Origin of the sequence: Mesorhizobium muleiense (assembly GCF_900099905.1) — a bacterium.
GTDB classification, from domain to species: Bacteria; Pseudomonadota; Alphaproteobacteria; order Rhizobiales; family Rhizobiaceae; genus Mesorhizobium; species Mesorhizobium muleiense.
The window spans coordinates 286450-343899 of record NZ_FNEE01000004.1 but is presented as its reverse complement, the minus strand read 5'-3'; the positions used below and the strand labels follow the sequence as shown (position 1 = coordinate 343899).

Annotated in this window: 51 protein-coding genes (2 of these 51 cut by a window edge); 23 read left to right on the top strand and 28 right to left on the bottom strand. The window is 63.7% G+C overall.

What is annotated here, in order from left to right; translation table 11 throughout:
• On the top strand, positions 1-327 hold the 3' portion of the coding sequence (locus tag BLT09_RS11195) for a DUF2380 domain-containing protein (protein ID WP_139172581.1). 189 nt of this gene lie to the left of the window's left edge; 327 of the gene's 516 nt are visible here — the last part of the coding sequence; the start codon falls outside the window, past its left edge; its stop codon occupies positions 325-327.
• Between the two features lie 75 nt (positions 328-402).
• On the opposite strand, the gene BLT09_RS11190 is transcribed toward BLT09_RS11195, so the two are convergent.
• Genes BLT09_RS11190 through BLT09_RS11170 form a run of 5 tightly spaced genes read right to left on the bottom strand, consistent with a single transcriptional unit; the run spans position 403 to position 5685 of the window.
• A complete protein-coding gene (locus tag BLT09_RS11190) occupies positions 403-1233 on the bottom strand; it encodes a dipeptide ABC transporter ATP-binding protein (protein ID WP_027151638.1) in 831 nt (276 codons plus the stop codon).
• On the bottom strand, positions 1230-2105 hold the full coding sequence (locus tag BLT09_RS11185) for an ABC transporter ATP-binding protein (protein ID WP_091592934.1): 876 nt from the start codon (positions 2103-2105) through the stop codon (positions 1230-1232). The genes BLT09_RS11190 and BLT09_RS11185 overlap by 4 nt, the downstream gene beginning before the upstream one ends.
• 2 nt (positions 2106-2107) lie before the next feature.
• Entirely contained in the window at positions 2108-3025 is a 918-nt protein-coding gene (locus BLT09_RS11180) for an ABC transporter permease subunit (protein WP_023802898.1), read from the bottom strand.
• 1 nt (position 3026) lies between these two features.
• Positions 3027-4034, bottom strand: coding sequence for an ABC transporter permease subunit (locus BLT09_RS11175; RefSeq protein ID WP_023802897.1), 1008 nt, complete (start codon positions 4032-4034; stop codon positions 3027-3029).
• A 58-nt stretch (positions 4035-4092) separates the two neighbouring features.
• Positions 4093-5685 (bottom strand): ABC transporter substrate-binding protein, encoded by a 1593-nt coding sequence (locus BLT09_RS11170; protein WP_091592933.1) that lies wholly within the window; start codon positions 5683-5685, stop codon positions 4093-4095.
• A gap of 428 nt (positions 5686-6113) precedes the next feature.
• Between BLT09_RS11170 and BLT09_RS11160 the strand changes: the two genes are divergently transcribed.
• On the top strand, positions 6114-8048 hold the full coding sequence (locus BLT09_RS11160) for a long-chain fatty acid--CoA ligase (protein WP_091592928.1): 1935 nt from the start codon (positions 6114-6116) through the stop codon (positions 8046-8048).
• Positions 8049-8056: 8 nt separating this feature from the next.
• The gene (locus tag BLT09_RS11155; protein ID WP_413468444.1) at positions 8057-8824 is read left to right on the top strand and encodes a class I SAM-dependent methyltransferase; all 768 of its coding nucleotides are present in this window, start codon (positions 8057-8059) and stop codon (positions 8822-8824) included.
• Here BLT09_RS11155 and BLT09_RS11150 read toward each other — a convergent pair.
• Together BLT09_RS11150 and pgi are read right to left on the bottom strand one after the other, a co-directional pair.
• A complete protein-coding gene (locus BLT09_RS11150; protein WP_091592927.1) occupies positions 8808-9530 on the bottom strand; it encodes an HAD family hydrolase in 723 nt (240 codons plus the stop codon). The genes BLT09_RS11155 and BLT09_RS11150 overlap by 17 nt on opposite strands.
• A gap of 5 nt (positions 9531-9535) precedes the next feature.
• Complete coding sequence (gene pgi / locus BLT09_RS11145) at positions 9536-11179, bottom strand: glucose-6-phosphate isomerase (protein ID WP_091592924.1); 1644 nt, start codon at positions 11177-11179, stop codon at positions 9536-9538.
• A 298-nt stretch (positions 11180-11477) separates the two neighbouring features.
• Between pgi and pdxR the strand changes: the two genes are divergently transcribed.
• Complete coding sequence (gene pdxR / locus BLT09_RS11140) at positions 11478-12971, top strand: MocR-like pyridoxine biosynthesis transcription factor PdxR (RefSeq protein WP_023802891.1); 1494 nt, start codon at positions 11478-11480, stop codon at positions 12969-12971.
• Positions 12972-13271: 300 nt separating this feature from the next.
• Positions 13272-14861 carry a trimethylamine methyltransferase family protein gene (locus BLT09_RS11135; RefSeq protein WP_091592922.1) on the top strand — a complete coding sequence of 530 codons (1590 nt, stop codon included), beginning with the start codon at positions 13272-13274 and terminating at the stop codon, positions 14859-14861.
• A 122-nt stretch (positions 14862-14983) separates the two neighbouring features.
• Here BLT09_RS11135 and BLT09_RS11130 read toward each other — a convergent pair whose 3' ends face one another.
• Genes BLT09_RS11130 through BLT09_RS11120 form a run of 3 tightly spaced genes read right to left on the bottom strand, consistent with a single transcriptional unit; the run spans position 14984 to position 17676 of the window.
• Positions 14984-15382: a hypothetical protein gene (locus BLT09_RS11130; protein WP_091592921.1), complete on the bottom strand. Its 399-nt coding sequence runs from the start codon at positions 15380-15382 to the stop codon at positions 14984-14986.
• 51 nt (positions 15383-15433) lie between these two features.
• A complete protein-coding gene (gene chrA / locus BLT09_RS11125; RefSeq protein WP_091593023.1) occupies positions 15434-16861 on the bottom strand; it encodes a chromate efflux transporter in 1428 nt (475 codons plus the stop codon).
• The gene (locus tag BLT09_RS11120; protein ID WP_091592919.1) at positions 16858-17676 is read right to left on the bottom strand and encodes a chromate resistance protein ChrB domain-containing protein; all 819 of its coding nucleotides are present in this window, start codon (positions 17674-17676) and stop codon (positions 16858-16860) included. The genes chrA and BLT09_RS11120 overlap by 4 nt, the downstream gene beginning before the upstream one ends.
• A gap of 187 nt (positions 17677-17863) precedes the next feature.
• Here BLT09_RS11120 and BLT09_RS11115 point away from each other — a divergent pair, with 187 nt between their 5' ends.
• Positions 17864-18283, top strand: coding sequence for a GFA family protein (locus BLT09_RS11115; protein WP_091593022.1), 420 nt, complete (start codon positions 17864-17866; stop codon positions 18281-18283).
• Positions 18284-18465: 182 nt separating this feature from the next.
• Here the strand turns inward: BLT09_RS11115 and BLT09_RS11110 are convergent, their stop codons facing one another.
• Entirely contained in the window at positions 18466-20271 is a 1806-nt protein-coding gene (locus tag BLT09_RS11110; RefSeq protein ID WP_091593020.1) for an IlvD/Edd family dehydratase, read from the bottom strand.
• 155 nt (positions 20272-20426) lie between these two features.
• Between BLT09_RS11110 and BLT09_RS11105 the strand changes: the two genes are divergently transcribed.
• Positions 20427-20888 carry an SRPBCC family protein gene (locus BLT09_RS11105; RefSeq protein ID WP_091592917.1) on the top strand — a complete coding sequence of 154 codons (462 nt, stop codon included), beginning with the start codon at positions 20427-20429 and terminating at the stop codon, positions 20886-20888.
• 150 nt (positions 20889-21038) lie between these two features.
• Here the strand turns inward: BLT09_RS11105 and BLT09_RS11100 are convergent, their stop codons facing one another.
• Positions 21039-22232 (bottom strand): Mrp/NBP35 family ATP-binding protein, encoded by a 1194-nt coding sequence (locus BLT09_RS11100; RefSeq protein WP_091592915.1) that lies wholly within the window; start codon positions 22230-22232, stop codon positions 21039-21041.
• A 237-nt stretch (positions 22233-22469) separates the two neighbouring features.
• On the opposite strand from BLT09_RS11100, the gene BLT09_RS11095 reads away from it, so the two are divergent.
• The 7 genes from BLT09_RS11095 to BLT09_RS11065 all read left to right on the top strand — a co-directional run bounded on the left by BLT09_RS11095 (position 22470) and on the right by BLT09_RS11065 (position 30226).
• Positions 22470-22847, top strand: coding sequence for a VOC family protein (locus BLT09_RS11095; protein WP_091592913.1), 378 nt, complete (start codon positions 22470-22472; stop codon positions 22845-22847).
• A 115-nt stretch (positions 22848-22962) separates the two neighbouring features.
• Entirely contained in the window at positions 22963-23862 is a 900-nt protein-coding gene (locus tag BLT09_RS11090; RefSeq protein WP_027151624.1) for a LysR family transcriptional regulator, read from the top strand.
• A gap of 131 nt (positions 23863-23993) precedes the next feature.
• Positions 23994-24473: a formate dehydrogenase subunit gamma gene (locus BLT09_RS11085; RefSeq protein WP_091592910.1), complete on the top strand. Its 480-nt coding sequence runs from the start codon at positions 23994-23996 to the stop codon at positions 24471-24473.
• Positions 24470-26029 carry a formate dehydrogenase beta subunit gene (locus BLT09_RS11080; protein WP_091592908.1) on the top strand — a complete coding sequence of 520 codons (1560 nt, stop codon included), beginning with the start codon at positions 24470-24472 and terminating at the stop codon, positions 26027-26029. Before BLT09_RS11085 ends, BLT09_RS11080 begins: the two co-directional genes overlap by 4 nt.
• Before the next feature lie 10 nt (positions 26030-26039).
• Positions 26040-28916: a formate dehydrogenase subunit alpha gene (fdhF, locus tag BLT09_RS11075; RefSeq protein ID WP_091592906.1), complete on the top strand. Its 2877-nt coding sequence runs from the start codon at positions 26040-26042 to the stop codon at positions 28914-28916.
• A 226-nt stretch (positions 28917-29142) separates the two neighbouring features.
• On the top strand, positions 29143-29970 hold the full coding sequence (gene fdhD, locus BLT09_RS11070) for a formate dehydrogenase accessory sulfurtransferase FdhD (protein WP_268931587.1): 828 nt from the start codon (positions 29143-29145) through the stop codon (positions 29968-29970).
• Entirely contained in the window at positions 29960-30226 is a 267-nt protein-coding gene (locus BLT09_RS11065) for a formate dehydrogenase subunit delta (RefSeq protein ID WP_091592902.1), read from the top strand. The genes fdhD and BLT09_RS11065 overlap by 11 nt, the downstream gene beginning before the upstream one ends.
• A 216-nt stretch (positions 30227-30442) precedes the next feature.
• Here BLT09_RS11065 and BLT09_RS11060 read toward each other — a convergent pair whose 3' ends face one another.
• From BLT09_RS11060 to BLT09_RS11025, 7 genes are all read right to left on the bottom strand, one after another.
• Complete coding sequence (locus tag BLT09_RS11060; protein ID WP_091592900.1) at positions 30443-31870, bottom strand: gamma-aminobutyraldehyde dehydrogenase; 1428 nt, start codon at positions 31868-31870, stop codon at positions 30443-30445.
• 29 nt (positions 31871-31899) lie between these two features.
• Positions 31900-32715, bottom strand: coding sequence for an ABC transporter permease (locus BLT09_RS11055; protein WP_091592898.1), 816 nt, complete (start codon positions 32713-32715; stop codon positions 31900-31902).
• Positions 32705-33670: an ABC transporter permease gene (locus tag BLT09_RS11050; protein WP_091592896.1), complete on the bottom strand. Its 966-nt coding sequence runs from the start codon at positions 33668-33670 to the stop codon at positions 32705-32707. The genes BLT09_RS11055 and BLT09_RS11050 overlap by 11 nt, the downstream gene beginning before the upstream one ends.
• 235 nt (positions 33671-33905) lie before the next feature.
• Complete coding sequence (locus tag BLT09_RS11040; protein WP_091592894.1) at positions 33906-34904, bottom strand: ABC transporter ATP-binding protein; 999 nt, start codon at positions 34902-34904, stop codon at positions 33906-33908.
• Positions 34905-35095: 191 nt separating this feature from the next.
• Positions 35096-36247: an ABC transporter substrate-binding protein gene (locus BLT09_RS11035; protein ID WP_091592892.1), complete on the bottom strand. Its 1152-nt coding sequence runs from the start codon at positions 36245-36247 to the stop codon at positions 35096-35098.
• 225 nt (positions 36248-36472) lie between these two features.
• Positions 36473-37399: a LysR family transcriptional regulator gene (locus BLT09_RS11030; RefSeq protein WP_023802869.1), complete on the bottom strand. Its 927-nt coding sequence runs from the start codon at positions 37397-37399 to the stop codon at positions 36473-36475.
• A gap of 76 nt (positions 37400-37475) precedes the next feature.
• A complete protein-coding gene (locus tag BLT09_RS11025) occupies positions 37476-38249 on the bottom strand; it encodes a DeoR/GlpR family DNA-binding transcription regulator (RefSeq protein WP_091592890.1) in 774 nt (257 codons plus the stop codon).
• 426 nt (positions 38250-38675) lie between these two features.
• On the opposite strand from BLT09_RS11025, the gene BLT09_RS11020 reads away from it, so the two are divergent.
• Both BLT09_RS11020 and BLT09_RS11015 read left to right on the top strand, forming a co-directional pair.
• Positions 38676-39560, top strand: a complete 885-nt coding sequence (locus BLT09_RS11020) for a phosphotransferase family protein (RefSeq protein ID WP_091592888.1) — start codon at positions 38676-38678, stop codon at positions 39558-39560.
• A complete protein-coding gene (locus BLT09_RS11015; RefSeq protein ID WP_091592886.1) occupies positions 39557-42010 on the top strand; it encodes a GcvT family protein in 2454 nt (817 codons plus the stop codon). Before BLT09_RS11020 ends, BLT09_RS11015 begins: the two co-directional genes overlap by 4 nt.
• Before the next feature lie 115 nt (positions 42011-42125).
• Here BLT09_RS11015 and BLT09_RS11010 read toward each other — a convergent pair whose 3' ends face one another.
• Complete coding sequence (locus tag BLT09_RS11010) at positions 42126-42758, bottom strand: class I SAM-dependent DNA methyltransferase (protein ID WP_023802865.1); 633 nt, start codon at positions 42756-42758, stop codon at positions 42126-42128.
• Between the two features lie 158 nt (positions 42759-42916).
• Here BLT09_RS11010 and BLT09_RS11005 point away from each other — a divergent pair, with 158 nt between their 5' ends.
• Positions 42917-43819: a phosphotransferase family protein gene (locus tag BLT09_RS11005; RefSeq protein WP_091592884.1), complete on the top strand. Its 903-nt coding sequence runs from the start codon at positions 42917-42919 to the stop codon at positions 43817-43819.
• Between the two features lie 19 nt (positions 43820-43838).
• Here BLT09_RS11005 and BLT09_RS11000 read toward each other — a convergent pair whose 3' ends face one another.
• From BLT09_RS11000 to ilvD, 4 genes are all read right to left on the bottom strand, one after another.
• Positions 43839-44759, bottom strand: a complete 921-nt coding sequence (locus BLT09_RS11000; RefSeq protein ID WP_091592882.1) for a DMT family transporter — start codon at positions 44757-44759, stop codon at positions 43839-43841.
• Between the two features lie 140 nt (positions 44760-44899).
• Positions 44900-45154, bottom strand: a complete 255-nt coding sequence (locus tag BLT09_RS10995; protein WP_077377003.1) for a hypothetical protein — start codon at positions 45152-45154, stop codon at positions 44900-44902.
• Between the two features lie 46 nt (positions 45155-45200).
• Complete coding sequence (locus BLT09_RS10990) at positions 45201-46511, bottom strand: amidohydrolase family protein (RefSeq protein WP_091592880.1); 1311 nt, start codon at positions 46509-46511, stop codon at positions 45201-45203.
• 28 nt (positions 46512-46539) lie between these two features.
• Positions 46540-48384, bottom strand: a complete 1845-nt coding sequence (gene ilvD, locus BLT09_RS10985; protein ID WP_091593019.1) for a dihydroxy-acid dehydratase — start codon at positions 48382-48384, stop codon at positions 46540-46542.
• A 278-nt stretch (positions 48385-48662) separates the two neighbouring features.
• Between ilvD and BLT09_RS10980 the strand changes: the two genes are divergently transcribed.
• Entirely contained in the window at positions 48663-49136 is a 474-nt protein-coding gene (locus BLT09_RS10980) for a VOC family protein (RefSeq protein ID WP_091593017.1), read from the top strand.
• A gap of 170 nt (positions 49137-49306) precedes the next feature.
• Here the strand turns inward: BLT09_RS10980 and BLT09_RS10975 are convergent, their stop codons facing one another.
• Entirely contained in the window at positions 49307-50914 is a 1608-nt protein-coding gene (locus BLT09_RS10975; RefSeq protein WP_091592877.1) for a peptide chain release factor 3, read from the bottom strand.
• 121 nt (positions 50915-51035) lie between these two features.
• On the opposite strand from BLT09_RS10975, the gene BLT09_RS10970 reads away from it, so the two are divergent.
• Entirely contained in the window at positions 51036-52112 is a 1077-nt protein-coding gene (locus tag BLT09_RS10970) for an NAD(P)/FAD-dependent oxidoreductase (protein ID WP_091592876.1), read from the top strand.
• On the opposite strand, the gene BLT09_RS10965 is transcribed toward BLT09_RS10970, so the two are convergent.
• The 3 genes from BLT09_RS10965 to BLT09_RS10955 all read right to left on the bottom strand — a co-directional run bounded on the left by BLT09_RS10965 (position 52106) and on the right by BLT09_RS10955 (position 54707).
• Positions 52106-53392 carry an amidase gene (locus tag BLT09_RS10965; protein WP_236473763.1) on the bottom strand — a complete coding sequence of 429 codons (1287 nt, stop codon included), beginning with the start codon at positions 53390-53392 and terminating at the stop codon, positions 52106-52108. The two genes, BLT09_RS10970 and BLT09_RS10965, sit on opposite strands and share 7 nt — an antisense overlap.
• A gap of 246 nt (positions 53393-53638) precedes the next feature.
• Entirely contained in the window at positions 53639-54439 is an 801-nt protein-coding gene (locus tag BLT09_RS10960) for a class II glutamine amidotransferase (RefSeq protein WP_023803738.1), read from the bottom strand.
• Between the two features lie 13 nt (positions 54440-54452).
• A complete protein-coding gene (locus tag BLT09_RS10955; protein ID WP_091592874.1) occupies positions 54453-54707 on the bottom strand; it encodes a DUF6356 family protein in 255 nt (84 codons plus the stop codon).
• A 115-nt stretch (positions 54708-54822) separates the two neighbouring features.
• Here BLT09_RS10955 and BLT09_RS10950 point away from each other — a divergent pair, with 115 nt between their 5' ends.
• The 4 genes from BLT09_RS10950 to BLT09_RS10935 all read left to right on the top strand — a co-directional run.
• Complete coding sequence (locus tag BLT09_RS10950) at positions 54823-55293, top strand: Lrp/AsnC family transcriptional regulator (protein ID WP_091592872.1); 471 nt, start codon at positions 54823-54825, stop codon at positions 55291-55293.
• Positions 55294-55377: 84 nt separating this feature from the next.
• Positions 55378-55863, top strand: coding sequence for a dUTP diphosphatase (dut, locus tag BLT09_RS10945; RefSeq protein ID WP_091592871.1), 486 nt, complete (start codon positions 55378-55380; stop codon positions 55861-55863).
• Entirely contained in the window at positions 55863-56519 is a 657-nt protein-coding gene (locus BLT09_RS10940) for an HAD family hydrolase (protein WP_167366396.1), read from the top strand. The genes dut and BLT09_RS10940 overlap by 1 nt, the downstream gene beginning before the upstream one ends.
• Positions 56520-56604: 85 nt before the next feature.
• A protein-coding gene (locus BLT09_RS10935; RefSeq protein WP_091592866.1) for a hypothetical protein crosses the window boundary here: on the top strand, positions 56605-57450 show its 5' portion. 3 nt of this gene lie beyond the right edge of the window; only the first 846 of its 849 coding nucleotides appear in the window; it begins with the start codon at positions 56605-56607; its stop codon lies off the right edge, out of view.

Here is a 57450-nt window from a genome sequence, read left to right as displayed (position 1 = left end):
GCATTTGGCGTTGCGTTGCAGGATGGCCTTTCGGAGAAGATCAAGCTCGTCGCGTTACCCTGTCAGGCAGAACAGTGCACCATCAAGGACCCCGGCCTTGTCGATCTCTCGAAACAGGCAAGAACAGCCAGCGCGAAATATCTCCTGATCGGTCAGGTGCACAAGATGAGCACGCTGGTCGGCTGGGTGAAGTTTGCAGTGCTGGATTTGAGCAACAACAAACCTGTCTGCGATCGATACCTGACTTACCGGGGAGATACCGACGAAGCATGGCGGCGAGCAGCAGAGTTCACGGCGCGTGACGTCGAGAAGCACTGCATTCCGTAGGAATCGCGGTCGCTGTAGCCTTTGATCGGCCGGCGCCCTGAACCTCAGCATGGGCTGGGTACCGCAACTGCGGCGTCAGGCGGCCTTCTTCTTCGCCAGCCTCGCCTTGATGCTGGCGACGTCGGCGCGCGGCGTCGCCGCGAACAGCGTTTTGGTGTAGCTGTGCTTGGGGTCGGCAAAGACCTCGTCGCGCGAGCCGTATTCGACGGCCTCGCCGTAATACATGACCATCACCTCGTCGGCGATGTAGCGCACCACCGACAGGTCGTGGCTGATGAAGACATAGGTCAGTTCGAACTCGTCCTGCAGGTCGGCGAGCAGGTTGAGCACCTGCGCCTGCACCGACAGATCGAGCGCCGAGACCGGCTCGTCGAGCACCAAAAGGCTCGGATTGAGCATCAGCGCGCGGGCAATGGCGATGCGCTGGCGCTGGCCGCCCGAGAACATGTGCGGGTAACGGTTGTAATGCTCCGGTCCGAGGCCGACCTTCTTCAGCATCTTCATGGCGAGATCGCGCCGTTCGTCGGCTGGCGTGTCGGTGTTGATGAGCAGCGGCTCGCCCAGCACGTCGCCGATCTTCTGGCGCGGATTGAGCGAACCGTAAGGGTTCTGGAAGACGATCTGCACCTTGCGGCGCATCTCCTTCGTCAGCCCATCCCTGGCGATGTCGACCTTGTTGCCGTCGATGAAGAGCTCGCCCGCCGTCGCCGGATCGATCAGGGTGATGATACGTGCGAGCGTTGACTTGCCGCAGCCGCTTTCGCCGACGATGGCCAGCGTCTTGCCCTTGTCGACGCTGAACGAAACGCCCTTGACCGCGTGCACCGTGCGCGAGGGACGAAACAGGCCGCCGCCGACATGATAGTCGCGCACGATGTTCTTGCCTTCGAGAACCGTCACGCTCATGGCGCGGCTCCCGTTGCAGGCCCGCTTCCAGCAGCAGACGGAGCCGGTTCGAACAGCATGTCGGAAATGGTCGGCAGCCGGTCGCCGACGGCGTTTTCCGGCAGCGCCGACAGCAGCGCCCGCGTGTAGTTGCTCTTCGGCTGCTCGAACAGCGACAGAACGTCGGCCTCTTCCATCTTGCGGCCCTTGTACTGGACGATGACGCGGTCGGCTGTCTCGGCCACGACGCCCATATTGTGTGTGATCATGATCAGGCCCATGCCGTATTTGGCCTGCAAGCCGACCAAAAGGTCGAGAATCTGCTTCTGGATGGTGACGTCGAGCGCGGTCGTCGGCTCATCGGCGATCAGCAGCTTCGGATTGCAGGCAATGGCAATGGCGATCATGACGCGCTGGCACTGGCCGCCCGACATCTGATGCGGGAACGAGTTCAGCCGCTCTTCCGGATCGGCGATGCCGACCAGCTTCATCAGCTCGATGGCGCGGGCCCGACGCTGGGCGCGGTCCATGCCCAAATGGAAGCGCAGCACCTCCTCGATCTGGAAACCGGCGGTGAAGCACGGGTTGAGGCTGGCGATCGGCTCCTGGAAGATCATCGAGATGTCCTTGCCGACGATCTTGCGGCGCTCGGACGGGCTGAGCTCAAGCAGGTCGATGCCGTCGAAGGCCATGCGATCGGCCTTTACCGTCGCCGTGTTCGGCAACAGCCCCATCACCGCCAGCATCGCCACCGATTTGCCGGAGCCGGATTCGCCGACGATCGCCAGCACCTCGCGCGGCTCGATCGACAGGTCGATGCCTTGCACGGCCATGAACGGTCCGGCGGCAGTATCAAACGACACGGTGAGGTTCTTGATCTCGAGAAGAGGCATGGTCACGACCTCTTCAGCTTGGGGTCGAAGGCATCGCGCAGGCCATCGCCGATCAGGTTGATCGCAAGCACCGTGATCAGGATGGCAAGGCCGGGGAAGGTCACCACCCATGGCGCGCGCAGGATGAACTCGCGCGCCGTGGCCAGCATGGTGCCCCATTCCGGGGTTGGTGGCTGCGCGCCGACGCCAAGGAAGCCAAGAGCCGCGGCCTCGAGAATGGCGTTGGAGAAGGACAGCGTCGCCTGCACGATCAGCGGCGCCATGCAGTTCGGCAGGATCGTCTTCACCATCAGCCTGAGATGGCTGGCACCGGCCACCTTGGCGGAGATCACATATTCGCGGTTCTTTTCGGCCATCACCGCCGCACGGGTGAGCCGCGCGAAATGCGGCTGCAGCACCAGCGCGATCGCCAGCATGGCGTTGAACAGGCCGGGTCCGAGGATCGCGACCAGAACGAGGGCAAGCAGCAGCGACGGGAAGGCCAGGATGACGTCCATGACGCGCATGATCAGCGTATCGACCCAGCCGCGGAAATAGCCGGCGAGCACGCCGAGGACGATACCGCTGGTCAGCGAGAAAACAACGACGACCAGACCGATGAACAGCGAGAACCGAGCCCCGAAAATCAGCCGCGAAAGCATGTCGCGGCCGACGGCGTCGGTGCCGAGCAGGAACGTCGATCTGCCGCCCTCCTGCCAGGCCGGCGGCGCCAGCAGCGCATCGCGAAACTGTTCGTCAGGCGAATGCGGTGCGACCAGCGGCGCGAAGATCGCCACCAGCACCAGGGCAGTGAACACGACCAGGCCGATGACGGCGCCGGTGTTCATCGAGTAGTAATGCCAGAACTCGGTGAAGGCGCGTTGCCGGCCGCCGGTCGGAATGGAGGCGGCGGTGGCTTCTGCCGTGGTTTGGTCGGTCATCTCACTGCACCCGGATACGTGGGTTGATGACGGCGTAGAGCACGTCGACGATCAGGTTCACCGCCATGACGATCAGCGCGATGATCAGCAAGCCGCTCTGGACGACAACATAGTCGCGCTTGGCGATCGCGTCGATCATCCACTTGCCGATACCGGGCCAGGAAAAGATCGTTTCGGTCAGGATGGCGCCCGCCATCAGCGTGCCGACCTGCAGGCCGATGGTGGTGACGACGGGGATCAGCGCATTGCGAAAAGCGTGGAGCCCGATGACGCGACGCGGCGCCAGGCCCTTGGCGCGGGCGGTGCGGACGTAGTCTTCGCCCAGCACCTCCAGCATCGCCGACCGCGTCTGGCGCGCTATGACGGCGAGCGGGATTGTCGCCAGCACGATCGCCGGCAGGACAAGATGACTGGCGGCGGACCTGAAAGCGCCGCTCTTGCCGGAGATCAGGCTGTCGATCAGCATGAACCCCGTCGTCGGCTTGAAGAAATATTGAAGGCCGATGCGGCCGGAAACCGGCGTCCAGCCGAGATAGCCGGAGAAGAAGATGATGAGCAGCAGTCCCCACCAGAAGATCGGCATCGAATAGCCGGTCAGCGCCACGCCCATCGTCGCCTGGTCGAACCAGGATCCGCGCTTGACCGCGGCGAAGATGCCTGCGGGAATGCCGATGAGCACGGCGATGATCAGCGCGATCGTCGCCAGTTCCAGCGTCGCCGGAAACAGCGCCTGGAATTCACCGAGCACCGGCCGCTTGGTGGCGAGCGATATGCCGAAGTCGCCGGTCAGGACCCTGCCGATATACTCGAGATACTGGACGACATAAGGCCGGTTGTAGCCAAACCGCTCGACAAGCTCGGCGTAGCGTTCCGGGCTGACGCCGCGCTCGCCGGCCAGGGCTGTGATCGGGTCGCCCGGCAAAAGCCGGACGAAAGCGAACGCCGCCAGCGATATGCCGAACACGGTCGGGATGATCAAGGCGAGCTTGTGGAGGAGATAGCGGAGCATCTTGCTTCATAGAACGGCGGCGCTTTAAGTCCAGCGTCGCCGTTCTATTTCTCAGCAGTTATTCGGCGACGTCGACGCCGTCAAACCGATGAATGCCGAGCGGATCCATGACGAAGCCCGTAACTTTCTTGTTCATCGGCATGAAGACCTTGGAATGGGCGATGGTCAGCCACGGCGCCTCACGCTTGAACACGACCTGAGCCTCCTCGTAGATCTTGGTGCGCTCGGCGACATCCGTGGTCGCCTTGCCCTTCTGCAGCAGGGCTTCGAACTCCTGGTCGCACCAGATCGCATAGTTGGACTGGCCGATGGCATCGCAGCCGAGCAGGAACAGGAAGTTGTCCGGGTCGCCATTGTCGCCGGTCCAGCCGAGCTGGAAGGCGCCGTCACGGTCCTTCTGCTTGCCGCGTTCGCGATACTCGGTCCATTCGTAGCTGACGATCTCGGCCTTCACACCGATCTTGGCGTAGTCGGCCTGGATCAGTTCCGCGACCCGTTGGGCGTTCGGATTGTACGGGCGGCTGACCGGCATTGCCCAGATCTTCATCGACAGATCCGTGACGCCGGCATCCGTCAGCATCTTCTTGGCCGCGTCGGGATCGTACGGATCGTCCTTGACCTCCTTGTTATAGGACCACATCGTCGGCGGGATCGGGTTTATCGCCGCCTGGCCAGCGCCCTGATAGACCGCATCGAGAATGGCCTGCTTGTTGACGGCCATGTTGAGGGCCTTGCGGACCTCGACCTTGTCGAAGGGCGCCTGCGTCGTGTTGTAGGCCATGTAGCCGATGTTCAGGCCTTCCTGCTCGTCGACCTTGAGGTTCGGGTCGGCCTTCAGGCCGGCAATGTCGGCCGGCGCCGGGTACGACATGATATCGCACTCGCCCGCCTTCAGCTTCTGCGCGCGCACGGCCGGATCGGTGGTGATGGCGAAGATCAGATCATCGATCTTCTGGCGGCCGCCATAATAGCCGTCCCATGCCGCGTAGCGGATGACCGCGTCAACCTGGTAGTCGACGAACTGGAACGGACCGGTGCCGATCGGCTTCTGGGTGAATTGCTGCCTGGTGCCGGCCTTGTCGAGTTGGTCGGCATATTCCTTGGAGACGATCGAAGCGAAATCCATGCCGAGATCCGGCAGGAAAGCGACCTCAGGCTTGTTCAGCACGAATTTCACCGTCAGGTCGTCGACCTTGACGATTTCCTTGAGAAGATCCGGGAAGCCCATGCCGGCAAAATATTCCCAGCCGGTGCCTGCCAGATAGTCGAACCACGGGTTTTCCTTCTTCCACTGGCGCTCGAAGGAGAAGATCACGTCGTCGGCGTTGAGATCGCGCGTCGGCGTGAAGTAGTCGGTGGTCTGGAACTTCACGCCCGGCCGAAGCTTGAACGTGTATTCGAGACCGTCGTCGGAAACCGTCCAGCTCTCGGCGAGGCCAGGCGTGATGGTGGTCTTGCCGTGTTCGAACTCGACCAGGCGCGAATAGATGGTGCGCGACGACGCGTCGAAATCGTTGCCACCGCTCCACGGCGACGGGTCGAAGCCGGCCGGCGACGCCTCCGAGCAGTAGACCAGCTGTTTCGCATTGGCCATGCCGCCGAGGACGCTTGCGGCCAGCAACGCGGCCGCAAAAGTCAGTTTCTTTTTCATGGAGGACTCCCTGATGTTCTTCCAAGCCCCTCTATCAGGCTCGTGAAGCGCGCATATAAGCACCGTTTTTCCGGCTTTGGAACACCCCGTTTGCCTACCCCATGGGAAGCAGAATTTATTTCTGCGCACTCGCCAAAAAGGAGAAGGAAATGTCAATTACCGCCTATCACGGTAATGTTAACGACTGCATTTTTTTATTGATCTTCAACCCGGCGTTGGTGAGGAACTGCGACCTTCGGCTGGTCGTTGCCGCGGACGATTTCTTCCCACCTTGCCGCAGGGGCAGACTTGCACGGCTGCCGATAGTCGCAATACATAGATGACAGGCTGGATTTCCTGGATGTCGGCAGCAGCGGAGGACGTCTCTGTCATTCGGAGGCGACGCGGCGAGCAGGCAGAGACAATAAGAACAATCGAGGGAGGGACGAGTGGCAAAAACACCAAGGACGACGGCACCAGCGACAGCCAAGGCCAAAACTGCTGCGAAACCGGCCAGCCCCGACAAGCTAAAAGCGCCGACGGCCAAAGCCAAGCCGAAGGCGGCCGCGGTGCCCGCGAAGGCCAATGTATCCGCGAAGGGTGGCGCAAAGCCCGCCGCCGCCAAACCAGCGGCGAAGGCGGCACCGACAGCGGCTGCATCGACGTCAACCCCAGGTCCGGCCACAAGGTTGCCGAATGTGGTTGCCGCCGGATTGCCGGAAAAACCCTGGCTCAAAAGCTATCCGAAGGTCGTTCCGGCCGAGATCGGCGCTCTGCCCTTCGGCTCCATCGGCGATCTGCTCGCCGACGTCTGCAAGCAGTACGCCAGCCGGCCCGCCTTTACCTGCATGGGCAAGACCATCACCTATGCGGAAGTCGAGCGGCAATCGGCCGCCTTCGGCGCCTATCTGCAATCGACGGGACTGCCGAAAGGCGCACGCGTGGCGCTGATGATGCCGAACGTGCTGCAATATCCGGTGGCGATGATGGCAGTGCTGCGCGCCGGCTATGTCGTGGTCAACGTCAACCCGCTCTACACGCCGCGCGAGCTGGAACATCAGCTCAAGGATTCCGGCGCGCAAGCCATCGTCATTCTCGAGAATTTCGCCAACACCTTGCAGGCGGTGATCGCCAAAACGGCGGTCAAGCATGTCGTGGTCGCGGCGATGGGCGACATGCTTGGCGGCCTGAAGGGGACGATCGTCAATCTCGTCGTGCGCCGCGTGAAGAAGATGGTGCCGGCCTGGTCTCTGCCGGGCCATGTCAAGTTCAATGCCGCGTTGAAGGCAGCCGCCGGCATGAATTTCAAGCCGGTGCATGTCGCTGCCGACGGCGTCGCCTTCCTGCAATATACCGGCGGCACCACCGGCATCTCGAAGGGCGCGGTGCTGCTGCACAGCAACGTGCTGGCCAACGTGGCGCAGAACGCGCTGTGGATCGAGGACGCCTTCACGGTCAAGCCAAAACCGGCGCATCTCAACTTCATCTGCGCGCTGCCGCTCTATCATATCTTCGCGCTGACGGTGAACGCACTGATGGGCATGCAACTGGGCGGCCAGAACATACTCATTCCCAATCCGCGCGACATTCCCGGTTTCGTCAAGCAACTCGGCAAATACCCGATCCACATCTTTCCAGGCCTCAACACGCTGTTCAACGCGCTGCTCAACAACGAGGATTTCCGCAAGCTCGACTTCAAGCCGCTGATCCTGACGCTGGGTGGCGGCATGGCGGTGCAGAAGGGTGTCGCCGAACGCTGGAAGGCGTTGACCGGCTGCCCGGTCACCGAGGGCTACGGGCTTTCGGAAACCTCGCCGGTGGCCACCGCCAACACATTCAGCGACGGCAACTTCACCGGCACGATCGGCCTGCCGCTGCCCTCGACCGAGATCGCCATCCGCGACGAAGACGGCAATGATTTGCCGCCCGGCGAAGTCGGCGAGATCTGCATCCGCGGACCGCAGGTGATGGCCGGTTACTGGAACCGGCCGGACGAGACCGCCAAGGTGATGACCAAGGACGGTTTCTTCAAGTCGGGCGACATGGGCTTCATGGACGAGCGCGGCTACACCAAGATCGTCGACCGCAAGAAAGACATGATCCTTGTGTCCGGCTTCAACGTCTATCCGAACGAACTCGAGGAAGTGGTGGCGCTGCATCCGGGCGTGCTCGAAGTTGCCGCGATCGGCGTGCCGGACGAGCATTCAGGCGAAGTGCCGAAGCTGTTCGTTGTCAAGAAGGACCCGTTGCTGACCGCAGAGGTGCTGACTGTGTATTGCCGCGAGAACCTGACCGGTTACAAGCGGCCAAAATACATCGAGTTTCGGACCGAACTGCCGAAGACGCCGGTCGGCAAGATCCTGCGGCGGGCATTGCGGGAATAGGGACAATTTTGGCCGATAGCCTTACTGTCGATGACGCGGCGGATACGCTTTCCCGTCCCGATCCGCTAACGTTCATCAAGGCGAACATGCGTATCGCCCCTGTTGCCGCGCTTCCCGAAATCCGGCTTTATGCAGCCCATCCAGCGAGCGGACTGTGGCGGCTGACGCGTCCACAAGGGCGAGCAGCCGAGCCGGAAGAAGAAGCAAACGAAGCCGACGAGGATGGCCCCGAGCCGCAGCCTCCTTACTGGGCCTATGCCTGGGCCGGCGGCGCGGTGCTTGCCCGCTACATCCTCGATCGGCCGGAGACGGTAGCTGGGCTTCGCGTGCTCGATCTCGGCGCCGGGTCTGGCCTCGTCGGTATCGCCGCGGCTAGGGCCGGCGCCAGCGAAGTGATTGCATCCGAGATCGACCGCAACGGCGTCGCCGCGCTCGGTCTCAATGCGGCGGCGAACGGCGTCGCAATCGCGGTCGTCTGCGGGGATATCACCGCTGGGCCGCCGCCGCCGGTGGACGTCGTGGCAGCCGGCGACTTGTTTTACCGGCAAGATCTCGCCGACCGGGTCATCCCCTTCCTCGACCGCTGCCTGGCCGCCGGCATCAATGTGCTGATCGGCGATCCGGGCCGCGCCTACTTGCCCCGCTCGCGGCTTCGCCAGTTGGCCGAATACCAGGTGCCGGATGTCGGCCAGGCAAAAGGCGCGGCGACGAAGCCGAGCGGCGTCTTCTCATTCGAGCCGGAGCAACTCGGAGGCGAGTTCAGATCGTCTCCTTGACCCTTGCCGAAAGAAAGTCGGGCAGATCGGCAACCGAATCCAGAATGACATCGGCGATCTGCGACAGCGATTCCCGCGTGCCGGTGCCGGAAAGCACGCCGATCGCCAGACCGCAGCCGCCGGCCCGCGCCATCTCCAGATCGTGGCGATTGTCGCCGACCACGGCGATCGCGGCAGGCCTCAGGCCGGTCAGGTCCGAGAAGGCGAGGATCGTGTCGGGCGCCGGTTTCGGATTGGCCACCGCGTCGTAACCATAGGCGGCATCGAACAGCTGCGCGACGCCCAGCGTGAGCAGTGTCTTCTCCGCGCCAGTGGTCGAATCGTTGGTGGCGACGCCGAGCCGGTAGGATTTCCTGTGAAGAACGCCAAGCGTCTCGACGATGCCCGGCAGCGCCACCGCCATCGACGAGCCCTGCACCGACGTGATCTCGTTGAAGCGGGCGACGGCAAGCATCTGGTCTTCATCCGACAGTCGCGGAAACCAAAGCTCGACGACATCCATGTTGGTGCCGGAGGCAAAGATGGAATCGGGCTTGAAGCGTTTGGTGGCGAAATCGTAGCCCGCCGCGGCAAGCAGCCTGTCGGCCTTCCAGCGGTCGCCCTCCGCCGCATCCATCGCCATGAAATCGGCAACGCCGAGCCACGTCGCGTTGAAGTCGACAAGGGTGCCGTCCTTGTCGAACAATATCCCTTTGATCTCGGCCAAGCCGCTTACTCCGATCCGCGCAATCGATGGATGTGTCCCACCAGTCCGGCAGTCGAAGCGTCCCGCTTTGCGGCATTCTCCTTGCCTTCCACGACGGGCAGCAGCCCGGTCGCCAGTTCCTTACCCAGCTCGACGCCCCATTGGTCGAAGGAATTGATGTTGAAGAGCGTGCCCTCGACGAAGACGCGGTGCTCATAGAGCGCGATCAGCCGTCCGAACGTATGCGGATCGAGTTGTCTGTAGAGGATCGTCACCGAGGGCCGGTTGCCGGAGAAGACGCGATGCGGGGCGATCCTGTCGACCTCGGCGGGCGCCATGCCCTTTGCCAGCATCTGCGCACGCGCTTGCTCCAGCGTGCGACCCTTCATGAACGCCTCCGACTGCGCCAGGCAGTTGGCGAGCAACAGGTCGTGGTGATGCTTGAGATCCGGCTCATGGCCGATGGCTGCGGCGAGGAATTCGACCGGAATGAAATCGGTGCCCTGGTGCAGCAGCTGGAAGAAGGCGTGCTGGCCGTTGGTGCCCGGCTCGCCCCAGACCAGCGGGCCGGTCGGCGTGGTGACAGCGCCGCCGTCGAGGGTGACGCTCTTGCCGTTCGATTCCATGTCGAGCTGCTGCAGATAGGCCGGCAGCCTGGACAGGCGCTGGTCGTAGGGAATGACGGCGCGGGCGGGGTATTGACAGATCACCCGGTGCCACCAGCCGATCAGCCCCATCAGCGCCGGCAGGTTGCTGGCCAGCGGCGCCGTCTGGAAATGTTCGTCCATCGCATGCGCGCCATCGAGAAAGGCGCGAAAATTCTTCGGGCCGACGGCGATCATCACCGGCAGGCCGATCGCGCCCCACACCGAATAGCGTCCGCCGACCCAGTCCCAGAAGCCGAAGACGCGGTCGGACGCAATGCCGAACTTGGCCACCAGGTCGAGCGCCGTCGAGACGGCGGCGAAATGCTTGCCGACCGCTTCCTTGCCGAGCGCCTTCTGCACCCATTCGCGCGCCGTCTCGGCATTGGTCATCGTCTCGATCGTAGTGAAGGTCTTGGAAGCAACGATGAACAGCGTGGTTTCGGCGGAGAGGCCCTTCAGCGTGTCGTGGATATGGGCGCCGTCGATGTTGGACACGTAATGCGTGCGCGGCCCGTCGTGATAGGGCGCCAGCGCCAGCGTCGCCATGGCCGGGCCAAGGTCGGAACCGCCGATGCCGATGTTGACGATGTCGGTGATCTTCTTGCCGGAGGCGCCGGCCGCCTTGCCGGAGCGCACAGCATCGGCGAAGCCGCCCATCGCATCGAGTACGGCGACAACCTCCGCCTTCACGTCCTGGCCGTCGAGCACGATACCCTTGCCGTTCAGGTTGCGCAGCGCGGTGTGCAGCACGGCGCGGCCTTCGGTGACGTTGATCTTCTTGCCCGAGAACATCGCGGCGCGCCGGCCTTCGAGATTGGCGGCTGCCGCCAGCTTCTCGAGCAGATCCATCGTCTGCGCATCGACCGCGCATTTCGACCAGTCGAGCAGCAGGTCGCCGTCGGTGGCGGAGAATTTTTCGAAGCGCTGCGGATCGGCGGCGAAAGCCTCGCGCATGCTGCCCGATTTGGCCGCACGGTGATCGCGCAGGGCGTCGAGCTGTTTCTGAAAGGACGATTGATCCACTGCCTCACTCCGAGCCTTGAAATGCCAACATAACAGACCGGGTGTTTCCGGCGCGTGTCGTCGCGGCGAACTATCTAGCCGAAATCGACTGGTTTCAATGCGCCGCGATGACGCGTTGCGTCAGGCAGCGATGACGCGACGCGTCACCAGCGGGATGACGCTTTGCGTCACCCTTGGGAAGGATCACTGGCGTAAATCCCAGCGATCAGAAAAATTGATTGGCGCAACAGCTTGTGCCACCGGTACATTCGACTGGTCCAGCCAGGTGAAAAAGGCTGGCCATCGAGGAACATCTCCCATGCCACAGCGAAACGACACGGCCATATGGTCCGGCCTGTTCCGGATTTCGGCGGAATCCGGCCAGACCCTGCAGGCGCAGATCCGCCAAGCGATCGTCGCCGCCATCCTCGACCGGCAAATCGCCGCCTCGATGCCGCTTCCGTCCTGCCGGATCCTGGCCGAGAAACTCGGCGTGGCGCGCGGCACCGTGGTGCTGGCCTTCCAGCAGCTCGTCGACCAGGGGTTCCTGGTGGCGCGCGAACGGCGCGGCCATTTCGTCAATCCGGACGTGCTGGCGACGCCTGCCAAACCGCACCAGAAGGCGCCAGACCAGGCCAATGAGATCGACTGGAAGGCGCGCCGGCAGATCGCGGCCAGCGACATGCCGCCGCCGGCCAAGCACGACAACTGGATCAAGTCGTCCTACCCCTTCGTCTACGGCCAGTTCGATCCGGCACTGTTCCCGACCGCCGAGTGGCGCGAGTGCAACCGCATGGCGCTCGCCGTGCTCGAGATCCGCAATTGGGCGTCCGACATGGTTGACCGCGACGATCCGCTTTTGATCGAGCAGATCCAGGCGCGGCTGTTGCCGCGGCGCGGCATCTTCGCCAATCCCGATGAGATCATCGTCACGCTCGGCGCGCAGAACGCGCTCTACATGCTGGCGACATTGCTGATGACCAAGGGCTCCAAGGTGGCCATGGAAGACCCCGGCTATCCCGACGCACGCTCGATCTTCCGGCTGGCGGGTGCCGACGTCGCACCGGTCCCGGTCGACCATTCCGGCATTGTAACCGCTTCTATTCCCAACGATTCCGGCTTCGTCTTCGTGACGCCCAGCCACCATTGCCCGACCATGGTGCCGCTGTCGGCGGAGCGCCGGCAGGATTTGCTGGCGCGCGCCAACCGCCACAACCAGATCATCATCGAGGACGGCTATGACAGCCAGCTTCTGGACGAGGCGCCGCAGCAGGCGCTGAAGAGCCTCGACCGTTCCGGCCGCGTCATCTATGTCGGCTCGATGTCGAAGACGCTGGCTCCGGGTCTGCGGCTCGGCTACATCGTCGCCTCGGCCGGGCTGATCTCCGAGCTTCGCGCGCTGCGTCGCTTCATGCTGCGTCATCCGCCGGCCAACAACCAGCGCGCGGTCGCGCTGTTCCTGTCGCTTGGCCATCACGAGGCGCTGGTGCGGCGGCTGTCGAGTGCCTTCGACGAACGGCGCAAGCGTCTGATCCATGCGATTTCCGCCTTCCTGCCGGAGTGGCGCTCGACCGATTCCGCCGGTGGCGCGTCGCTCTGGCTCGAAGGGCCGCGCGGCACCGATTCGCGCGGGCTGGCCGAGGCCGCCGCCTCGCGCAGTGTCATCATCGAGCCCGGCGACCGCTTCTTCGACCGCACCGAAAAGCCGTCACGCTTCATGCGGCTGGGCATCTCCTCGATTGCGCTGCAGCACATCGAGCCCGGCATCCGCGAACTGGCGACGGCGGCCGGGCGCAGGCCGGCCGCCGCCTGATGCCTCGTCGGGGCCGTGACCGGCCACCGTTGTTTAGCCCCCTGGCATATGCGACGGAACCGTCTGGCTTATAGGCTGTGCCAATGCCGGCGGCATAGTTCGAGGCATAGCGCATGACCCGGAAACCAATCTTCGGTTTCCGGAAAGGATCATGCGCAAGCAAGAAAGTGTTAGAGCGTCCTTTGCGCGTCCAAGTGGACGCGCGGCGCTCTAAGGGGGACGAAGCGGACGATGGTGGACCAACCACCTGGTGGACCAACCACCGCCGCCCGCTTCGCAGCTAAAGGTGGAGTGCCTCCCATGTCAGTGGCTGTTGAGAAGCCGGATACGCCCTCGGACCAGCGTTCGCGGCGTTCCGGCGGGCGCGAAGCACGTCGCGCCATGCGGGCAGCACCCCTTGCCGACGATATCAAGCCGGTGCGCGCCGGCCTCGAAGGCGGAAGCTACGGGCCACTCAGCGAAAACGACCGCGAGCGCATTCACGAAGCGGTGCTGACGCTGCTTGAAACGGTCGGCTTCGCCAATGCCATCCCATCGTGCATCGAGGCGCTGACCAGGGCCGGCGCCACGCTCAGCGAGGACGGCCGCATCCTTTTTCCGCGCGCGCTCGTCCTCGACACCGTCAAGAAGGCGGCACGCCATTTCACCCTGCACGGCCAGGATCCCAAGCACGACATGCTGATCCAGGGCAAGCGCGTGCATTACGGCACGGCGGGCGCCGCCGTGCACCTGGTCGACGTCGAGAAGCGCTGTTATCGCGAGTCGCTGCTGCAGGACATCTATGACGCCGCCCGGATCGTCGAAGGGCTCGACAACATCCATTTCTTCCAGCGGCCGATGGTGCCGCGCGACATCCCCGATCCGCTCGACATGGATTTCAACACGCTTTACGCCTGCGTGATGGGCACGTCGAAGCATGTCGGCACATCCTTCACGGTGCGCGAGAACGTCAAGCCGGCGCTCGACATGCTTTACGCGATTGCCGGCGGCGAAGAGAATTTTCGCGCCCGGCCTTTCGTCTCCAATTCGAACTGTTTTGTCGTGCCGCCGATGAAGTTTGCCGAGGATGCCTGCGGCGTGCTCGAGGCCTGCGTCGAAGGCGGCATTCCGATCCTGCTGCTGTCGGCCGGCCAGGCGGGCGCCACGGCGCCGGCGGCGATCGCCGGTGCGGTGGTGCAAGCGGTGGCCGAGGTGCTCGCCGGCCTCGTCTATGTCAACGCCATCAAACCCGGGCATCCGGCGATCTTCGGCACCTGGCCGTTCGTCTCCGACCTCAGGACCGGCGCCATGTCCGGCGGCTCGGCCGAGCAAGCGGTGCTGACCGCTGCCTGCGCCCAGATGGCGCAATTCTACGACCTGCCCGGCGGTTCGGCCGCCGGCATGACGGATTCGAAACTGCCCGACATTCAGTCCGGTTACGAAAAGGGCATCACTGACGTAATGGCCGGCCTTGCCGGCCTCAACCTCGTCTACGAATCGGCCGGCATGCACGCCTCGCTGCTCGGCTTTTGCCTGGAAAGCCTGATCATCGACAACGACATGCTGGGCCATTGCCTGCGCTGCGTGCGCGGCATCGAGGTGACCGATGAGTCGCTGTCGATAGACACCATCGCCGACGTCTGCCTGAAGGGGCCGGGTCATTACCTCGGCAACGAGCAGACACTGCGGCTGATGCAGACGGAATATTTCTATCCGGCGGTCGGCGACCGCTTTTCGCCGAAGGAATGGAACGAGAAAGGCAGGCCTGACATCCTGCAGCGGGCGATCATCGAGAAGAACCGCATCCTCGCCGAGCGCTTCCCGCGCCATGTGCCCAGGCCGGTCGACGACAAGTTGCGGGCCCGCTTCGGCAATCTGATCCAACTGCCGCGCAGCGGCATGGGCGGCTGAAGACGGTTCCCGTCAAAACGGTCAGAGCCTAATCCATCCCGACAAAATCGGGATGGGGCTCTACCTCTTTGTTTGACCATGATCTTTTCCGAAAACCGGGTTCCACGTTTCGGGATCATGGTCTAGTCGGCGCTCAACCCGTAGCGCTCGACGACCTCGCCACTGATCAGCCTGGCATGCAGCGTCATCAGTATGATTTGCGCATCGAAGCTGTCGCCGGCCTCAAGTGCCGCCTCGAGCCGGCGCTCCGCATCCAGCCTATGTCGAAGGCCGTTGGATTGCTCGAATGCTTCCGGCCCGGCAATACAATAGCCAAGCAGCTGCGCCACCGGCGGATAGGCCTGTGGCGGCGGCTCGTCGGACCAGTGGTCCTTCATCAGATTGACGATGGTGAGCTTTGCTCCTTCCGGCACAAGGGCGGGATGAAGGTCGACGCCGCGCAACGCGGCGTCGAGTTGCCGGAGGTCGCCTGAACGGCCGAACATTCCAAGGAAGCCCAGGGAGGAGCGCCGTTTCGCCATGATGTTCCTGTCCGAATGCCCGACCGCAGCGAAGCCCGCCGCAGGCAGCCGCTAACCGCTCGCCGCCAGCAACAAAATACCGGCGAGGGCCGATCCCGCCAGCGTCGGCAGCATGCCGATCTTCAGCTTCAGGATGGCGATCATTGCAGCACACGACAGCAGCGCCGCACCCCAGTCGATGGACGAGAACACCGGCACGTCCATGCCAAGCCCGACGTTGCGCACCTCGCCGAAGATGACGTGCAAGCCGAACCACAGAGCGAGATTCATGATGACGCCGACGACGGCGGCGGTGATCGCGCCCAGCGCCGCCGACAGCGCCTTGTTGTCGCGCAGGGATTCGATATAGGGCGCGCCGAGGAATATCCAGAAGAAGCAAGGCGTGAACGTCGCCCACAGGGTGAGCATCGCCCCAAGCGATCCGGCAAGCAGCGGGCTCAACGATCCGGATTGGCGGAACGCGGCCAGAAAGCCGACGAACTGCAGGACGAGTATGAGTGGACCCGGCGTGGTTTCGGCAAGCCCGAGGCCATCGACCATCTCACCGGGTGCGAGCCAGCCGAAGGACTCGACCGCTGCCTGCGCGACATAGGCAAGGACTGCGTAGGCGCCGCCGAAGGTGACGACCGCCATGACGCTGAAGAAGCCGCCGATCTGCGTCCACACGCTGGCGGATCCGGTGAACGCCCAGATCAGCAGCACCGGCCCGAGCCAGATCGGCAGCCAGATCGCGACGGTGCGCGGCGCATGCCATCGCGTCGGCCTGACGTGGGCCAGCTCGCCGCGCTCGAACATCAGGTCGACCGCGCCCTTGATGTCGGGAACCGCGTCCTTGCCGTGCGCCGCGCCGGAAAAAAGCGCCGGCGCAACACGATTGCCAATCCAGCCCGCCAGGCCGGCAAGCAGGACGATGAGCGGAAACGGCATGTTCAATGCATAGATGGCGATGAAGGCGGCGAGCGCGATCGAAACCATGACCCGGTTCTTCAGGGCACGACGTCCGATCCGGATCATCGCCTCGATCACGATGGCGAGCACGGCCGCCTTTACCCCGAAAAACAGTGCCTCGACGAGCGGAGCGTCGCCATACAGCGCATAGAGGATGCTCAAGGTGAGCATCACAAGCGCGCCCGGCGCGACGAACAGGATGCCGGCGACCAGGCCGCCGATCGTCCGGTGCAGCAGCCAGCCGATATAGATGGCGAGTTGCTGGGCTTCAGGGCCGGGCAGCAGCATGCAGTAGTTCAACGCATGCAGGAAACGTTGCTCGCCGATCCAACGCCGTTCCTCGACCAATTCCCTGTGCATGAGCGCGATCTGGCCGGCCGGCCCGCCGAAGCTGAGCAGGCCGATTTTCGCCCAGAGTTTTACGCCTTCACGGAAGCTTGGCGCAGCCGGCGCTTCGACGATCTCGGCCGTTTTTCCCAAAGCCCCCGTTTTGTCAGAAGCCCCCGTTTTGTCAGAAGCCGGGGCGCTCATGATGGCTTGCTCGCGCTTGGCCAATTGTGCGTCTCCTCGGTGGCATCGCGGCACCATCGGAAAAACGCGTCGTAGAGCAGCATGCCTGCCTCCAGCTGTTCCAGATCGTCGCGAAACATCCGCGACAGGCCAAGCGAGGCGGCCAGGAATCCGGCTGCCTGGGGAACCAAATCGAGGCGTGCGGTATCGGCGGCGCGCACGATCATGGCCAGGCGGTCGAGCGCCTCGGATTCGAGCCCGAACTCTTCGATCATCGTGTCGAAGGTGCAGCGTTCGTCCCGGTGAGTCCAGAACACATTGTCGATGTCGAAAGGCACGGCCTGAAAGCGGTCCGCAACGGCCGACACTTCGGCCGCCTCGACAAAGAGGAAGACCGCGCCCGAATCGATGAAGCGCCTGATCAGCCAGGGGCAGGCGATGCGATCGACCTTCGGGCGGCTCCGCGTCACCCACACGGTGCGGCCCCTTTCGTCGCGGGTTGGTATCTTGCCGGCATCGATCAAAGGCCCCTTGGCATCGCGCCAGGCCTCGAACCCGCTTTCGAGGGATTCGGCGGCAATGCCTTCATGCCGCAGCCATGCGGCCACGCCTTGCGAGAGCTTTTGCCCTTTTTGGCAGACGACCGTCACTCGGCTGCCGGCGAATTCGGATGCCCAGGTCGAGACGGTTTTGAAATCACGCCGGTTTGAGGCCGGCAGCAGGCGCGGATCGGCGCTGTAATCCTCTTCGATGCGAATATCGATGATCGCGGGCGCGCCCGGCAGACCAATCAGACGGGACAGTTGCGATACGGTGATAGCGGTTGTCGACGGCATGGCGTCCACCTCCTTGAGAGAGAAGCTTGGACGCGAACGTTGGGCTGACGCCTCACGGGGTCGTCGCGATGCACCCCTTGCCATGATCGTGGATTTGTCGCGCCCGCTTGTCAAGCGCCATGCCTGGAGCAAAGGATGCTCTGGCTCCGGCGGGCAGCGGAGCCAGGACATGTTTGGGAGGAAACCCATGAAAAAGACCTATCACGGCAGCTGCCATTGCGGTGCAGTGCGTTTCGAAGCCGAAATCGACCTCGCTGAGGGCATCCGCAAATGCAATTGCAGCTTCTGCTGGAAACTCGGCTACCGGAAATCCTTTGCCGCCTATGAGGCCGTGCGGGTGACGGACGGCCGCGACCGGATGCGGGAGTACAAGGCGACGCCGTCGAACTGGCCGGAAGGCGACATCAACCACTATATGTGCCCGAACTGCGGCGCGAATTTTCTCTCGCGCGGCTATCTGGATTTCATGGGCGGGAATTTCTGGGCGGTGAACGTCGCCTGCCTCGACGACGTCACCGAAGAGGAACTCGCCGCAGCCCCAATCGTCTACGAGGACGGCAAGCGCGACAGACAGGACCAGACGCCGGAGATTGTTGGCTATTTATAGGCGCTTGGGTGCGGCTTGGCGCTCTTCCTTCTCCCCTTGTGGGAGAAGGTGGATCGGCGCGCAGCGACGAGCCGGATGAGGGGTGCTGGACGGAGTGCGTCGGTGCCAAGCTGGAGCACCCCTCATCCGTCGCCTTCGGCGACACCTTCTCCCACAAGGGGAGAAGGCAAGAAAAGAGGCGTTCAGTGATTGTCCCGCGGCACGCCGCGAGTGTGTGCCACATCCTGGTATTTCACCGCCGGCTTCAACACCATTCCTTCGGAAAACTGGTCGACCATGCCGCGCTGGATTTCCTGCCACGGCGTCTGGTGCTCGGGGTAGCGATAGCCGCCATTGTTCTGCAGCTCGGCGCGCCGGCGCGTAATCTCGTCATCGGTGACGAGAATGTCGGCAGTGCCCTTGCGCAGGTCGATGCGGACGCGGTCGCCGGTCTTCAACAGCGCCAGCCCGCCGCCTATGGCGGCTTCGGGCGAGGCGTTGAGGATCGACGGCGAGCCCGAGGTGCCCGACTGGCGGCCGTCGCCGATGCAGGCCAGCGCATGGATGCCCTTCTTGATGAGATGGGCCGGCGGCTGCATGTTGACGACTTCGGCGCCGCCGGGATAACCGATCGGGCCGGCGCCGCGCATGAACAGGATGGTGTGCTCGTCGATGCCTTGCGCCGGATCGTCGATGCGGGCGTGGTAGTCCTCTGGCCCGTCGAAGACCATGGCGTTGCCCTCGAAGGCCTCGGGGTCGTTCGGGTTCGATAGATAGCGCTCGCGGAATTCGGGCGAGATGCCGCTGGTCTTCATGATCGCCGAATCGAACAGATTACCCCTAAGATTGATGAAGCCGGCATTGGCCTTCAGCGGCTCGGCGACGGTGCGGATAACATCGAGATTCTCGTTGACGGCCCCGCTGCAATTGGCGCCGATCGTCTTGCCGTTGACCGTCATGGCGTCGGGATGAGGCAGCAACCCGGCCTTCATCAGTTCGGCGACCACCGCCGGCACACCGCCGGCATGGTGATAATCCTCGCCGAGATATTCGCCCGACGGCTGCAGGTTGACGATGAGCGGCACTTTCAGGCCGACCGTCTGCCAATCGTCATTGTCGAGCGGCACGCCGAGATGGCGGGCGATGGCGTTGAGGTGGATCGGCGCGTTGGTCGAGCCGCCGATGGCCGAGTTGACAACGATGGCGTTCTCGAAGGCCTGGCGGGTCATGACGTCGGAGGGTTTTAGATCCTCATGCACCATGTCGACGATGCGTTTTCCCGTCTCATAGGCGATCTGGCCGCGCTCGCGGTAGGGCGCCGGAATGGCGGCCGAGCCCGGCAGCTGCATGCCGAGGGCCTCGGCCAACGAGTTCATGGTGGTTGCGGTTCCCATTGTGTTGCAATAGCCGGTGGACGGCGCCGAGGAGGCGACGATGTCCATGAACTCGTCATAGCCGATCTCGCCGGCCGACAGGCGCTGGCGCGATTCCCAGACGATGGTGCCGGAGCCGGTGCGCTTGCCCTTGTGCCAGCCGTTGAGCATCGGGCCGACCGACAGCGCGATTGCCGGAATGTTGACGGTGGCGGCGGCCATCAGCAGGGCCGGCGTCGTCTTGTCGCAGCCGATGGTGAGCACGACGCCGTCAAGCGGATAGCCGTAGAGCACCTCGACCAAGCCGAGATAGGCGAGGTTGCGGTCGAGTGCGGCGGTCGGGCGTTTGCCCGTCTCCTGGATCGGGTGGCACGGGAACTCGAAAGGGATGCCGCCCATCGAGACGATGCCCTCGCGCACGCGCTTGGCCAGCTCGAGATGATGGCGGTTGCAGGGCGACAGATCCGAGCCTGTCTGGGCGATGCCGATCAGCGGCTTGCCCGACATCAGTTCGGCACGCGTCAGCCCGTAATTCAGGTAGCGCTCGAGGTAAAGCGCCGTCATCCCCGGATTGTCGGGATTGTCGAACCACTCCTGCGAGCGAAATTTCTTTTTCTGCGTGGGGGCGCCGGCCATCATGGTCTCCGTATTTGTATGACAAATCGATATGACAACGCGCGAGAGCAGGCAAGAGGCACGCGCCATCCGATTCCGGACTTTGGTGCGATAGACATGTGTTTACCCCCACGCTAGACCGCATCGGGGTGTCAATTCGTATCCGGGAGATTTTGATGGCTTTGGTTATCGAAGGCGAGGAACGCATCGCCGCACCCTTGCAAAAGGTGTGGGAGGCGCTGAACGACCCGGACGTTCTGAGGCAGACCATTCCGGGCTGCCAGAGCCTCGAGAAGAAGTCGGACACCGAGATGGCGGCGACCGTGGTGGTCAAGATCGGCCCGATCAAGGCGACGTTCAACGGCGAGGTGACGCTCAGGAATCTCAACCCGCCGCATTCCTACACCATCCAGGGCGAGGGCAAGGGCGGCATCGCCGGCTTCGCCAAAGGCGGCGCCGATGTGACGCTGACCGCCGATGGCCCGGAGGCGACGATTCTCAGATATGCGGCCAAGGCCGATGTCGGCGGCAAGATCGCCCAGCTCGGCAGCCGGCTGATCGAATCGACATCGAAGAAACTGGCCGGACAGTTTTTTTCGAGCTTTGGCGAGAAAGTTGGCGGCTCCCCTCCCCCTTGAGGGGAGGGTGCCGCGCGAAGCGCGGCGGGAGGGGTCGCCTCAACCGCCTCGACCTATAACTGGCGCTGACCAAGAAAGGTGGAGTGCGTCGCCACCGACCCCACCCCGGCCCTGCGGGCCACCCTCCCCTCAAGGGGGAGGATATCCGCATTACTCAAACACGATGCTCGGCACGGCGGCTTCGGCCACGCCGCGTTCTTCTTTGACCCTGCCCCAGACGTTCGCGGCGATGTCGCGGTAGATCTTGGCCTCGGCGCTATCGGGCTTCGAGACCACCACCGGCGTGCCGGCGTCCGAGCTTTCGCGGATGCCCATTTCGAGCGGCACTTCGCCGAGGAAGGAGACGCCGAGACGCTCGGCCTCGCGGCGCGCGCCGCCATGGCCGAAGATGTCGTAGCGCTTGCCGGTGTCGGGGGCGAGGAAATAGCTCATATTCTCGACGATGCCCAACACCGGCACGTCGACCTTCCTGAACATGTTGAGGCCTTTTCGCGCATCGATCAGGGCCAGATCCTGCGGCGTCGAGACGATGACGGCGCCGGCCAGCGGCACCTGCTGGGCCATGGTCAGCTGCGCGTCGCCGGTGCCGGGCGGCATGTCGACGACGAGCACGTCGAGCGGACCCCACTCGACCTCGCGCAGCATTTGCGTCAAAGCCGACATCACCATCGGCCCGCGCCAGATCATCGGCGTCTCCTCATCGACGAGGAAGCCCATTGACATGACCTTCAGGCCGTAGTTCTCCATCGGCTTCAGGACCTTGCCGTCGACGGTCTGCGGCCGGCCATGGATGTTGAGCAGCCGCGGCATCGACGGGCCGTAGATGTCGGCGTCGAGCACGCCGACCCTCAGGCCGTTGGCGGCGAGGCCAAGCGCGATGTTGACGGCAGTGGTCGACTTGCCGACGCCGCCCTTGCCGGAAGCGACAGCGATGATCGCCTCAATGCCGGGCACGCCGCGCCTGCCCTGACTGTGCGAGGCCGGAGCGTGCGGAGCCGGACGCGGCGCGGCAGCGGGTGCGGCCGGCGGTACGGGCCTGGTGGCAGGCCTTTGCGGAACCGGAGCTTCCATGCCGCCACCCTTCTTTTCCGCCGTCAGGGCGACCACAGCGCCGGCGACACCCGGGATCGCCTTGACGACACGCTCGGCGGCGGCACGCAGCGGCTCCATCTCCTGGGCCCGGGCAGCCGGCACGGTGATCGAAAAGAAAACCTTGGCATCGGCAATGAAAATCTCGGAGACCATGCCGAGGTCGACGATGTTGCCGGTGAAGTCCGGTCCGTTGACCGTCTTCAGGCGCTCGATGACGATTTCCTTGGTGACGTTTTCCTGGACGGCGGGCATCAGCTTTTCCTCTGCTTTTACGCCTGAGATAGTGCAGTTCCCGAACAGAACCAAGCGGCGGAACGACACGCACGGGCGTGGCTGCAAAGACTTGCGTCCGTTTGTCGGTCTTGCAGAGGACGAAACGTCTTTAGGGAAGAGGCACGCCGGTCGCACAGGCTGCGGTCGCCAGAAAACGAAGCAGCCCTATCTTTGCAGGCTTCGGACGTGCTCGCCCGCAAGCAAAGGAGACCAATCATGCTCGCAAACAGCAACGCAACGGCCAATCTCGCGGTGAAGGACCTGGCCAAGGCCAAGGCCTTCTATGAAGACGTTCTGGGGCTGACGGAGGTTCACAACGAGGGGGACGAACTGATCGTCTACAAATGCGGCGACACCAGCATCAATGTCTATCGCTCGCAGTTCGCCGGAACCAACAAGGCGACGGCGGTGACCTGGATGGTCGGCGACGAGATCGACACCATCGTCAAGGCGCTGAAATCGAAGGGCGTTGTCTTCGAGCACTACGAGATGCCGGGCCTGAAGCTGGAAGGCGACATCCACGTCGGCTACGGCATGAAGGTCGCATGGTTCAAGGATCCTGACGGCAACATTCTGAACCTGGTCGACAGGTAGAACCTTGTAGACAGCTAAACTGGGACGGCGGCGAAGCTTCGGCCGCAATGAGGATTCGCCAGGCAAAAACAGCATGCATCTGGCGCAGCCTCACTCGGCCGGGTAGCGTCCGCTCATGATCGACAAGCTGGAATTCTTCATCGCGCTGGCCAGGGAGGAGCATTTCGGCCGGGCGGCGGAGGTGTGCGGCGTCACCCAGCCGACGCTTTCGGCCGGCATCAAGCAGCTGGAGGGCCAGCTCGGCGTGATGCTGGTTCTGCGCGGCTCGCGCTTCCAGGGGCTGACGCCGGAGGGAGAACAGGTGCTGGCGTGGGCGCGCCGCATCGTCGGCGATACCCGCACCATGCGCGAAGAGATGCGGGCGGCGCGTCACGGCCTTTCGGGGCGCATCCGCATCGCCGCCATCCCGACGGCGCTGGCCATGGTGGCGCGGCTGACGACACCTTTTCGGGCAAAACATCCCGGCGTCACCTTTTCGGTGCTGTCGCGCACCTCGATCGAGGTGCTGTCGCTGCTCGGCAATTTCGACATCGACGCCGGCATCACCTATCTCGACAACGAGCCGCTGGGGCGGGTGACCAGCGTGCCGCTCTATGACGAGCGCTATCAGCTGATCACCGCGATCGGAAACCCCTATTCCGACCGCGACAAAGTGACATGGGCGGAGCTCAGCCAGCTGCCGCTCTGCCTGTTGACGCCGGACATGCAGAACCGCCGCATCATCGACCAGCATTTGGCCGAAGCCGGCACGCAGGTGCGGCCGACACTCGAATCCAATTCGATGATCGTGCTGTTCTCGCATATCCGTACCGGAAAATGGTCGTCGATCATGCCGCTCAACCTCTCGGAAACATTCGGCTTTTCCGAGCCGATCCGGGCCATTCCGATCGTCGAGCCGGACGCCAGCCACACCGTCGGGCTGGTGGCGACGCTGCGCGAGCCGCACACCCCGCTGGTCTCGGCGCTGCTGGACGAGGCAATGGCGCTGGCAGACGATTTCCGCGCCCGCCACTGAGCTAGAGATTGCAGGCTGGACGGCATCGATAGAAGATTTCTATCGAGCAACGGATCAGCTTTATTGATTTGGCGGGTTTCCTCCGATTTCCTAGGCACTTAGCGGATTACTACGACCAGGGAGGGCGCTGCATGATCATGCAGCCTGCAAGTACCGAGATCGCGTCGCGCACGGCGGCGATCGTTCAGGAGTTGAAGGGCCTCGAAGGCCCGCTGTTGCCGATCCTCCACGGCATCCAGGAAGAGTTTGGCCATGTGCCACAGGACGCGCTGCCGGTCATCGCCGAAGCGCTGAACATCTCCAAGGCGGAGGTGCACGGCGTCGTCACCTTCTACCACGATTACCGCAGCCGCCCGGCCGGCCGGCATGTGCTGAAGCTCTGCCAGGCCGAAGCCTGCCAGTCGATGGGCTCGGACGCGATTGCCGCCAAGCTCAAGCAATTGCTGGGCATCGGCTTCCACGAGACGGCCCGCGACGGTTCGGTGACGCTGGAGCCGGTCTATTGCCTCGGCCTTTGCGCCTGCGCGCCATCGGCGATGCTGGACGGAGAGGTGATCGGCCGGCTCGATGACGAAAAACTCGACGAGATCGTAGCCGAGGTGCGCTCATGATCCCGCGTATCTTCGTTCCCGGCGATTCCGGCGCGCTGGCGCTCGGTGCGGAAAAGGTCGCCAAGGCGATTGAGAAGGAATTGGCCGATCGCGGCATCGAGGCCAAGATCGTGCGCAATGGCTCGCGCGGCGCCTATTTCCTCGAGCCGATGGTCGAAGTGGCAACGGCAGACAAGGGCCGCGTCGCCTACGGGCCGGTGAAGCCTTCCGATGTCAAAGGCCTGTTCGACAGCGGCTTTCTCACCGGCGGTCACCACAAGCGCTGGCTGGGCGCGCCCGACAAGATCCCGTTCCTGGCCAGGCAGACGCGGCTGACCTTCGCGCGCTGCGGCGTCATCAATCCACTGTCGCTCGATCACTACAAGGCGCATGGCGGGCTGAAGGGGCTGCAGAACGCCGTGGCTATGGCGCCGGCCGAAATCGTCAAGCAGGTCACCGAGTCGGGCTTGCGGGGTCGCGGCGGCGCCGGCTTCCCGACCGGCATCAAATGGAAGACGGTGCTCGATACGACCGCCGACAAAAAGTACATCGTCTGCAATGCCGACGAGGGCGACAGCGCCACCTTCGCCGACCGCATGATCATGGAGGGCGATCCCTTCGTGCTGATCGAGGGAATGGCAATCGCCGGTGTCGCCACCGGCGCGACCAAGGGTTTTGTCTATATCCGCTCGGAATATCCGCATGCGGTGGCGATTATGCAGAAGGCGGTCGAGATCGCCCGCAAGGCCGGCCTGCTCGGCGTCAACGTGCTGGGCTCGCCCAACGCCTTCGACATGGAAATCCGCGTCGGCGCCGGCGCCTATGTCTGCGGCGAGGAAACCTCGCTGCTCAACAGCCTCGAAGGCAAGCGCGGCGTCGTTCGCGCCAAGCCGCCACTGCCGGCCATCCAGGGCCTGTTCGGCAAGCCGACGGTGATCAACAACGTCATCTCGCTGGCCTCGGTGCCTGTCATCATGGACAAGGGTGCTGCCTTCTACAAGGATTTCGGCATGGGCCGCTCGCGCGGCACCATTCCGATCCAGATCGCCGGCAATGTCAGATATGGCGGCCTGTTCGAGGCGGCGTTCGGCATGACGCTTGGCGAGATCGTCGACGACATCGGCGGCGGCACCGCGACCGGGCGGCCGGTCAAGGCGGTGCAGGTCGGCGGGCCGCTCGGCGCTTATTTTCCGCGCAGCCTGTTCGACACGCCGTTCGACTACGAAGCCTTCGCCGCCAAGGACGGGCTGATCGGCCATGCCGGCATCACCGTGTTCGATGACACCGCCGACATGCTGAAGCAGGCGCGCTTCGCCATGGAGTTCTGCGCCATCGAAAGCTGCGGCAAGTGCACGCCGTGCCGCATCGGCTCGACGCGCGGCGTCGAGACGATCGACAAGATCGCCAGAGGTATCGAGCCGGACAAGCAGATCGAACTGGTGACGGACCTCTGCAACACGATGAAATTCGGTTCGCTCTGCGCGCTGGGTGGCTTCACGCCTTATCCGGTGATGAGCGCAATCAACCACTTCCGCGAAGATTTCAAGCCGGCGCCGGTCGCCGAAGCAGCAGAATAGGAACCTCGCGATGGGTCTCGTTCAGGAAATCGACTACGGCACGCCGGCCTCGACATCCGAGAAGCAAGTGACGCTGACGGTCGACGGCTTCACCGTCACCGTGCCGGAAGGCACCTCGATCATGCGCGCCTCGATGGAGGCGGGCATTGCCATTCCAAAACTCTGCGCCACCGACATGGTCGACGCCTTCGGCTCCTGCCGGCTCTGCCTGGTCGAGATCGACGGCCGCAACGGCACGCCCTCCTCCTGCACGACGCCGGTGGCGCCGGGCATGGTCGTGCACACCCAGACCGGTCGGCTGAAGGACATCCGCCGCGGCGTGATGGAGCTCTACATTTCCGACCATCCGCTCGACTGCCTGACCTGTGCGGCCAATGGCGACTGCGAATTGCAGACGCAGGCCGGCGTCGTCGGCCTGCGCGACGTGCGCTACGGCTATGAGGGCGACAACCACGTCTTCAAGAAGAACGACGGCGCCGAAAACTTCAAATGGATGGCGAAGGACGAGTCCAACCCATACTTCACCTATGATCCATCGAAATGCATCGTCTGCTCGCGCTGCGTGCGCGCCTGCGAGGAGGTGCAAGGCACATTCGCGCTGACCATCGAGGGCCGCGGCTTCGAAAGCCGTGTGTCGCCCGGCATGCACCAGCTTTTCATCGACAGCGAGTGCGTGTCCTGCGGCGCCTGTGTGCAGGCCTGCCCGACGGCGACGCTTTCCGAGAAATCGGTGATCAAGATCGGCCAGCCCGAGCATTCGGTCGTCACCACCTGCGCCTATTGCGGCGTCGGCTGCTCGTTCAAGGCCGAAATGCGCGGCGACGAGCTGGTGCGCATGGTGCCCTACAAGGACGGCAAGGCGAACCGTGGCCATAGCTGCGTCAAGGGCCGTTTTGCCTACGGCTACTCGACCCACAAGGAGCGCATCCTCAATCCAATGATCCGCGAAAAGGTCACCGATCCATGGCGCGAGGTGTCGTGGGAGGAAGCGCTGACCCACACCGCCAACGAGTTCCGCCGCATCCAGTACCAGTATGGCCGCACCTCGATCGGCGGCATCACCTCGTCGCGCTGCACGAATGAGGAAACCTATCTGGTGCAGAAGCTGATCCGCCAGGGTTTCCGCAACAACAATGTCGATACCTGCGCCCGCGTCTGCCATTCGCCGACCGGCTATGGCCTTGGCCAGACTTTCGGCACCTCGGCAGGCACCCAGGATTTCGACTCGATCGAGCAGACCGATGTGGTGATGATCATCGGCGCCAATCCGACCGACGCACATCCGGTGTTTGCGTCGCGCATGAAGAAGCGGTTGCGCAAAGGCGCCAAGCTGATCGTGCTCGACCCGCGCCGCACCGACATCGTGCGCTCGGCTCATATCGAGGCGCAGCATCATCTGCCGCTGAAGCCGGGCACCAATGTCGCCGTGGTCACCGCGCTTGCCCATGTCATCGTCACCGAAGGCCTGTTCGACGAGGCCTTCATCCGCGAACGCTGCGACTGGGACGAGTTCCAGGATTGGGCGTCGTTCGTGGCGCTGCCGGAAAACAGCCCTGAGGTGGTCGGCCAGCTCGCCAATGTCGATCCTGAAGAGATCCGCAGCGCCGCACGGCTGTTTGCCACCGGCGGCAATGGCGCGATCTATTACGGCCTCGGCGTGACCGAGCACAGCCAGGGCTCGACCACCGTCATCGCCATCGCCAATCTTGCCATGGCGACCGGCAATATCGGCCGGCCGGGCGTCGGCGTGAACCCGCTGCGCGGCCAGAACAATGTCCAGGGCTCCTGCGACATGGGCTCGTTCCCGCATGAGCTGCCCGGCTATCGCCACGTCTCCGGCGACGCGGTGCGCGACATTTATGAGAGCCTGTGGGGGGTCAAGCTCGACGACGAGCCCGGCCTGCGCATCCCCAACATGCTGGACGCCGCCGTCGACGGCTCGTTCAAGGGCCTCTATGTGCAAGGCGAGGACATCCTGCAGTCCGATCCCGACACCAAGCATGTCGCCGCAGGCCTTGCGGCGATGGAATGTGTCGTCGTCCACGATCTCTTCCTCAACGAGACCGCCAACTACGCGCATGTCTTCCTGCCCGGCTCGACCTTCCTCGAAAAGGACGGCACCTTCACCAATGCCGAGCGCCGCATCAACCGCGTGCGCAAGGTGATGGCGCCGAATAACGGGCTGGCCGACTGGGAAGTGACGCAGAAGCTCGCACAGGCGATGGGGCTTGCCTGGAATTACCAGCATCCGTCCGAAATCATGGATGAGATTGCGAAGACGACGCCGAGCTTCGCCAAGGTTTCCTACGATTATCTGGAAAAGATGGGCTCGGTGCAGTGGCCGTGCAACGAGCAGGCGCCGGAAGGCACGCCGATCATGCATATCAGCGGCTTCGTGCGCGGCAAGGGCAAGTTCATCCGCACCGAATATGTGGCGACCGACGAGAGGACGGGACCGCGCTTCCCGCTGCTGCTGACCACCGGCCGCATCCTGTCGCAGTACAATGTCGGCGCGCAGACCAGGCGTACCGACAATGTCATGTGGCACAGCGAGGACCGTCTCGAGATCCACCCGCATGACGCCGAAAACCGCGGTTTGCGCGACGGCGACTGGGTCCGCCTGACCAGCCGCTCCGGCGAGACGACGCTGCGCGCGCTGATCACCGACAAGGTGTCGCCTGGCGTGGTCTATACGACGTTCCACCACCCCGACACGCAGGCCAACGTCATCACCACCGACTTCTCCGACTGGGCGACCAACTGCCCGGAATACAAGGTGACGGCGGTGCAGGTCGGCGCGTCCAACGGGCCGTCGGAATGGCAGCTCGACTATGACGAGCAGGCCCGCAACAGCCGTCGCATCGCGACCTTGGAAGCAGCGGAGTAATCGTGCCGAGGCATTCGACCGAAAGCGCTTCAATCTTGACGGTTGGTCGAGAGGAAAGCGCGCGAACTCCAGGCTCCCTTCCTCTCCCTCCGGAGGGGGGAGAGGTGGCGCTGCGAAGCAGCGACGGAGTGGGGGATGGCCTAGGAGAGCAACTGCCAATTGAAGCAAGAAACCTTCAACGCTTCCTGAGTAAAATGGCCGGCAGGCCAGAGGGGGGTGCCGCGTGATGCCCAAACGTTTCGCTGTCAGCCAAATCTCCCGCCTCGCCCACCGCGCCGGCGGCAGTGCGGCCGCCAACCGGATGGTGCCGGAAGAGACACCGGTGGCGTTCTCCTTTGCCGGCACCACTCACGCGGTGATGATGGCAAGTCCGGCCGATTTCGAGGATTTCGCGCTCGGCTTCTCGCTGGCCGAAGGCATCATCGCCGACGGCCGGGAAATCGAGGCGATCGAAGTCGAGGATCACGGCGCCGGCATCGACATCCAGATCAGGCTGAAGGACCAGGCCAATACGCGCTTCGAGGCGCGGCGCCGACGCCTGGCGGGCCCGGTCGGCTGCGGGCTGTGCGGCATCGAGTCGATCGAGGAGGCGATGCGCTCGGTCGAGGCGGTTGGTTCGTCAAGACTTACACTTGACAGCGACGACATCGTCCGTTCGGTCAGGCTTTTGTCGAAAGCGCAGCCGCTTCATGCCGAGACCGGTGCGGTCCATGCCGCCGGTTTTTATATCCCAGGCAAGGGCATCGTCATGGCGCGCGAGGATGTCGGCCGCCACAATGCGCTCGACAAGCTCGCCGGGGCGCTCGCCAAAGCCGGCATCGATGGCTCCTTGGGTGCTGTCGTGGTGACATCGCGCGTTTCGGTCGAGATGGTGCAGAAGACGGCGGCGATCGGCGCTGCGTTCATCATTGCCGTTTCGGCGCCGACGGCACTTGCCATCCGCACCGCCGGGGACGCCGGCATGACGCTGGTGGCTTTGGTGCGCGGCGATGATTTCGATATTTTCACCCACCCCGAGCGGGTGGCTTCCGGAGTTGCCAAGCATGTCGCATGACGAAGGCCACATCATGAGCACCAGCGAAAAGCTGGTCCGCATGGCCAACCAGATTGCCGCCTTTTTTCACTCCAAGCCGCGCGAGGAAGGCATTGCCGGCGTCGCCGAGCACATCAACAAGTTCTGGGAGCCGAGGATGCGGCGGCAATTGTTCGAAATGCTGGACAATGGTGGCGAAGTCTTCAACGAGCTCGTCGTGGCCGCCTCGGCAAGGATCAAGCGGCCGGCCGCACCTGAAGCAGCGGGCTTAGTTTGAGCGGAACATCCATCGCATCGTCGAGTAGTGGCAGGCGCTCAATCTTCCTTCTCCCCTTGTGGGAGAAGGTGGATCGGCGCGCAGCGGCGAGACGGATGAGGGGTGTTCCAGCTTGGCGCTTGCCTACCCCTCACCCGGATTGCCAACCGATTTGTGAAGGACAAATCGGGGCAATCCGACCTCTCCCACAAGGGGAGAGGCAAAGGTAAAAAGGCGCTACCCGTGCGCAATCATCACGTGGCGGACAGCGGTATAATCCTCCAAGGCATAGAGCGACATGTCCTTGCCGTAGCCGGACTGCTTCAGCCCGCCATGCGGCATCTCGTTGGTCAGCATGAAGTGGGTGTTGATCCAGGTGCAGCCATATTGCAGCCGGGCGGCCGTCGCCATGGCGCGCGAGACATCCTTGGTCCACACCGAGGACGCAAGGCCATAATCGCTGTCATTGGCCCAGTTCACCGCCTCGTCGACCTCGGCAAAGCGGGTGACGGAGACAACCGGCCCGAACACTTCGCGGCGCACGATCTCGTCCTCCTGCAGCGCGCCGGCGACGACGGTTGGCTGATAGAAAAAGCCGGTGCCCTCGCCCGGCTTGCCGCCGGTGGTGATCTCGATGTGCTTGAGCTCCGAGGCGCGCTCGACGAAGCTCGAGACGCGGTCGCGCTGGCGGCGTGAGATCAACGGCCCGATCTCGTTTTCGGTGTCGTCGGGGCGGTTGTATTTGATGGTCGAGACGGCGGAGGAAAGATCGGCGACGAGCTTGTCGTAGATCTTCTTGCCGGCATAGATGCGGCAGGCGGCGGTGCAGTCCTGGCCGGCATTGTAATAGCCGAAGGCGCGCAGGCCATTGACCACCGCGCCGAGATCGGCGTCGTCGAAGACGATGACCGGAGCCTTGCCGCCGAGCTCGAGATGCGTGCGCTTGACCGATTTGGCGGCGGCCTGCAGCACCTTCTTGCCGGTCGCGACATCGCCGGTGATCGAGATCATATTGATTTTCGGGTGGTTGATCAGTGTGTTGCCGACGCTGTCGCCTCTGCCCAGCACGACGTTGACGACGCCCTCGGGCAGTATCTCGGCAAGGATTTTTGCCAGCTTCAGCGCTGTCAGCGGCGTCTGCTCGGACGGCTTGAAGACGACCGTGTTGCCGCCGGCAATCGCTGGCGCCAGCTTCCAGGCCATCATCATCAGTGGGTAGTTCCACGGCGCGATCGAGGCGACGACGCCGATGGCGTCGCGGCGGACCATCGAAGTGTGGCCGGGAATGTATTCACCGGCGACCTGGCCGGGCATCGAGCGGACAGCGCCGGCAAAGAAGCGGTAGCAGTCGACGATCGCCGGGATTTCGTCGTTGAGCACGGCATTGATCGGCTTGCCGCAATTGAGCGCCTCGAGGGCGGCGAAATCTTGTGCCGCGGCCTCGATGCGATCGGCGATCTTCAGGAGATAACCGGAGCGCTGCGCCGGCGTGGTGCGCGACCAGGTGACGAAGGCTTTTTCGGCCGCCAGCACCGCCGCCTCGATCTGCGCCTGGCTGGCTTCAGGCAGGTTGAGGATAGTCGCCCCGGTCTTTGGATTGAGGATCGGCTCCTCGGTCTCGGTGCCCTTCTCGAATTTCGAGCCGATCAGCATCTTTGTGTCCATGGCAGTCTCTCCCTTATGGATTCTTGACGTCATTTGCCCGAACCGGCGATCTGGTCGCCGTCGCGGGTCAGGTAATAGGCGACGAGGATGGGCAGCAGCGTCACCAGCACGACGACCATGGCCACGACATTGGTGACCGGGCGCTGGCGCGGACGGATCAATTCCTCCAGCATCCAGATCGGCAGCGTCTGCTGCTGGCCGGCGGTGAAGGTGGTGACGATGACCTCGTCAAACGACAGCGCAAAGGCAAGCATGCCGCCGGCAAGCAGCGCGGTGGCGATGTTGGGCAGCACGACATGCCGAAAGGTCTGGAAGCCGTCGGCGCCGAGGTCCATCGACGCCTCGATCATCGAGCCGGAGGTGCGGCGAAAGCGGGCGACGGCGTTGTTGTAGACGACGACGACACAGAAGGTGGCGTGGCCGAGCACGATCGTCCAGAACGAGAACGGAATCTCGGCCAGCGAAAAGGCCGAACGCAGCGCGATGCCGGTGATGATGCCGGGCAGCGCGATCGGCAGGATGACCAGCAGCGAGATGGTTTCGCGGCCAAAGAACCGTGTTCGCGAAACGGCGGCCGCGCAGAGCGTGCCGAGCACCAGGGCGACGAGTGTCGAGATGGCGGCGACACGGACCGACAGCGACAGCGCTTCCCACACGTCCGGGCGGTTCCAGGTGACGGCGAACCATTGCATGGTCAGCCCCGGCGGCGGCCAGGCGAAGCTCTTTTCCTCGGTCGTGAAGGCATAGACGAAGATCAGGAAGATCGGCAGATGCAGGAACAGCAGGCCGCAGGCTGCGGCGACCTTCAGGCCGAGAGGGGCGGATGGTGAGCCATCAGAGCGCATCGAAGGCCCCCATGCGCTTGGCGCCCCAGAGGTAGAAGCCCATGATGACAATCGGCACCACGGTGAAGGCGGCGGCGAGCGGGATGTTGCCGGCGGTGCCCTGCTGCGAATAGACGGCCTGGCCGATGAACAGCCGCGAGGTGCCGATGATCTGCGGGATGATGTAGTCGCCCAGCGTCAGCGAGAAGGTGAAGATCGAGCCGGCGACGATGCCCGGCAGCGCCAGCGGGAACAGCACGTTGCGGAAGGTCTGGCCGGGCGAGGCGCCGAGATCGGACGAGGCCTCGACCAGATTGCCCGGCACGCGCTCGAGTGCCGCCTGCACCGGCAGGATCATGAACGGCAGCCAGACGTAGACGAAGACGATGAAGGTGCCGGTGGACGACACCGACAGCGAGTTGCCGCCGACGACCGGCAGCGACAGCCAGCCGTCGAGCAGCCATAGCAGATGCAGCTTGGCGAGCAGCCAGGTGAGAATGCCTTCCTTGGCGAGAATGAGCTTCCAGGCGTAGATCTTGACCAGATAGCTCGACCACAGCGGCAGCATCACGCCGAGATAGAACAGCGCCTTCCAGCGGCCGCGCGCATAGCGGGCCGCGTAATAGGCGATGGGAAAGGCGATGGTCGCCGAGGCGAGCGTGACCAGGGCCGCCATCGTCACCGTGCGCAGGATGATGTCGAGATTGGCGGCCTGCAGCAGGTCGCCATAGGTCTTCAGCGTGAACTGCCGGTTGATGAGGCCGGAGAATTCGTCGATCGAGAAAAAACTCTGCAAGAGCAGCGCGAACAGCGAGCCGATATAGACGATGCCGAGCCACAACACCGGCGGCAGCAGCATCAACAGCAGCAGCAGCTTCGGCTTGCGCCAGAGCAGGTCGGACAGCGCGCCGCGCACGCCGCCGGCGCGAGGCAGGACGGCTGGGGCAGGTTTTGCCTGGGTCGCGGTCAGAGTCATGGTTTCTTCGACCGGCCGCGTTCCTTCGCGCCCCCCTCTGTCCTGCCGGACATCTCCCCCACGAGGGGGGAGATTGGCTGTCGCGACTGCTTTCGCCAATCACCAACGTTGCAGAAGAGGCGCCACTGGCGAAGCTGCCGATCTCCCCCCTCGTGGGGGAGATGTCCGGCAGGACAGAGGGGGGCGCCGTGAAGCGCCTTGCCGCGGCTATTAGCGACAGTTGCCGACAGCGCCATCATCCCGGCTCGTCCATCAGATGCAAATGCTCGCGGTTGAAGGTGAGCACGACCGCCTCGCCTTCCCTGGGCAATTTCGCACCGGCCGGCACAATGGCATGCAATCTCAACCCGTCGGCGTCGAGCGCCAGTCTGGTCGTGGCGCCGAGATAATTGGTCGAGACAAGACGGGCGGCAACGCCGTCGCCCTTCGCCGCCCGGCCGATGCGAATGGATTCAGGGCGCAGGCTGCCCCAGCGATGCTGGCCGGAATAGCGCTGGACGAAATCCGGCGGCAGCACATTGGACGAGCCGACGAAATCGGCGACGAAGCGCGTCTTCGGCCGCTGGTAGATGTCCTCCGGCGTGCCGATCTGCATGATCTTGCCGTCGTTGAAGACGGCGACGCGGTCGGCCATCGACAGCGCCTCGCCCTGGTCGTGGGTGACGAAGACGAAGGTGATGCCGAGCGCCTTCTGCAGCGACTTCAGCTCCTCCTGCATGTTTTCGCGCAGCTTGAGGTCGAGCGCGCCAAGCGGCTCGTCGAGCAGAAGCACCTTCGGCTGGTTGACCAGCGCGCGGGCGAGCGCGACGCGCTGGCGCTGTCCGCCGGAAAGCTGGCTCGGGCGGCGGGCGCCGTAGCCGGGAAGCCGGACCAGCGACAATGCTTCCTCGGCGGCCTTCTGCCTCTCCAGCTTGCCGACACCCTTGACCATCAGCCCGTAGGCGACGTTGTCGAGCACGTTCAGATGCGGAAACAGCGCGTAGTCCTGGAAGACGGTGTTGACGTTGCGGCGATAGGGCGGAACGCCTTCGGCGCGTTCGCCAAAGATGGAGATCGAGCCCGATGTCGGCTGCTCAAAGCCGGCGATCAAGCGCAGGCAGGTCGTCTTGCCGGAACCCGAAGGTCCAAGCATGGCGAAGAACTCGCCCGGCACGATGTCGAGATCGACCATGTCGACGGCGCGCACGCTGCCGAAATGGCGCGAGACTTTCTGGAAGGAAACGGCTGATGTCATGGGCTGTCCTGATCTGCCAGGCTCGTCAATTCAGGCGACAGCGCTGACCCTCATCCGCCTGCCGGCACCTTCTCCCCGTAGGGACGTGGAGAAGGGGCTAGCCGCAACGCTCGCGACCCCCTCTCCCGTTGTTCACGGGGAGGGGGCAAGGGTGAGGGGCAGCGCCAACTGGCGAGCAATGCGAAACGAACTCACCGTCCGCCGATGACGCCGATATAGTCCGACACCCAGCGATAGTAAGGCACGCACTGGTCCTGGGTGGCGCATTTCGACACCGGCGTCTTCCAGAACTTGATCTTTTCGAAATTGTCGTAGCCGTTGGTCTTGCAGCCTTCCTCGCCGAGCAATTCGTTGCCCTTGCAGGCAGCCGGCACCACCGGCAGCGAACCGAACCAGGCGGAGACATCGCCCTGCACTTTCGGCGACAGCGAGTGCTCCATCCACATATAGGCGCAGTTCGGGTGGGCTGCGTCGGCTGCCAGTATGGTGGTGTCGGCCCAGCCGGTGACGCCTTCCTGGGGGATGGTCGAAGCGACCGGCTTCTTGGCAGCAACCAGCGTGTTGACCTGATAGGGCCATGAACCGGAGGCAACGACGCCTTCGTTCTGGAAATCGTCGACCTGGATGGCGGCGTCATGCCAGTAGCGTCCGACCAGCGTGCGCTGGACGCGCAGCAGATCGAGGGCGGCCTTGTACTGATCTTCGGTCAGCTCGTAGGGATCCTTGATGCCGAGCTCCGGCTTGTGGAACATCAGATAGTTGGCCGCATCGGCGATGTGGATCGGCCCGTCATAGGCCTGGACGCGGCCCTTGTTCGGCTTGCCGTCGGGCAAGGTCATCTCCTCGAAGACGACGTTCCAGCTCTTCGGCGCTTCCTTGAACACCTCGGTATTGTACATCAGCACGTTCGGCCCCCACTGGTAGGGGGCGCCGTAGTGGACGCCGCCGACCGTGAACCACGGCGCATCCTTCAGCCGGTCGTCGACCGTGTTCCAGCTCGGGATGAGATCGGTGTTGATCGGCTGGACCCGCTTGCCGGCGACAAGGCGCAACGACGCGTCGCCCGAGGCAGTAACAAGGTCGAATCCGCCCTCATTCATCAGCGCGACCATCTCGTCGGAGGTGTTGGCGGTCTTGATATTGACCTTGCAGCCTGTGTTCTTCTCGAAAGACGTGACCCAATCATAGTTCTTGTCGGTTTCGCCGCGTTCGATGTAGCCGGGCCAGGCAACAATGTTGACCTGGCCTTCGCCCTTGCCAAGTTCCTTAACCTGGGCGATCGCCTGGCCGGAGAAGGCCAGCGCGACCGTCAATGCAGTGCATGACTTCAGGAATGAATTCATCGTCGATCTCCCATTTGAGGGGCCGCACTCTCGCATCGGCCCGAAAATCGGATTGATTTTCGGAAGCACGATGCGAAAACTAAAAGTGTTAGAGCGTACTTTGTGCGTCCAATTGGACGCACGTCGCTCTAACGGCGGCTTTGCTCCCTGATTGTCAGGGTGCTGTGAAATTTCCGGTTTCGCAAATTCATTTGTCAGAAAGGCGATATCGGTTTTTCCGATAGATCAGCGGCCGTTCTTGTCCGGCCGCTGACGAACCATGCGCTGCGACTGGGCAAGCCCGATGAAGTCGCGCGCGGCCTGTGGCAGGCCGGAGCCGCGCCGCCAGACCGTGCCGACTTGGACAACCGGCAACGAGCCCGAAATATCGCGCGATTCGATGCGGTCGCCTTCAAGCGACCATGGCCGGTAGACGAGGTCGGGCAGCAGCGCCACGCCGGCGCCGGTGGCGACGAGGCTGCGCACCGCTTCGACCGAGCGGGTGCGGAAGGCGACATGCGGCTTGGCAGCAATCGCCGCCAGCAATTTTCCGGTATTCTCTTCGATCTCGTCGACGGTCAGCATGATCAGCGGCTCCGACGCGATATCGCTGATGCCGATGATGTCGGCGCTGGACAGCGGATGGCCAAGCGGCAGCCATAGCCGGTAGGGCGAGACTTCGAGAATTTCCGATTGCAGGGCGGTGCGGTCGCGCAGGTTCGAGGTGACCATGACGGCGATGTCGAGCTTGCCGCCGACCAGCAGATGTTCGAGGTAGTCGCCATTGTCCTCGATGGCCGAGATCTCGACGCCCGGATAGGCGCGGCGATAGCGGGCGAGAAGGTCGGACAGGACATAGCCGGCGACCAGCGAGGTGACGCCGAGTTGCAGCCGGCCGCCAGCCGCCGCTTGCTCGCCGGAGAAGGCGCGGCGCGCATCGGAAACATCGGCAAGGATCTTTGTCGCGTGGCGCAGGAACTGGTGGCCCTTGTGGGTGATGTTGAGGCCGCGCGGATGGCGCTCGAACAGTTCGACGCCGAGATCGCCTTCGAGCTCCTTGATCGCCTCGGTGACCGACGATTGCGAGATGGACAGGTTTTGGGCGGCGCCAGACACTGTGCCTTGCTCGGCGACGGCGATGAAGAACTGCAATTGGCGGATGGTGAAAGCCATGGCCGGACTAAACACCGGGACGGCAAGGAAGAAAAGCCGCCGATCCCAGGCTCACCGCATTACTGCTCTGGCCAGGTCAGATCCCGCTTTCGCTGCCGGCAATGCTGAGCCGCGCGCCCGCTTGCTCGAGGGCTGCGGCGATGGCGTGCGGCGGCGGCCGATCGGTGACGAGTTCGGAAAAACCGTCGAGGCCGCAGACCTGGACCAGACCCTGGCGGCCGAACTTGGTGTGGTCGGTGATGACGAGCGAGCGCTGGCCGCGCGACAGCACCATGCGGGCGAATTCCGCCTCATCCAGATCATAGTCCATCACGCCGGTGACGGCATCGACCGCGCCGGTGGAGATCACAGCGTGGCTGACGGAAAAGCGGCTGACGAATGCAATGGCCGAGACGCCGAAGGCAGCGCCCGAATCGCTGCGCAGTTCGCCGCCGGCCATGTAGACCTTGTTGCCGTTGACGGTGGCCAGCGTGCGGGCGATGTCGGAGGAGTTGGTGACCACCGTCAGCCGCCGGTGACCGAGCAGTTCGCGGGCCAGGAAAGAGGTCGTGGTGCCTGTGTCGAGCATGATCGCTTCGCCGTCGCGGATGGTGGCGGCAACCATGCGGGCGATGGCGCGCTTGGCATCGGCATTCTCGCGCATACGCCGCTCGAACGGCGCCTCGCCGGCCATCGACGGCAGGCCGACGGCGCCATGCATCTTCAGGATCGAACCGTCACTGGTCAGCGGCTTGACGTCGCGGCGCACGGTCTCCAGCGAGACGCCCAGCCGGTCGGCCAGGCTGGCGATGGTGACGGTGCCTTCCTCATGGAGGAGACGCAGGATCTCGCCATGCCGCTTCGAGGGCATCGGTCTCACCCAATCGATTTGTTGCGCTACTGACCGCTTCTAAGGCAAATCGGCCACAGTTTACAAGAAATCCTTGTGATTTCGGGCAAAAAGCCACAAGTTGTCGTTGACAAGCCGGATCACATGGCGCGACACTGGCTTGTGACAGGCTTCGGAACTGCCACGGGAGAACGATGGCAGAGCCGCACCAAAATTCGCCTGCCCGAACGTCCGGGAAATCGTCTGACGTAAGGGAAAAGGACTTTTTTGAATCCGCGGGGGCGGATGCCGGAGTCAAAGAACCCGGCACTGGGGCTCGTCGGTGCGGTGCGGGATACCGATCCCGGGATCCCGCACCGACGAGGACTTCGCATTGCTCCCTCCTGCCGGCCGCCATCTTTGCGTCGCCCGCGACGCCTTGAACCCCGCGCAACGAGGGATTCACCCGTGACCGCCGAGGACCGCATCCGCGCCCTGCCCTGCTGGACCGGCAGCATCGAGATCGCGCCGCTGCCAGGCGGCCTGAGCAACGCCAACTATCTGGTCAAGGACGCCGCCGGGCGGCATGTCGTGCGCTTTGGCCAGGACTTTCCATTCCATCATGTCTTTCGCGAGCGCGAGGTGATGACCGCGCGCGCGGCGCACGCCGCCGGCTTCGCGCCTGCGGTCCGCCATTCCGAGCCCGGCATCCTGGTAACGGAATTTCTCGGCGCCAAGACTTTTGTCGCCGAGGACGTCCGCGCCAATATCGACCGCGTCGCCGCCCTGATGCGCGGCTTCCATCGCGAGATGCCCAATCATGTCTCCGGCGCCGGCTTCATGTTCTGGGTTTTCCATGTCATCCGCGACTATGCGCGCACGCTGGAGGAAGCCGACAGCCGCATGCGAAGCGAGTTGCCGCGGCTGCTGACGCTTGCAGACGAGCTCGAACGGGCGCAGAAATTGCTGCCGATCGTCTTTGGTCATAATGACCTTCTGCCGGCTAATATTCTCGATGACGGCCACAGGCTGTGGCTGATCGATTTCGAATATGCCGGCTTCAACACGGCGATGTTCGACCTCGCCGGCGTCGCCTCGAACGCCACCATGAACGACGATGAGTCCTTCGCCTTCCTGACCGCCTATTTCATGAAGGAGCCGGACGAGGCGATCCGCCGCTCGCATGCGGCCATGCAATGCGCATCGCTGCTGCGCGAGGCGATGTGGAGCATGGTTTCCGAACTTTATCTCGACGCGCCCGGCGTCGACTACGTTGCCTATACCGACGAAAACCTGACGCGGCTCGATGCCGCGCTGGAAAACTACAGAACAAAATACGGACAGATATCATGACCTTGCCCGCCTACGCCGAGATCGTCGTCATCGGCGGCGGCATAATCGGCTGTTCGACGGCTTATCATCTGGCGCGTGACCACAAGGCCGATGTCGTGCTCCTGGAACAGGGCAAACTGACTTCGGGCTCGACATGGCATGCGGCGGGGCTGGTCGGTCAATTGCGGTCTTCGGCCTCGATCACCCGCGTGCTCAAATATTCGGTCGATCTCTACAAGGGACTGGAAGCCGAAACCGGGCTGGCCACCGGCTGGAAGATGACCGGATGCCTCAGGCTCGCCACCAATGCCGACCGCTGGATCGAGTACAAGAGGCTGGCGACGACGGCGAAGAGCTTCGGCATGGACATGCAGTTGCTGTCACCGGCCGAGGTCAAGGCGATGTGGCCGCTGCTGGCAACCGGCGATCTCGTCGGCGCCAACTGGCTGCCGACCGACGGCCAGGCAAACCCTTCCGACATCACGCAGTCGCTGGCCAAAGGCGCGCGCATGCATGGCGCCAGGCTGTTCGAGGATGTCCGCGTCACCGGCTTCGACATGCAGGAGGGCCGCATCACAACGGTAAAGACCAACAGGGGCGATATCGCCTGCGACAAGGTGGTGAACTGTGCCGGGCAATGGGCGCGGCAGGTGGGGGCGCTAGCCGGCATCAACGTGCCGCTGCAGCCGGTGAAGCACCAGTACATCGTCACCGAAAGAATAGACGGGTTGGCGACCGATGCGCCGACGATCCGCGACCCCGACCGCCGCATTTATTTCAAGGAGGAGGTCGGCGGGCTGGTGATGGGCGGCTATGAGCCGAACCCGCAAGCCTGGACGACCGATCTTCCCGGCGGCAATGTCCCTGACGACTGGCAGTTCCGGCTGTTCGACGACGATTACGATCATTTCGAGCAGCATATGAACCAGGCAATCACGCGGGTTCCGGCGCTCGAAAGCGTCGGCGTCAAGCAGATGATCAACGGGCCGGAGAGCTTCACGCCGGACGGCAATTTCATTCTCGGCGTCGCACCCGAATGCGCCAATATGTTCGTCGGCGCCGGCTTCAACGCCTTCGGCATCGCGGCAGGTGGCGGCGCCGGCTGGGTGCTGGCGCAGTGGGTGGTCGACGGCGAGGCGCCACTCGACCTGTGGGTGGTCGATATCAGGCGCTTTTCCGACCTGCACCGCGACCGGCAATGGGTCCGCGACCGCACGCTGGAAGCCTATGGCAAGCACTATACGATCGGCTTCCCGCATGAAGAGTATGCCACGGGCCGGCCACGGATCGTGTCGCCACTCTATGAACGGCTGCAAAAGCACCGCGCCGTGTTCGGCTCCAAGCTCGGTTGGGAGCGGCCGAACTGGTTTGCGCCCGAAGGCGTCGAGCCGAAGGACATCTATTCGATGGGCCGGCAGAACTGGTTTTCGCCGGTCGGCGACGAGCACCGGCACGTGCGCGAGAACGTCGGCATCTTCGACCAGTCGTCCTTCGCCAAATACGAAATGACCGGTGCGGATGCGCTGAAGGCGCTCGACTGGATCTGCGCCAACGACGTCGCCAAGCCGGTCGGCCGGCTGACCTACACGCAGCTTCTCAACACGCGCGGCGGCATCGAGGCCGACCTGACCGTGGCGCGGCTCGGCGAAGACCGATTCTACGTCGTCACCGGCACCGGCTTTAGGACGCATGACTTCTCGTGGATCGGCGACCATGTCGGCAACGAGCTCGACGTGACGCTCACCGATGTCACCGAGGATTTCGGCACGCTGTCGCTGATGGGGCCGCGGGCCCGCGACGTGCTGGCTGCGGTGACCGACGCGGACGTGTCGAACACCGCTTTCCCGTTCGGACACGTGCGGGAAATCTCCATCGCCGGCCACACAGTTCGGGCGCTGCGCGTCACCTATGTCGGCGAGCTCGGCTGGGAGCTGCATGTGCCGATCGCGGCGACGGGCGAAATCTTCGACGCGCTGATGGCGGCGGGCGAGGAGCACAGCATCCGCCCGGTCGGCTACAGGGCGCTGGAATCGCTGCGGCTGGAAAAAGGCTACCGCGCCTGGGGCTCCGACATCACGCCCAACGACACGCCGCAGGAGGCCGGCCTCGGCTGGGCGGTGAAGCTTCGCAAGAATACCGATTTTCTCGGACGGCGGGCGCTGGAAGAGATCGGCGGCGCGGTTCTGAAAAAGCGCTTTGCCGGCTTCACCGTCGACGATTGCGAGATCGTGCTGCTCGGGCGCGAAACGATCCTGCGCAACAGCGAGCCGGTCGGCTACCTGACCAGCGGCGGCTATGGCTACACGGTCGGAAAGAACATCGGCTACGGCTATGTGCGCAACGCCGACGGCGTCAGCGACGATTTCCTCACCTGCGGCGACTACGAGCTGGTGGTGGCTATGCAGCGGACGCCGGCAAAAATCCATCTCGAGCCGCTTTACGACCCGGCCGGAGAAAGGAAAAGAGCCTAAAGCGCGTCGCGTCTGAACGGATTCATGCGAGGCGCTTTAAGTTCTTGTTTCTATGCATGTCTTTATCACAAAACCGCTGCGCACTTTTGCGCGACATGCATAAGAGCGGGGATGGTCAGTTCACGCGCAGAACGAGACCGCGGCTGGGCACGGTGTCGGCCTCGCCCGGCATGGAGACATAGGGCGATGTCTCCTCGGCGCGCGTGACGACGCCCTTCGCCTCGAGGTCGGCTATCCCTGCGGAAAAGCCGGCGTCCCACAGGGTGTTCTTGACCGTCAGCACGATTATCCCGCCCGGCCGGCAGATGCGGATCAGTTCGTCCAGCCCCTCAGCGCCGACATGGCCCGAGGTGAAGACGCCGGCCGATATGATGCCGGCATAGGCATCATCCGCGAAGGGCAGCGGGCCGCCGAGCGCCAAGCAGTGAAGCGCCGAATAGACGCCCTTGCGCGCTGCCTGGGCCAGCATGCCTTCGGAAATGTCGAGCGCCTCGACCTGCGGATAGCCCGCGATCTTCAGCCACTCGCCGATGAGCCCGGTGCCGGCACCGGCATCGAGGAGCGGTGCCGCGCCGCGCGGCAGGTGGCGGGCAAGCAGGGCAAGGCAGATGGTCGGATGGCGATAACCGGCCGCCGACATGTCGGCGTCGTAGGTGTCGGACCAGCGGTCGTAGAGCGCCGCCACCTCCTCTGGCCGCTTCGCTGCATAGGCCGCGGCGAGCGCGCCTTTGTTTTTCCTGTCCGCCATTACAGTCTCGTCCGCAAATCAAAGCGCCGCAGCGTTCTTAGCGTGTCCTGCAGGAACGCACGGCGCTGGAGTGAACCGCATGCAAGCGATGATAGCCAAACGGCGAAATTTGTGGAACCGTCGTCACCACAAATAGATGCGAAAAGAGGGCAGAAGCGATGGTGGACGAGGAAGCACGCGCGGCGCTTGCAGCCATTCCGGCGCTGGCCGGCTACGAGGGACCGCTGGAGCGGCTGGGTGGCCTCACCAACCTCGTCTTCAGGGCTGGAGATGCCTGCCTGCGGATTCCCGGCAAGGGCACGCAGGAGTATATCAACCGCGCCAATGAGGCGGTGGCGGCGCGGGAGGCAGCGATGGCCGGCGTCAGCCCCGAGCTGCTGCATGTCGACGGCGAGACAGGCGTGATGGTGACGCGCTTTATCGCCGGCGCCGAGACGATGTCGCCGGATAAATTCAAGACCCGGCCGGGCAGTCCGGCGCGTGCCGGCAAGGCCTTCCGCAGATTGCATACATCCGGCGCGGTGTTTCCCTTCCGCTTCGAGCTGTTTGCGATGATCGACGACTATCTGAAGGTGCTGTCGACCAAGGACGTCGCCCTGCCTGCCCGTTACCACGACGTCGTTATCGAGGCGGAAACCGTGCGCTCGGCGCTTGCCGCGCATCCCCTGCCTCTCGTCGCCTGCCACTGCGATCCGCTGTGCGAAAATTTTCTCGATACGGGCGACAGGATGTGGATTGTCGACTGGGAATATTCCGGCATGAACGACCCGCTCTGGGATCTCGGCGACCTCAGCGTCGAAGGCCAGTTTGATACGGCGCAGGAGGACGAGATGATGGGCGCCTATTTCGGTGGCGAGCCGACGCCGGCGGAGCGCGGCCGCATCGTCATCTACAAGGCGATGTGCGATCTCTTGTGGACGCTGTGGGGACTGATCCAGCTTGCCAACAGCAATCCGGCCGACGATTTCCGCGCCTATGCCGACGGTCGCTTTTCACGCTGCAGGGCGCTGATGGAGACGGCGGACTTCTCACGGCATCTGGCGGCAGTGCGCGCGGGCTAAGGACCAGAGAAAATTGGAATCAGTTGACGCCTTTCGGCACGTTTTCGGGCGGCACCGTGTCGACCACTTTCTGGCGATGGAAGATGAACAGGCCGGCCAGCACGATGATGCCCGAGCCGATCAGGATGCGCGGGCCGGGCATGTCGCCAAAGAAGGCCAGCCCGAAGATGACGGCCCACAGCAGCAGGCTGTAATGCAGCGGCGCCAGCGTCGACGCCGGCGCCAGCTTCAGCGCCCTGGTGATCATCAGATGCGCGCCGCAGGAGACGATGCCAAGAAGCAGCATGGCGCCGAAATCGAGCGAGGACGGCGTCTGCCAGTTGCCGATGGTGAGAAACCCGCCGACCAGCAGCGTGCCGATGGTTTGCCAGGTAACGAGCGAGGTGTCGCTGGTGCCACGCAACCGCCGGTTGAGAATGATCGCGAAGGCGAATGAAATGCTTCCGGCCAGCGCGAAGGTCGACGACAGCGAAAACGCGGCCGAGGACGGTTCGAGCATGATCAGCACGCCGCAGAACCCGACCAGAATCGCCATCCAGCGGCGCCAGCCGACCTTTTCACCAAGCAGCAGGTGGGACAGCGCCGCCACGTAGATCGGCCCCGCCATATAGAAGCTCATGACGTCGGCGAGCGGCAGATAGACGACGGCGGCGTAGAACAGCGCCGTGTCAAGCGTCGTCATGACGACGCGCAAGACCTGCAGTTCCAGGCGCTCCATGCGGAACAGCCTGGCCGCGCCTTGACGCGCGATCATCGGACCGAGCACGAAAAAGGCGCCGATGGAACGGATCAGCACGACCTGGCCGACGGAAAAGCTGGCGACCAGCCATTTGCCCATCGCATCATTCAAAGCAAACAGGAAATCGCCGGCCAGCATCAGCAGAATACCAGCCAAAAGCACGTTCCTGAACGTTGAATTCTGGGCTGTTGGCTGTGCCATGCCGATGTCGCTTCCTCCCGCATGAAACCCCTGTGAGCAGCGTCGTAGACGCAAGCGGCCGCTTTGACGAGCGGAAATCGGGAAGCCGGCCAGACCAGGGACCGGAAATCGGCTGGGCCTGTACGGACGATCGCAACGGCCTACTTTGGCCGTGGCCGAATGATAACCGGACGATAGATCACCGGCCGATCCCAAGGATCGAAGACCGACGCACTTCTGAGCTCGGCGCGGCGCGCCAGATCGATGCGCTGCAGACATTCGGCGAAGGCATCATTCTTCCTGACGAAGCCGTAGGAACGGCATTTCGCCTCGTCCGCGGCACGACGGTCTTCGGCCGTCATGCAGCCTGCACAAGTGGCCGCCAACGCGACCACCATCGCCGTCTTGTGCCACATGGTTTCCTCCTCGGCATAAAACTGGAGGTTGATTGTAGACTTGCGGTCAGGACCTATCAATCTGAGCGATGGAGTTTTGAGACGGGCGATGCCTGCGGTTCACTGTTGCCGGCCGTCCGGCGATCGAGAGACGTGTTTCCTGCCTGGCCCGCTCGGCCACCACCTTGCCCCTGGCGATGACACAGAGTCGCTCGGGACGCAGGCGCAAGGCCTCGACCGGATCGCCGGCATCCAGGACGACGAAGCTGGCGCGCTTGCCGACCGCCAGGCCGAAATGGTCGAGGCCCATGATGGCGGCGTTGACGTTGGTGACCATGTCGAAGCAGCGCGCCATGTCGGCCGGGCTCGACATCTGGGCGACGTGAAGGCCCATGAAGGCGACGTCGAGCATGTCGGCGGTGCCCAGCGAATACCAGGGGTCGAGCACGCAATCCTGGCCCCAGCCGACGCGGATGCCGTGGGCAAGCATTTCCTTGACCCGCGTCAGGCCGCGGCGTTTGGGGAACGTGTCGTGGCGGCCCTGCAGCATGATGTTGATCAGCGGATTGGGGATCGCCGAGACGCCTGCCTCTGATATCAGCGGCAACAGCTTCGAGACATAGTAATTGTCCATCGAGTGCATCGACGTAAGATGCGAGCCGGCCACCCTGCCCTGCAGGCCGAGGCGTTGCGTCTCATAGGCCAGTTGTTCGATATGGCGCGACAGCGGATCATCGGTCTCGTCGCAATGCAGGTCGACCATGAGGCCGCGTTCTGCCGCGATTTCGCACAGTTCCGTCACCGAACGCGTGCCGTCGGCCATGGTGCGCTCGAAATGCGGAATACCGCCGACGATGTCGACACCCATGTCGAGCGCGCGGATGGTGTTATCACGCGCCGTCGGTGAGCGATAAAACCCATCCTGCGGGAAGGCGACCAGTTGCAGGTCGATATAGGGTGCGACGGTCTTCTTCACATCGAGCAGGGCTTCGACCGCCAGCAGCCTGGTATCGCAGACATCGACATGGCTGCGGATGGCGAGCAGGCCCATGGATACTGCCCAGTCGCAATAGGCGAGCGCGCGGTCGCGCACCGCTTCGTGCGTCAACAGCGGCTTCAGTTCGCCCCACAGCGAGATGCCTTCGAGCAGCGTGCCCGACACGTTGATGCGCGGGATGCCTAGCGAGAGCGTGGCGTCCATGTGAAAATGCGGATCGACGAAGGGCGGCGAGATCAGATTGCCATGGGCGTCAATCGCCGTGCCCGCGCCAGCGTTCAGCTCCGGCTCGATGGCCGCGATCGTCTCGCCGATGATGCCGATATCGGCGATCCTGCCGTCGGGCAGCGTGCCGCCGCGGACGATAAGGTCGAAATCCATCTACCGTCATCCCTTTGAAGAAGCGAACCTATTCCGGCACATACCTTACCGCACCCTTTGCAGCACTGGTCGCCATCGAGGCGTAGGCGCGCAAGGCCATCGTCACCTTGCGCTTGCGCTTTTCCTCGGGCTTCCAGGCGGCGGCTCCCTTGGCCTCCATCGCGGCGCGGCGGGCGGCCAGTTCGGCATCGTCGACGGCAAGCCGGATGGAGCGGTTCGGGATATCGATCTCGATCGTGTCGCCCTCATGCACCAGCCCGATCAGCCCGCCTTCCGCCGCCTCGGGAGAGGCATGGCCGATCGACAGGCCGGAGGTGCCGCCGGAGAAGCGGCCATCGGTGACCAGCGCGCAGGCCTTGCCGAGGCCCTTCGACTTCAAATAGCTGGTCGGATAGAGCATTTCCTGCATGCCGGGGCCGCCGCGCGGCCCTTCGTAGCGGATGACGACGACATCGCCGGCCTTGATCTCGTTGGACAGGATCGCCTTGACGCTGGCGTCCTGGCTTTCGAACACCCTGGCCGGGCCGGTGAATTTCAGGATCGATTCATCGACGCCCGCGGTCTTCACGATACAGCCGTCGAGCGCCAGGTTGCCTTTCAGCACGGCAAGGCCACCATCCTTGGAAAAAGGATATTGGGCCGAGCGGATGACACCCTTCTCCCGGTCGAGATCGAGTTCGTCCCAGCGGCGATCCTGGCTGAAGGCGACCTGCGTCGGCACGCCGCCCGGGGCCGCCAGAAAGAAGTCGCGGACATTCTGGCTTGACGTGCGCGAGATATCCCAATGGTCGAGCGCTTCGCCGAGGCTTGCGGTGTGCACGGTCGGCAGGTCGCGGTTGATCAGTCCGGCGTTATCGAGCTGGCCGAGGATCGCCATGATGCCACCGGCGCGGTGGACGTCTTCCATGTGCACATCCGCCTTGGCGGGGGCAACCTTGCATAGCACCGGCACCTTGCGTGACAGCGCGTCAATGTCGTCCTGACCGAAATCGATCTCGCCCTCATGCGCGGCAGCCAGGATGTGCAGCACGGTGTTGGTCGAGCCGCCCATGGCGATGTCGAGCGTCATGGCGTTCTCGAAGGCGCCCTTCGAGGCGATGCTGCGCGGCAGCGCGGTGTCGTCGTCCTGCTCGTAGTAGCGCTGGGCGAGATCGACGATCAGGTGGCCGGCCTCGACGAACAGCCGCCTGCGGTCGGCGTGCGTCGCCAGCGTCGAACCGTTGCCGGGCAGCGAAAGGCCAAGCGCCTCGGTCAGGCAATTCATCGAATTGGCGGTGAACATGCCCGAGCAGGAGCCGCAGGTCGGGCAGGCCGAGCGCTCGATGGTCTTGACGTCCTCGTCGGAGATCTTGTCGTCGGCAGCCGCGACCATGGCGTCGACCAGATCGAGCGCCTGCGTCTTGCCGGCAAGCACCACCTTGCCGGCCTCCATCGGGCCGCCGGAGACGAAGACGGTCGGGATGTTGAGACGCAGCGACGCCATCAGCATACCCGGCGTGATCTTGTCGCAATTCGAGATGCAGACCATGGCGTCGGCGCAGTGGGCGTTGACCATATATTCGACCGAGTCGGCGATCAGCTCGCGCGACGGCAGCGAATAGAGCATGCCGTCATGACCCATGGCGATGCCGTCATCGACAGCGATGGTGTTGAACTCCTTAGCGACGCCGCCGGCCTTCTCGATCTCGCGGGCGACCAGCTGGCCGAGATCCTTGAGATGGACGTGGCCCGGAACGAACTGGGTGAAGGAATTGACGACAGCGATGATCGGCTTGCCGAAATCGGAATCCTTCATGCCTGTGGCGCGCCACAGGCCGCGGGCGCCGGCCATGTTACGGCCATGGGTGGTGGTGCGGGAACGGTAGGCGGGCATTAAACTGTCCTTGCTGTCTGCGTCGCGTCCGAACAGGCGCGGAAAACCGGAATTGAGCGGCGTTATATACGCCACCGTCTGGTCTGGCCACGGTTTTGCGATGCGCCGGGATCTTGAGCCAAAGACGGCAAGCCTGTCCAGGCAGTAAAAAAAGTCAGAGGTGCTGTCGGATCGTGTTTTGTTTGAGCGTCCTTGGGCAGACGGCGGCGACCGGCATCAATCGCCAGCCGGCCGTTGAACGCGTGAAAACAAGCCAAAACAGCCCGAGGAGCAAGAAAATGCAAAAGATCACCCCCTGCCTGTGGTTCGACGACCAGGCCGAGGAGGCCATGAACCATTACATCTCCGTCTTCAAGAACTCGAAGGTGCTGAGCGTGATGCGCTGGCCCAAGGGCAGCGGCGATAATGAGGGCAAGGTGCTGGTGACCTATTTCGAGCTCGACGGCGTGCAGTTCCAGGCGCTCAACGGCGGGCCGCAATTCAAGTTCACCGAGGCAGTCTCGCTGTCCATCGACTGCAAGACGCAGGAGGAGGTCGACTATTTCTGGGAAAGGCTCATCGAGGGCGGTGGCGAGCCCAGCCAGTGCAGCTGGCTGAAGGACAAATTCGGCGTCTCCTGGCAGGTCGTGCCGGAGCAATTGCCTAGGCTGCTGCAGGACCCCGACGCCGAAAAGGCCGGCCGTGTCATGCAGGCGATGATGCAGATGACCAAGATCGACATCGCCAAGATCGAAGAGGCCGCCAGGGGGTGAGGAGCCGACCGATCTTCCCTTCTCCCCTTGTGGGAGAAGGTGGATTGGCGCGCAGCGTCGAGACGGTTGAGGGGTGTTGGACAGAATGAGGCGTCGGTGTTCCCTGGAACACCCCTCATCCGTCGCCTTCGGCGACACCTTCTCCCACAAGGGGAGAAGGAGAAGAGTGCTCAAGCCGCCTTGTCGCGGACCTGGTAATCCTTGACTGCGGCGAAGCGGATCGCCTTCCAGCGCTCGGCCTCGTAGTTGAGCGAGAAGGCGTGCTGGGCGAGGAACACCGGATCGTTGTCGAGGTCGCGGGCGATGTCGCCGCGATGCGCCTCGATGAAGCGATGCACCTCGGCCTTGTCGTCGGCCGATATCCAGCGGCAGACGGAAAAGCGCGACATCTCGAAATCGACCGGCAGCGTGTATTCGATATTCAGCCGCTCCTTCAGCACGTCGAGCTGCAGCGCACCGACGACGCCGACGATTGCCGGCGAGCCGTCTTCTGGCGAGAACAGTTGCACGACGCCTTCCTCGGCCATCTGGTGCAGCGCCTCCTTCAGCTTCTTGGCCTTCATCGCGTCGCCGAGGCGGACGCGGCGCAGGATTTCCGGCGCGAAATTCGGCACGCCGCGGAACAGGATCTCCTCGCCCTCGGTCAGCGTGTCGCCGATGCGCAGCGTGCCGTGGTTGGGGATGCCGACGACGTCGCCGGCAAAGGCCTCGTCGGCGGTGACGCGGGTGCGGGCGAAGAAGAATTGCGGCGCCGACAGGCTCATCGGTTTTCCCGTGCGTACCAGCTTGGCTTTCATGCCGCGCTCGAGCTTGCCCGAGCAGACGCGGACGAAGGCGATGCGGTCGCGGTGGTTGGGATCCATGTTGGCCTGGATCTTGAAGACGAAGGAGGTCATCTTGTCCTCGGTCGCCTCGACTTTGCGGGTGTCGGCTTCTTGCGCGCGCGGCGGCGGCCCGTAGGCGCCAAGCGCCTCGATCAGGTCGCGGACGCCGTAATTGCGCAGCGCCGAACCGAAATAAACCGGCGTCAGATGGCCCTCGCGAAACGCACCGATGTCGAGCGGGCGGCAGGCCTCGCGCGCCAGCTCCAGCTCCTCGATGAAAGCTTCGCGCTCGTTCTCCGGCAACAGGCCGGCGACGCGGTTGGAATCGGGACCGTTGACCGGCGTGCGTTCCTTCTCCGCGTCGCCCTTTCGCACGGCGTTCAGCGCCAGGTGGTAGGTGCCGGAAAAGGTCTTGCCGCGGCCGATCGGCCATGTGATCGGTGCCGTGTCCAGCGCCAGCTTCTGCTCGATCTCGTCGAGGATCTCGAACGGGTCGCGGCTTTCGCGGTCCATCTTGTTGACGAAGGTGATGATCGGGATGTCACGCAGCCGGCAGACTTCGAACAGTTTTAGCGTGCGCGGCTCGATGCCCTTGGCGGCGTCGATAACCATGACCGCCGCGTCGACAGCCGACAGCGTGCGATAGGTATCGTCGGCGAAATCCTCGTGGCCGGGCGTGTCGAGCAGGTTGAAGACATTGTCCTCATACTCGAACGTCATCACTGAGGTGACGACCGAAATGCCGCGCTCGCGCTCGATCTTCATCCAGTCCGACCGGGTCTGGATGCGATCCTTCTTGGCCTTGACCTCGCCGGCAAGCTGGATGGCGCCGCCGAACAGCAGCAGCTTTTCGGTCAGCGTCGTCTTGCCGGCGTCCGGATGCGCGATGATCGCGAAAGTGCGGCGGCGCGCCACCGCGTTCGTGATGTCTTCAGCCAATTTATGGAATCCCATGTGGTGCGCGGGCTTCTAGCAGCGCTTTTGCAGCCTGTCGAACAATTTTGGGCGGTTGCCCGGCCTTGAGATAGGTCCGCCGCAATGGCATCAACAGAGGCGGTTCGATAAAGGTCCATCCATGAGCGCAGCCAAGCACATCATTGTCGTCGGCGCCGGCATCATCGGTTCGTCCATCGCCTGGCATCTGGCGAAGGCTGGCGTGAACGTGACGATCGTTGCCGGCAGCGGCACCGGCGGTGTCGCTACGCCGAATTCCTTTGCCTGGATCAATGCTAGCTGGGGCAACCCAGAGCCGTATTTCCGGCTGCGTACCCGTTCGATGGCCGAGTGGACGCGGCTTGCTCATGACGTGCCCGGCATTCCGCTCGCCTGGTGCGGCGGCCTGTGCTGGGACCTGCCGCCGGCCGAGCTTGAGGCCTATGCCGCCGAGCATTCCGCCTGGGGCTACGGGATCGAGCGCGTCGACCGCGTGGGAGCCGCACGTATAGAGCCCAATTTGACCGAGCTTCCCGACTTCGCCCTTCACGTCGCTGAGGAGGGCGTGGCCGAACCGGTCGCGGCCACGCAGACGCTGCTGGCCGACGCCGAGCGGCTTGGCGCGCGGGTGATTACCAGCACGACAGTCACCGCGCTGATACAGACCAATGGCAGGATTAGCGGCGTCGATACGTCAGGCGGACGGATTGTCGCCGACGAGGTCGTGATCGCGGCCGGCGCCGGCTCTCCGGCAATTGCGGCGACGGCCGGGCTAAAACTGCCGATCGAGACGCCGCCCGGCCTGATCGTCCATTCACGCCCGTACGAAAAGCTGCTCAACGGCCTGGTGATCGGCGATCGGCTGCATATGCGCCAGACTGCCGAGGGCCGCATCATCGCCGGTTCGGATTTCGGCGGCGCCGATCCGGGCATGGATGCCGAAGCCACAGCCCGCGACCTGTTTGCGGCGATGAAGAGTATGCTGCGCGGCGCCGACGGGCTGGAACTGGATTTCCACACGGTCGGCTACCGGCCGACGCCCGTCGACGGCTTTCCGATCATCGGACGGGCTCAAGGCGTGAGCGGCCTCTATGTCGCGGTCATGCATTCGGGTATTACGTTGGCGCCTGCGGTCGGCCTGTTCGCCGCCCGGGAAATCCTCAACGACGCGCGCGATCCGCTGCTTGAGCCCTATGGGCTGACGCGGTTTGCTCAATAGCCGGGCGGACGGCGAAAACCGCCGCTCAGCGGCGCTATCGCCCTGGCGATGCCAAGCAGCCGCGATTCTGACCAGCGACGGCCGACCAGTTGCAGGCCGATGGGCAGGCCGTCGCGGTCCTGCCCGCAGGGCATCGACAGTGCCGGGTGGCCGCTGTAGTTGAACACCGCGCCATAGGCTGGCAGCAGCCAGTAGCTCTGCTCCAGGTCATCGACCTTGATTGGTGTTCCCGGCTCGCAATGCGGAAAGGCCGTGGTCATGGCGACGGGGCAAAGCAAGACATCGCAACCTTCGAAAATCCAGTCCCAGGCAAGGATTGACTGGTCGCGGCGGGCGAGCGCTTCGAACCAGCGCGAGACCGGTGTCGGTTCTTCTGGCGGCTCCGGCTGCGCAGCCTCCAGCATCATGCCGATCAGCGCGCCGCCTTGCGTCAGATCGTCATGCAGGTCGAGCGTCGGCAGTCTTGCTTCCTCGACAGCTGCCCCCGCAGACTTGAGTTGCTCGGCCAGACTTTCGACCGCGGCCCTGATCTCGCCGGCTACCGGAAAACCCGGAAAGGCCGGCGCGAAAGCGATGCGCAGGGTCTTGGGATCAACCTCCGGCGTGCCCTCGACAGGCACCGGGGCAAGGTCGGTGTCGCTGCCATCCGGTCCTGCAATGATCCTCAGGACCAGCGCCAGATCTTCGACGTTGCGGGCCAGCGGACCGATGCAGGACATCAGCCGTACGCCGCGCGGTACGCCACCGGGATCGGGAAAGGCGCCGGCTAAGGAGACGCGATGCTCGGTCGGCTTGAGGCCGTAGACGCCGCAAAAGGCTGCCGGCAGGCGGATCGAATTCTGCATGTCGGTGCCGAGTTCGAATGGCGTCATGCCCGCGCAAAGTGCTGCCGCCGCTCCCCCGCTGGAACCGCCGGCGGTGCGCCATAGATCCCACGGATTACTGGTGCGGCCGAACAGCGGGTTGTTCGACTGCCAGTCGCCCAGCATCGTTGCGACATTTGTCTTGCCGACCAGCACGCCGCCCGCCGCCTTCAACCTGAGAACGACCGGGCTGTCTTTTCTCGCCACATAGTCGGCAAAAGGCGGGAAGCCGACCGTCGTCTTCATCCCCAATGTTTCGTGGGTGTCCTTCAGCGTGAACGGCACGCCGTGCAGCGGCCCGAGAGCGTCGCCGCGCGCCTGCGCTTCGTCGGCCTTCTTCGCGCGAGCGCGAGCCCCTTCCCTGTCGAGCGTGACGACCGCGTTGACCGCCTCATTATGCCTGTCGATCTCAGCCAAATGCGCGTCACGGCGGAAATCTTGCGGTCGCGGATCGCGGCAGCCAATTCTCTGGTGGAGGAAAAGACGAGGTCCATGACCAATGCTCCGGCTTGCTAGCGGCGCCAGCCTCACCAAATGGCGAACTACGGCGCGTCTTCAAGCCGAGTTCAGCATTCGAGGACTGGCGGTGCTTGATTGGAATTGCGCTGCGAGGGTCTGCTGAGGTCGGCACCGTCCCGCGATATTGCCGCGATAGCGAGGGATCTACACGGCCAGCGCCAGTCTTGCCGGCTCCGGCGCAAACGGACGAATAGTCATGCCGTCTCTGGTGATGGTGACGAAGCTAGAGGGCGGGATCGGCTGCCAGTCGCCGCCATCACGGTCGAAAGGCTCCGACATAAGGCATCGTCCGCCGCCATTGCGGAAGACGGAGGTGTAGAGCGTCGGCGCGTGGGCATCGGTCGCATAGCGCACCGCATGGAGCGATTCGCCGTCCGACAAGGCGGCGGTAAGTCTCAGCGCCGGTTCGAAGCCGGCGCGGCGCGAGGCGTCGATCACCCGCGCCGTAGCGCGCGACACCGCGCCTTGCGGATCGCCCGCCAGACCCTCGTCGATCATCAGGAGAAAGAAAAGTTCGGAATCGGTGGTGCCCTCGCGGCGATCGAAGACATCGTCGGAGAGCGCGTTTTCCAGCGCGCGGCGGATTCTTTCGAAGCCGCCGATCTGGCCGTTGTGCATGAACGACCAGCGGCCGGCAGTGAAGGGATGACAGTTCATGCGGCTGGTGGCGCCGCCGGTCGAGGCGCGCACATGGGCAAGGAACAGGCTGGACCTGATCTGCCGGCACAGGCTCTTCAGATTGGGATCGGACCAGGCCGGCAGGATGTCGCGATAGAGACCCGGTTCGGGCCGGTCGCCGTACCAGGCGAGACCAAAGCCATCGCCATTGGTCGGCGACTTGGCTTCCTGAGCGCAATGACTCTGGGCGATCAGCGAATGGCAGGGCGCCGTGACGATGTCTTCGAGGAAAACCGCTTCGCCAAGATAGGCGGCCCACCGGCACATCGCTTAATCCCCCTCAGGCGCGATCCATGAGAGCCGCAGGCTCCTTGATCGCGTGTGTGCCTCTGTTGTGCGTGCGCTCATAGAGCTCGCGAACGATTCGGCTGGCCGTAGTCTCAAACAGAAACGGCAAGAAAGCGTGAATGAGTGCGGCGAACGCTGCCATGAACAGGCGCGAGCAGAACCACGCCGCGAAAGCCATATGGCTGAAATAGGTCTCGCCCACCTTGGCCGGGTGAGAGGTAAAGAGCCTTGCAAGCCGTGTCGTCATGGTGATCCCTCCTGGCTGGGTAAGCCCCCGATGCTGAGTATTCTGGCACAAGCTTTCGGTTCATCGGTCCCAAATCATCCTTGTGTTTGGCCAATTATTGGGACAAACATCCCACATGCCGCTGGAAATCGATGAGATCGACCGAAGATTGCTGGCCGAACTGCAACGCGACGGCACGCTGTCGGTCGACCAATTGTCGGAAAGAGTGTCGCTGTCGCGCAACGCCTGCTGGCGCCGGGTCAAGCGGCTCGAAGAAGACGGAGTCATCACCGGCCGGGTGGCGCTGGTCGATGCCGACAAGCTTGGCCTTGGCCTTTCGGTTTTCATCCTGGTCCGGACCTCCAACCACGATCCGGACTGGCTGCAAAAATTCCGGGCGGCAGTGAGCGGTTTTCCCGAGATCACCGGCGTCTACCGCATGTCCGGCGACCTCGACTATGTCTTGCGCGCCCGCGTCGCCGACGTGAAGGCGTATGACCGGCTCTATCAGCGGCTGATCGCCAAGGTGGCGCTGTCGGATGTTTCGGCCTCCTTCGTCATGGAGGAGATCAAGGAGACGACGATCATTCCTGTAGAACTGCGCTGAAACGGAACTGCGCTGAAAGAAAGCCGTTGATAGTATCACCGCCGAGTTGACTGAATCGGTGTTGATAGCGATAGGATCAGCCTCATGCGCGCAGCACTCTACACTTCCTCCGTCATCGGTCCGGCCGTCGGCTTCATCAGGCTGCCGCATGGTGAAGGCCTGCCGCTTCCCGCCTATGAAAGCGCGGGCGCCGCCGGCATGGATCTGCGCGCCGCGGTGCCGGACGACCGGCCGCTGCTGATCCTGCCGGGAAAACGCGTGCTGGTGCCGACCGGACTGATCCTGGAGATCCCGGAGGGCGTGGAAGGCCAGGTCCGGCCGCGCTCGGGCCTCGCCTTCAAGCATGGCCTCACCTGCCTCAACACGCCAGGCACCATCGACAGCGACTATCGCGGCGAGGTCAAGGTGCTGCTGATCAATCTTGGCGATGAGGATTTCGCGGTGACGCGCGGCATGCGGATCGCGCAGATCGTCTTCGCCCCGGTGACGCAGGCGACGGTCGATGAGCGCAGCTTGGCCGGCGGAACAACGCGCGGCTCCGGCGGTTTCGGATCGACCGGCACGGCCTGATGTCCCTACCCAAACTGGTCATCTTCGATTGCGACGGGGTTCTGGTCGACACCGAGAACCTGGCCAATCGACGCCTCGCCGAATGGCTCAGCGCCGCCGGCTACCCGGCAAGCTTCGAATATTGCCGCAAGAACTTCTCCGGCCGCGCCATGGTCTCGGTGCAGAAGGAAGTCGAGGCGACCGGCGCCAGCCTCGGCGCCGATTTCGTCGACCGTTGGAACGCCGGTCTGCCGGACCTGTTCGCGCATGGCGTCGAAGCCGTCCCCTATGTCAGGCAGTTCATCGAAGCCGTGCACGCTGCCGGCATCGCAACTTGCGTCGCTTCGTCGGCGCGGGTGAGTAAAATGCACATCACGCTCGGCCAGACCGGGCTGCTGCCGCTGTTCGAGCATGCACTGTTCAGCTCGGCCATGGTTTCGCGCGGCAAGCCGTTTCCCGACCTGTTCCTGCATGCCGCAAGCACGATGGGCTTCGCGCCCGCCGATTGCATCGTCATCGAGGACAGCGTCGCCGGGACATTAGCCGGCATTGCCGCCGGCATGCGCGTATTTTCCTACTACGGCGACCCGCATTCCGACCGCGACGGCCTGACCGAGGCCGGCGGCATCCTGTTTGACGACATGCGCGAGCTGGCCGGGCTGGTGCCGATCCCCTGATCTGGTCTTCAGGTTTTTATCCGGCTGGACGCGCCAGGCGCCCATGCTAGCTTGCCAATGTTCGACAGTGGGAGGCGCCCAGCCTATGAACTCGATCCTGTTTCGCTTCACCCTCGCCTGCTTGCTGCTGCCGTGTCTGTGGGCCGCGGCCGGCGCGCAGGGCGTCAGCTTCCCGGACCTTGGCAGCGCCGTTCCCGGCCACGAGAACACGACCTATCTCGACCTCGCCAGGATGGTCATTCCCGATCTGGCGGCGGACAAGGACGGCTTCTACCGTGGTTCCATGCCGATCGAGATGCGCCATATCGAAGGTGGGGATAGCGGTGGCCTGCCACCCGAAACGTCGGGCTTTTCCGATGCTGGCGTGCTCCAGATCAGGGCCGGCGGCAAGGAGCGGCTGGCCATGCTGTTCGACCTCGGCAGTTCCTCCGACAGCGCTGAGGGCTTTGCGGTGCTGGCGCTCTACGATCTTGCCGGCAAGCCGAGACTGCTCGACGCTGTCAATGTCGCCGTCGACCGGAGGACCTATCTCCGCGATCCGGGCAAGCTTCCGATCGGGCCAGGCGATGACGTCATCATCACCCTGAGCACGCATTTCAATTCGAGCCAGGGCTATGTGAGCACGCCGCTGATCCTGGTCCGCGACGACAGATTCGAGCTGATCGACATGATCTCTACGTTCGACGAGTCCCTGTGCGCCTACAGGCGCACCCAGGCGTTGGCGTTCCAGACCGTTGCGGAAGGCCAGCCCTATGCGGCCATCAAGGCGACGGTGACCGATGCCACCTTGCCGAATGGCGAAAGCTGCGACGATGCGGCGCCTGAGGCTGCCTCGCGCGATATCTCCGTCACCTACCATTGGGACGGGACCGCATACGTCAAGGGGTCCGACGCACTGGACAAATTGGCAGGAGAGAACGCCAATCGCTTC

Bases quoted from the DNA above. Each gene is read 5' to 3' on its own strand.
- BLT09_RS11090 (WP_027151624.1), top strand. From the start codon at position 22,963: ATGATCGACAAGCTGGAATTCTTCATCGCGCTGGCCAGGGAGGAGCAT.
- BLT09_RS11190 (WP_027151638.1), bottom strand. From the start codon at position 1,233: ATGAGCGTGACGGTTCTCGAAGGCAAGAACATCGTGCGCGACTATCAT.
- BLT09_RS11185 (WP_091592934.1), bottom strand. From the start codon at position 2,105: ATGCCTCTTCTCGAGATCAAGAACCTCACCGTGTCGTTTGATACTGCC.
- BLT09_RS10995 (WP_077377003.1), bottom strand. From the start codon at position 45,154: ATGTGGCACAAGACGGCGATGGTGGTCGCGTTGGCGGCCACTTGTGCA.
- BLT09_RS11050 (WP_091592896.1), bottom strand. From the start codon at position 33,670: ATGACTCTGACCGCGACCCAGGCAAAACCTGCCCCAGCCGTCCTGCCT.
- BLT09_RS11055 (WP_091592898.1), bottom strand. From the start codon at position 32,715: ATGCGCTCTGATGGCTCACCATCCGCCCCTCTCGGCCTGAAGGTCGCC.
- BLT09_RS11060 (WP_091592900.1), bottom strand. From the start codon at position 31,870: ATGGACACAAAGATGCTGATCGGCTCGAAATTCGAGAAGGGCACCGAG.
- BLT09_RS11175 (WP_023802897.1), bottom strand. From the start codon at position 4,034: ATGCTCCGCTATCTCCTCCACAAGCTCGCCTTGATCATCCCGACCGTG.
- BLT09_RS11170 (WP_091592933.1), bottom strand. From the start codon at position 5,685: ATGAAAAAGAAACTGACTTTTGCGGCCGCGTTGCTGGCCGCAAGCGTC.
- BLT09_RS11105 (WP_091592917.1), top strand. From the start codon at position 20,427: ATGGCTTTGGTTATCGAAGGCGAGGAACGCATCGCCGCACCCTTGCAA.
- fdhD (WP_268931587.1), top strand. From the start codon at position 29,143: ATGCCCAAACGTTTCGCTGTCAGCCAAATCTCCCGCCTCGCCCACCGC.
- dut (WP_091592871.1), top strand. From the start codon at position 55,378: ATGCGCGCAGCACTCTACACTTCCTCCGTCATCGGTCCGGCCGTCGGC.
- BLT09_RS10970 (WP_091592876.1), top strand. From the start codon at position 51,036: ATGAGCGCAGCCAAGCACATCATTGTCGTCGGCGCCGGCATCATCGGT.
- BLT09_RS10960 (WP_023803738.1), bottom strand. From the start codon at position 54,439: ATGTGCCGGTGGGCCGCCTATCTTGGCGAAGCGGTTTTCCTCGAAGAC.
- BLT09_RS11030 (WP_023802869.1), bottom strand. From the start codon at position 37,399: ATGGCTTTCACCATCCGCCAATTGCAGTTCTTCATCGCCGTCGCCGAG.
- BLT09_RS10955 (WP_091592874.1), bottom strand. From the start codon at position 54,707: ATGACGACACGGCTTGCAAGGCTCTTTACCTCTCACCCGGCCAAGGTG.
- BLT09_RS11135 (WP_091592922.1), top strand. From the start codon at position 13,272: ATGTCAGTGGCTGTTGAGAAGCCGGATACGCCCTCGGACCAGCGTTCG.
- fdhF (WP_091592906.1), top strand. From the start codon at position 26,040: ATGGGTCTCGTTCAGGAAATCGACTACGGCACGCCGGCCTCGACATCC.
- BLT09_RS10980 (WP_091593017.1), top strand. From the start codon at position 48,663: ATGCAAAAGATCACCCCCTGCCTGTGGTTCGACGACCAGGCCGAGGAG.
- BLT09_RS11065 (WP_091592902.1), top strand. From the start codon at position 29,960: ATGTCGCATGACGAAGGCCACATCATGAGCACCAGCGAAAAGCTGGTC.
- BLT09_RS11015 (WP_091592886.1), top strand. From the start codon at position 39,557: ATGACCTTGCCCGCCTACGCCGAGATCGTCGTCATCGGCGGCGGCATA.
- BLT09_RS11000 (WP_091592882.1), bottom strand. From the start codon at position 44,759: ATGGCACAGCCAACAGCCCAGAATTCAACGTTCAGGAACGTGCTTTTG.
- BLT09_RS11130 (WP_091592921.1), bottom strand. From the start codon at position 15,382: ATGGCGAAACGGCGCTCCTCCCTGGGCTTCCTTGGAATGTTCGGCCGT.
- BLT09_RS11040 (WP_091592894.1), bottom strand. From the start codon at position 34,904: ATGACATCAGCCGTTTCCTTCCAGAAAGTCTCGCGCCATTTCGGCAGC.
- BLT09_RS10940 (WP_167366396.1), top strand. From the start codon at position 55,863: ATGTCCCTACCCAAACTGGTCATCTTCGATTGCGACGGGGTTCTGGTC.
- BLT09_RS10950 (WP_091592872.1), top strand. From the start codon at position 54,823: ATGCCGCTGGAAATCGATGAGATCGACCGAAGATTGCTGGCCGAACTG.
- BLT09_RS11180 (WP_023802898.1), bottom strand. From the start codon at position 3,025: ATGACCGACCAAACCACGGCAGAAGCCACCGCCGCCTCCATTCCGACC.
- BLT09_RS11110 (WP_091593020.1), bottom strand. From the start codon at position 20,271: ATGGCCGGCGCCCCCACGCAGAAAAAGAAATTTCGCTCGCAGGAGTGG.
- BLT09_RS11080 (WP_091592908.1), top strand. From the start codon at position 24,470: ATGATCCCGCGTATCTTCGTTCCCGGCGATTCCGGCGCGCTGGCGCTC.
- BLT09_RS11025 (WP_091592890.1), bottom strand. From the start codon at position 38,249: ATGCCCTCGAAGCGGCATGGCGAGATCCTGCGTCTCCTCCATGAGGAA.
- BLT09_RS10990 (WP_091592880.1), bottom strand. From the start codon at position 46,511: ATGGATTTCGACCTTATCGTCCGCGGCGGCACGCTGCCCGACGGCAGG.
- BLT09_RS11120 (WP_091592919.1), bottom strand. From the start codon at position 17,676: ATGCCGTCGACAACCGCTATCACCGTATCGCAACTGTCCCGTCTGATT.
- BLT09_RS11095 (WP_091592913.1), top strand. From the start codon at position 22,470: ATGCTCGCAAACAGCAACGCAACGGCCAATCTCGCGGTGAAGGACCTG.
- ilvD (WP_091593019.1), bottom strand. From the start codon at position 48,384: ATGCCCGCCTACCGTTCCCGCACCACCACCCATGGCCGTAACATGGCC.
- BLT09_RS11005 (WP_091592884.1), top strand. From the start codon at position 42,917: ATGGTGGACGAGGAAGCACGCGCGGCGCTTGCAGCCATTCCGGCGCTG.
- BLT09_RS11035 (WP_091592892.1), bottom strand. From the start codon at position 36,247: ATGAATTCATTCCTGAAGTCATGCACTGCATTGACGGTCGCGCTGGCC.
- BLT09_RS11100 (WP_091592915.1), bottom strand. From the start codon at position 22,232: ATGCCCGCCGTCCAGGAAAACGTCACCAAGGAAATCGTCATCGAGCGC.
- chrA (WP_091593023.1), bottom strand. From the start codon at position 16,861: ATGAGCGCCCCGGCTTCTGACAAAACGGGGGCTTCTGACAAAACGGGG.
- BLT09_RS10975 (WP_091592877.1), bottom strand. From the start codon at position 50,914: ATGGGATTCCATAAATTGGCTGAAGACATCACGAACGCGGTGGCGCGC.
- BLT09_RS11010 (WP_023802865.1), bottom strand. From the start codon at position 42,758: ATGGCGGACAGGAAAAACAAAGGCGCGCTCGCCGCGGCCTATGCAGCG.
- BLT09_RS11115 (WP_091593022.1), top strand. From the start codon at position 17,864: ATGAAAAAGACCTATCACGGCAGCTGCCATTGCGGTGCAGTGCGTTTC.
- BLT09_RS11085 (WP_091592910.1), top strand. From the start codon at position 23,994: ATGATCATGCAGCCTGCAAGTACCGAGATCGCGTCGCGCACGGCGGCG.
- pdxR (WP_023802891.1), top strand. From the start codon at position 11,478: ATGCCACAGCGAAACGACACGGCCATATGGTCCGGCCTGTTCCGGATT.